Source organism: Tamlana crocina (assembly GCA_040429635.1).
Lineage (GTDB): Bacteria > Bacteroidota > Bacteroidia > Flavobacteriales > Flavobacteriaceae > Flavisericum > Flavisericum crocinum.
In genome coordinates this window covers 865,071-922,741 of record CP158972.1, presented here as the reverse complement: position 1 = coordinate 922,741, position 57,671 = coordinate 865,071, and the positions used below count along the sequence as shown (strand labels likewise).

Sequence of the window (57,671 nt, the reverse complement as noted above, 5' to 3'; positions counted from 1 at the left end):
GAATTCCCGATGTACAATTGGAAGAAAAACAAGGGCTACCCTACCAAACAGCACCGCGAGGCCATTAAAAAGTATGGCATAACAAAATACCACCGCAAATCGTTTAAACTATTGCCCGATCAATTAAAGTTAGAACTTTAGTTGAAACCGATATTTTTAATGCGTTAAAAAAATATTAGGTTTGCATGACCTTGACGCCTTTTAAGAATAGTTCATTAAAACCACCTCAAATAACGAGTAAAAATTAATGCATCCATGAGAATAATTTGCTTGTCCTTTCTACTTTTTACGGTATTCGCTTGCAGCAATCCAGCAAAAAAAAGAACCGAACTTATTGACTTTGTTCCCGAAAACACCTCGGTAATTTTAAGAACTTCCAATTTAGAAAGCTTAAAGAGCAGCATAAAAAACAGTCATTTTTTACAGCAACTGGATAAAACGGACAGTTATTTAAAACTTCAAAAAAAACTGGAACACCTGCCACATTTCAATCCTACGGGCGATGTTTTGCTTTGTTTTTCTTCCGACAATAATGATTCATTACAATACACCTTAATAACAAAATTCAACCAAAACCTTTTTAAAACCGATTCATTAAAAAATTATATTGAAGAAACCTTAACCATAAAAAACAGACAGATCACCAAATCTACAATTAACCAAAACACTTTTTACAGTGCGGTTATCGACAGCGTGTTTTTTGCATCATCGGCACAGCAGATTACAACCGACGTTTTCAATGTAAAAACCAACAATGGTGAACTCAAAAAAGTTTTCAGCACTACGGGCAACGACAAAACTCTATCGGTTATTTTAAAAGCAAACTCCAAAACTCCGATTCATTCATTTTTCATTGAAGATTCGCTTTCATTTGAAAAATTTACCGAGTATTTGGCCGCCGATGTGGAATTGGAACAAAACGAAATATACTTTAACGGTATTACCAAAGCTACCGATAGCACCAAAAGTTTAATAAATGTTTTTAAAAATACGGTACCTCAAGAAAACCAAATGCAACACATCACTCCAGGCAATGCTGATGGTTTTTCAAGCATTACCTTTAATAATTTTAAAACTTTTGAAAAGAATTTAAACCAACTCAATAAAAAGGATTCGTTGACAAATGCTACCCTTTTCAACAATATTTCTGAAATTGGCGTGATTTACGAAGGGCAAAACTGGGCTGTGGTTTTAAATTCCAGCGACGTTATTGCCACCCAAGACGCCCTTTTAGCTGAACAAAATAAACTGGACACCTATCGGGAAGTCGATATTTTCAGCTTTAGCCAACCTACCGTGTTCGCCGATGTGTTTTCTCCATTTATTTCGAACGCCGATGCCAATATGTATTGTATTTTGGATTATTTTTTCGTGTTTGCCAACAATCTGGAAACGCTCCAAAACATTATTGCCAGTTATCAAAACGAAACTACTTTAAGCCAACGGGAATATTTTAATGCCATAACCGAAAAATTGAGTTCGGCGGCTTCTTATTTACAAGTAGGTGATGCTTCTGCGCTAAAGTCTATTTTTCGGAAAAATTTGAAAGAGGACAGTGATTTCAATTTAAACAGCGACAATATTTCGGCAGTTCAGTTTATTTTCGACAAACATTTCGCTCACGTTAATGGTATCATTAGCAAAAACAAAGCCCGTGCGGCAGAGCATTCGGTTTCCGAAGAATTGAATATTAAATTGGACAACGATATTCTAAACCGTCCGCAATTTGTAAAAAACCATATTTCGGGGCAAAAGGAAATTGTGGTTCAGGATGTAAACAATAATCTGTATTTAATTTCCAACACCGGAAAAATCCTTTGGAAAAAACAACTTCAAGGTTCAGTATTAGGCAACATCGAGCAAATTGACATTTACAAAAACGGCCGACTGCAACTCATTTTTGCAACGCCCAACCGCGTGTATGTTTTAGACAGAAACGGAAAAGAAGTGGGTCCGTTTCCGTTAAAATTCAACGATAAGATTACCCAACCGCTTTCGGTTTTTGATTACGACAAACGAAAAAACTACAGGCTTTTGGTAACCCAAGGCAAAAATGTGTTGATGTACAATGTTAAAGGGAACATTGTAAAAGGTTTTACGTTTAAATCTGCCAACGGCACTATTATTTCGCAACCGCAACATTTTAGAATTGGCAGCAAAGATCACATTACCTTAAAAACGAAAGACAAACTTTATATTTTAGACCGCACCGGAAAAACGCGCGTGTCTCCAAAAAACCAGGCGAATTACTCCAACCAGCCTCTATTTTTATACAACAATAAGTTTACCACCACTACTGAAAACGGGAAATTATTTTCGGTGGACACCAAAGGCAACGCATCGAGTACCGACCTAAAACTTTCAGGAAACCACTTTTTGCAAACCACCAGCAAAACACTGGTAACGCAAAGCGACAACAAGTTATCCATTAAAAGTAGAACTACCGAACTGGATTTTGGTAACTATTCCCCACCGAGCATCTTTTACATTTACGATAAAATTTATGTATCTACCACCGATTTGCAATCGCACAAGGTATATCTTTTCGATAGCCAGTCGGAGTCCATCCCTAACTTCCCTGTTTATGGAAACTCGGCCATTGAACTAGACAATATTGATAAAGACCGAAATTTGGAATTTGTCACAAAAGGCGAAAGCAATTCCGTTTTACTTTATCAAATTAATTAAAGCGTTTAAACGAAATCATAAATTTTAGCTATTGTAATTTGTCGGTAAAAAACTAATTTCTATATTTAACACCGCTATTAATCAAAACATTACTCAAAAAAACATTGAAAAAATGCGCAGTAGGCGTTATGCTTTTAATGGTTCTCTCATTTCACGACATAAACCTTCATAAAATTTAACGATAACCAAATCGAAAGTCCTCGAATCTTGAATGCCAAAGCTATGTGCTTTGGCATTCTTTTTTAGGATTTTTTCTTTTGAAATAGTACTATTGCACTACTAATTTAAAGCAGATGATTTCAAGAAAAAACGCCTCTATTTCAAAATTTATAATTCATAAAGTTGGAAACAAATTCAACGACACAAAAAATGCCTTCTCAGAAAAACTTGTTGATTTTGATGAAGCCAGCTACGATTTAATGCTTCCGTTTTTGCTTCGGCCATTTGGCAGTGTGGTGCAAAGCTACCGCTTTAACCACCATGCCAATATCGCACTAAACGAAATTAACAGCTACGCCGCACAAATGTTTGATGAAGACAACACCGATTTTATCGAGGTTTCGAAACATATCGTGATGCACCTTTACGAGCAATCCAACTCAGCCAACATAAAAACCGGCGACGTTTTGGTGGTGATGTTTGAAGGCATCGAGTTTAACGACATCACAACAAATGCTATTGGTATTTTTAAAATTGAAAATAAAGTCAACTTTTTTCAAACCTATTTAGAAAACAACAGTTACGATGTATTGGTTCAAAAAGGAATAAGCTCTAAAAAAGTGGACAAAGGCTGTCTCATTTTGAACCAAAACGACACCGAGGGCCCTATTGTTTTTAGTGTGGACAACAATAGCTACGATACCCAATATTGGATCAACCATTTTTTGAACATCAAATATGCCGACGATGCCAACAACCACACCCAGCAGTACATTGAATTGTGCAAGGATTTTTCAACCGAAATCATCAAAACCACATACGGCGCCCAAGAGAAAAACACCTTTTTAACCAAAACCATCGATTTCTTTAAAGAAAACGAAGTAGTAAACATTGAACGCTTTAAAGACGAAATTTTTGAGGAGGACAAACACAAACAAGAATTCGACAACTTTAAAAAGGAATTTGAGGGCGAACAGAATTTGGTAATCAGAAATCAGTTTGATGTAGCTGAAGCTGTTGTTAACAAAGAAAAGCGTAAAATTAAAACCGACATAAAACTCGATACACACATACAAATAAAACTGGATATTGACGCACCGGATGCTTCAACCGAATACTTGGAGCGTGGCTACGACGAAGAAAAGAAAATGCACTACTACAAAGTGTTTTTTAACGCAGAAGATTAGTACAATGTAAACAAATTTGTATTTTAGAGCGAAATTATAGCTTGCAGTACCAATAAAACTGCGAAAAATTAGAATGAACACATATAGTTTCCAAATATTATACACGCATAACATATTCAACAAAAAATATATATTTGCAACTAAACACGACATTTTGTTTAGCCTTCTCTCACTAACACATTATTTCGGCCCCTATCTTAGTAAAAACATTAATAGCAACCCTTCCTAACCTAAAAATGAACTATCTTCAAAAAGAGCTTTATGAGCTAATAAAAACCGACAATGCCATTTTCGAATTCATCCAGAACAGTTCCCTTGACGGGTTGTGGTATTGGGATTTGGAAAAACCCGAAAATGAATGGATGAACGAAAGGTTTTGGGAAGTACTAGGCTACAATCCCAAGGACATGCCTCACAAGGCTTCTGCTTGGCAAGACATTATCAATAAAGACGACCTCGCCTTAGCTGCCAATAATGTAAAAAAACACCTAGAAGACCCCAACCACCCCTATGACCAAACGGTAAGATACACCCATAAGAATGGACAAACCATTTGGATACGATGCAAAGGTTTGGCCATTAGAAATGCTGAGGGCGTCCCCACCAGAATGCTAGGGTCACATCAAGATGTTACCCAGCTTAAACAAAGTGAGAACGTACTTAAGCATTGTAACGAAGAAGCTAATATTGGTTTCTGGGACATGAATGTAAGTACCCAAACCATTATCTGGAGTGATGTAACCAAAAAGATACATGGCGTAGACCCAGACTACCAACCAAATCTTGAAACAGGAATTAATTTTTATAAAAAAGGGCATAGTCAAGACAGAATAACCGATTTGGTTTTTAATGCCTTAAATAAGGGAGAAGGGTTTAACGAAGAACTACAAATTGTAACGCAACAAGGAAAAACGAAATGGGTTAAAGTACTCGGTATTCCTGAAAAAAATCATCAAGATACAATTAATAGGGTTTATGGGACCATGCAAGACATAGACGCCCTTAAAACATATCAACTAAAACTCGAAGAAAGCGAACAGGCATTCAGAGGGAATTTTGAAAATGCCGCCATAGGTATGGCACTGCTCGACAAAGAAGGCAAATGGCTAAAAGTTAACCAAACTTTATGTGATATGGTTGGCTATACAGCAGAAGAGTTTTACGAACTCACTTTTCAAGACATCACACATCCTGAAGATTTAGATTCAGATTTATCTTTATTGAACGAAGTTATTGAAGGCAAGCGAGACCATTACCGGATGGACAAACGCTACTTCCATAAAAAAGGCCAGCTTGTTTTTATCCACCTTGCCGTTTCGGTTGTTAGGGACGAAAAAAATGATGTACTATATTTTATATCGCAAATAATTGATATCAGCCAGCAAAAAAAACAGGAACAAAAGCTAAAGCGAATTATCGATCTCACCCAAGACCAAAACGAACGACTAAAAAACTTTGCACATATTGTATCGCATAATTTGCGCTCGCATTCTGGAGGCCTATCGGCACTTTTGTCTATTTTAAAAGAGGACGAGCCTGATTATTTTGAAAACGAAATTGTAAAACTCTTAGAATCATCATCAGACAACTTAAATGAAACCATCGAGCACTTATCTGAGGTTGTAAAGATCAACCTTTCTTCAAAAGAAAATTTCTCTTTACTCCCAATAAAACCGATTGTAGACAAACAAATTACCTCAATATTACCACTGGCAGAAAAAAACAAGGTAAACATCATCAACAATATAAATCAAGACACCAAAGTTTTGGCCATTCAAGCATATCTTGAAAGTATTGCGCTTAACTTTATTACCAATGCCATAAAGTACCGGTCTAAAGACCGTGACAGCTATTTAGAAATAAACTCACTAAAGAATGGGAAATACACCATTATTGAATTTATAGATAACGGTGTTGGCATCAACCTCGACTTGCACAGTAAAAAGCTATTTGGAATGTACAAAACATTTCATAAAAACAAAGATGCCCGAGGCATTGGGCTATTCATCACCAAAAACCAGATTGAAACTTTAGGCGGAAAAGTTGAAGTAAGCAGCGAAATAAACAAAGGAACCACTTTTAAAGTATTTTTAAGAAATGAAAAAGATTAACCTAGCTTGTATTATTGACGACGACTCCACACACGTTTACATTACTAAGCGTTTCCTTGATTTAACTGGTGTAGTTGAATCTGTACTAATATGTCACAACGGAAAAGATGCTTTCGATAAATTAAAAGCCATTATTGTAAACGGCGAAAGTCTTCCCGAACTCATTTTACTGGATTTAAATATGCCTGTTTGGGATGGCTGGCAATTTTTGGATGCCTTTAAAACTATCCCAACAACACAAAAAATTACTATCTACATCTTAACCAGTTCTAACAGCGAAGAAGATATTGAAAGGGCAAAAAAATACAACATGGACGGCAATTATATTGTAAAGCCTATTTCTTTGAAAGAACTAAAGAATATTGTTCTAGACTTAGCTTAAGTAAAGAAATCAAAAAAAGATAGAAATAAAAAAAGCTTCCCGTTTCCGAGAAGCTTTTTATTCTTTTTAAACCTTAATTATTAAAGGGCAGCAACGTGTTTTGCTAAACCAGATTTAAGGTTGGCAGCTTTGTTAGCATGAATAATGTTTTTCTTTGCTAGTTTATCTAACATAGAAACCACAGAAGGAAACAATGCTTCAGCTTCTTTCTTATCAGTCAACTCACGTAATTTCTTAATCGCATTACGAGTCGTTTTGTGCTGATACTTGTTCACCACACGTCTTGCTTCGTTTCTTCTAATTCTCTTTAATGCTGACTTATGATTTGCCATTTTGCTTTTTTATTATAAAATATTGTAGCCCGTAGGGGAATCGAACCCCTCTTACCAGGATGAAAACCTGGCGTCCTAGCCGATAGACGAACGGGCCATTTTGTTTTGAGTGCGCAAATTTAAAACTTTTAATTTAACCTGCAACACTTTTTTTAAACTTTTTTAATGAACAACAATGTTTCCATTGCGGATGCAAAAATACAACTATTTTTAAATGCTGCAAGACCTATTTCAAATTTTTCGAAAAAAATTTTCACTAGGTTTTTCAACCCGCTGTATCAGTATGCTTTAGCGAACAACACCCTACGTTTTGAAGGCTTTCCTGAATACACACAAACACCGTCTTCTTCTTTCACATCCAAAGGAATACATCTAATGGTGGCCTTGGTAAGCTCCTTTATTTTGTCTTCCGTTTCGTTAGTGCCATCCCAATGCGCCGAAATAAACCCTGTTTTGTTTTCCAAAACGGTTTTAAACTCCTCAAACGTATCTACCTCTGTAATATGTTCGTCCCTATACTTTAACGCCTTACTGAACAAGGTTTCCTGTATTTCAGCAAGCAAACTTTCTACTTTGTCATTTATATTATCCAACGCAATCACTTCTTTGCTTAAGGTATCTCGTCTAGCCAATTCTACTGTGCCATTCTCCAAATCCTTTGGCCCAATGGCGATTCGCAAAGGCACGCCTTGCAATTCGTGCTGTGCAAACTTCGCCCCAGGCCTATGAGTGGTTCGGTTGTCGAATTTAACCGTGATATGTTTGGCTCTTAAATCGCTAATGATGCTATTAGCTACCTCGGTAATGGCGTTTAAGTCTTCTTCACTCTTATATATAGGAACAATAACCACTTGGTTGGGCGCTAAACTTGGCGGAAGCACCAAACCGTTATCGTCGCTATGCGTCATGATTAAGGCGCCCATTAAGCGGGTAGAAACACCCCACGAGGTTGCCCAAACGTAATCTTGCTTGCCTTCTTTATTGGCAAACTTCACATCGAAAGCTTTTGCAAAATTCTGCCCCAAGAAATGCGATGTACCCGCCTGTAACGCTTTACCATCTTGCATTAAGGCTTCAATACAATAAGTTTCATCTGCTCCCGCAAAACGCTCGCTTTCTGTTTTTAAACCTTGCACCACGGGAATAGCCATAAACTTTTCAACGAAAGTGGCATAGACGTTGTTCATTTGTTCCGCTTCAGCCAAAGCTTCCTGCTTAGTTTCGTGCGCCGTATGCCCTTCCTGCCATAAAAATTCGGCGGTACGTAAAAATAAACGTGTACGCATTTCCCAGCGCACCACATTAGCCCACTGATTCACTAAAATAGGTAGATCTCTATACGATTGGATCCAGTTTCTATAGGTATTCCAAATAATGGCTTCACTGGTTGGCCTCACCACCAATTCTTCTTCCAACCTAGCCTCTGGGTCTACGCGCAACTTACCGGGTTTATCTGGATCGTTCTGTAATCGGTAGTGAGTTACTACCGCACATTCCTTGGCAAAACCTTCAGCATTTTTTTCTTCGGCTTCAAATAAACTTTTCGGAACAAACAACGGGAAATAAGCATTTTGATGACCAGTTTCCTTAAACATTCTATCCAATTCCGCCTGCATTTTTTCCCAAATCGCATAGCCGTATGGCTTAATAACCATACAACCTCTAACGGCAGAGTTCTCGGCCAAGTCGGCTTTTACAACCAATTCGTTATACCATTTGGAATAATCTTCTGCTCTACTGGTAAGTTTTTTGCTCATATTTTAGTTTTGGCACAAATGTTGTGACTTTGTTAAATAAAAAAATAGTTCAGCAAAACTAACTATTTTTGTTATGTTCAACAATAAAATTAAACAGATATGCAACTTAACCACTACATAAAAAGAAAAATGCCAATCTGGGGACTTTTCGGGCTTCTATTTGGCTTAGTGTCATGTGGTTCGTACCAATATGTTGGCGGGAACGACGATGGCATTTATGGAGAAACCGAAAGGTACGCGGTTTACGAAGATGCAGTTGTTGAAGTACCTAACCAAAACAATAGTAATTATTACAAAAACTACTTTAAAACCAAGGCTATTGAGGCCGACAGCTATAACTCTGAAGATGCCATTTTCACCGATATTGATGCTTACGAGAGCAACAATTTTGAAAACGATACCATTGCCAACAACTATGAAGGTTATGCCGGATGGGGGCAGGATAGCAACAATGTAACCATTAATTATATTGATAACGGCTGGAACAACTGGGGCTGGAATGCCGGTTTTGGCTGGGGTTGGAACAACTGGAGATACAACCGCTGGGGTAACTATTGGGGTTGGAACAATTGGGGATGGAATAACTGGGGTTACTATGATCCGTTTTATGGCGGTGGTTTTTACGGAGGATGGGCCTACAATCCATGGTACGGTGGTTACTACGGCTACCCTTACCGTTACGGAAGGTATTATGGTTATAATGATGGTTTCTATGGCAACCGATATTACAACAGAAGAAGCCCAGCATACAGCGCTACCAGAAGAGGCAGCTACGCTACAGATTATTCAAACCGCTCTGCGAATACCAGCAGAAGAAGCAGCGTAAGCTCCTTAAACCGTGGCACATCGTCTAAATACAACACCGCGAGAAGAAGCAGCGTTAATCGGAGTTCTTCATCAACAACTGTAAATAGAAGGACTTATAACAGCAATGGAACAAGCACCAACACTGGGGTTACCCGAAGAAGCACGGTTACCAGAACGCCTTCAACAAATTCAAGTTCGAGAAACTCGTCATATTCCACAAGAAGAAGTTCTAGTACTGTTTACAGACAGCCTACGCGTAGTAGCTCTAGCTCTGGAAACACATACAGAACACCTTCAAATTCAAGAAACTCTACCTACACACCTAGCCGTAGCTCGAATTCAAATTCCAGTGGAAACTACTCTAGATCGTCAAGTAGCAGCAGAAGCAGTAGCTCTGGAACAAGATCATCAAGCGGTGGTGGCGGAGGACGAAGACGCTAATTCCAACCCAAATTTTAAAGAAACAAAACGCACATGAAAAAGTTAAAGTTACTATGCATAGGTATGCTATCTATGTCTACAGTTTACGCCCAAGATATAAGCGACGCACTAAGATATTCGCAGGATAACATTCAAGGAACCGCCCGTTTTAGAGCCTTAAGTGGTGCCTTTGGTGCCCTTGGTGGCGATATGAGTGCCGTAAGCCTTAACCCTGCAAGTTCGGCTGTATTTACAAGAAGCCATGCCGCTTTTACCGGATCGAATATGGATGTTGAAAACAGCACCAATTATTTTGGAAATTCAGTAATAACAGACCACTCTAGTTTTGATATTAACCAAGGTGGTGCCGCGTTTGTGTTTGCTACGCGAAACAATTCACCGTGGCGAAAAGTATCTATAGCTGTAGCCTACGAACGCACGGGCAATCATGACGACCACTGGAATGCCAGAGGTTTGAACACTAATGACGAGGTTTTTGTAAATGGAAATGACGAAATACTTTCACCTGCAAATTCAATTGCAGGTTACTTTTTCCTTAATGCCGATGGCTTAAGACTGGATGAAATTTCAGCTTTCGATGGTGAGTCACTTAGCGATGCTTATTTAGATATAGGTTCGGCTTACGGTTTTGGCCACCAGCAAGCTTTCTTAGGCTTTGAATCGTTTATTTTAGAACCCGAGGATATAGACAATGACGCCAACACTACATATTTTGCCAATGTAGCACCAGGCAATTTCAGTCACGATTATTCCTATATAGCCACAGGTTACAACGGAAAAATCACGTTTAACGTAGCAACACAATATAAAGACAACCTATATTTAGGACTGAACTTAAATTCACATTTCATCGATTACCAAAAATCGACTTTATTGTTTGAAAACAACACCAATGCTGGTTCAGTACTAAATAGTGTAGAATTTGAAAACAACCTATCAACCACAGGTAGCGGCTTTTCATTTCAATTGGGAGGTATCATGAAACTGAGCCAAGAATTCAGATTGGGGGTTACTTACGATTCCCCAACATGGTACACCATAGAAGAAGAAACCACACAATACATCGCCACCGTTCGTGACGACAACGGATCTAACGCCACACAAGTAATCAACCCAGATGTGGTAAATGTTTACCCCAGATACAAACTACAAACACCAGGAAAAATAACAGGTAGTTTGGCTTATGTGTTTGGACAAAAAGGATTGATCAGTTTTGATTATTCCAGAAAAGATTACGGCAAAACTGAGTTTAAGCCCGAAGGCGATTATGTAGATTTAAACGAAGGTATTGCCAATGTACTAACCGATGCCTCAACCTACCGTTTGGGTGGCGAGTACAAACACAAACAATTTAGTTTTAGAGGCGGTTATCGTTTTGAAGAAAGTCCGTATGCCGATGGCGTTACCGTTGGCGACTTAAGCGGTTACTCTTTAGGATTGGGCTATAATTTCGGAAACACGAAATTGGACTTAACTTACGACCGTTCCGAACGCACCAATGTGACACCTTTATACAACATTGGACTAATTGACACGGCAACTATAGACCGAGTAAATTCCAACATTACAATATCATTAAGTTTTAATATTTAACCTACAGTTATTAATCCAAAAAAAGGCTTGAACTCCCCCGTTCAGGCCTTTTTTGTTTTATGCAATTACCCGAAATTTTGGCACTACCCCATAGGCTAAATCGTGAAAAAATGTCACTTTTAAGTCTTAAAAAACACTTTAAAGTACGCTTTTTAAAATCGGCACTTATTTTGCCTTTATAAAACTGAAAAACAAATGTTTAACTTAAATTTTTTAATTATGAGCAATTTAGCAACATTACCGAAAAATGGAGGTTTAGCAAACAAAAAATCGTTATCAAGTTTTCCATCGTTATCGAATTGGTTTGATGACTTTTCAATGGGCGAATTTCCATCATTGTTTTCGTCAAATTTCAACACAGGCATTTCTGTTCCAAAAGTAAATATTAAAGAAGAGGCAGATGCCTTTATCGTAGAAATGGCAGTTCCCGGACTGAAAAAATCCGATTTCAATATCCATTTAGAAAATAACACGCTGTCCATTTCCGCAGAGCTGAAAGAAAACAACGAGCAAAAAGACGAAGGTTACACCCGGCGAGAGTTTGGATATTCTTCATTCAAAAGAATTTTTACGCTGCCTGAAACCGTTGAAGACTCAAAAATCAACGCCAGTTACAACGAAGGCATCTTGAATATTCACCTTCCAAAAAAAGAAGAAGCCAAACAAAAGCCAGCGAGAAGCATCAAAGTTTCTTAAGCTAAAACACTTCAGAAAAAACAATTTAACAAGCCTGCTTAAATGCGGGCTTTTTTTGTGGGATTAAAATCTAGCTACCGTGGTTACAACATGACATTTATCATAGTTAAAACTTCATCCATTGGGTAATTTTATAACACCAAAAAAGATAAATACCAACATAAATTTATGAGATCATGGAAGCTAAAAAGAACCCACAGCTCGAAATAGGAAGAAATAGCAGCATCTATTTTGCAATTGGTTTAAATTTAATGTTACTTCTTTCATGGCAGGCACTAGAATACCGCACCTACGAAAAGAGCGAAACCGAAATCGACATTGTTCAAATTGAAGCCGAAGCGGAAGAAGAAATTCCAATAGTTCCTATAAACACCCCACCTCCGCCACCACCACCTCCTGCCGTTGTGCAAACCAACATAGAAATTGTTGATGATGTTGAGGAAATTGAAGAAACTGTAATTGAAAGCACAGAAACCAACCAAGAAGATGCCATTGTCGAAAGAATTGTTGATGTTAGCGACATACACGTTGAAGATTATGTTGAAGACGTTCAAGTAGCCTTTGCCGTAATAGAGCAAGTACCCGTTTTTCCAGGCTGCGAAGGACTAACAAAACTAGAAACCAAAGCATGCTTTGAAAGAAAGGTGCAAGAACACGTAGTGAAGAATTTCAAATATCCACGAACTGCACTGGACTTGGGCATTCAAGGAAGGGTTTCTGTAGTATTCATTATCGACAACAACGGTATTACCACCAATGTTCGTTCTCGTGGACCGGATAGAATTTTAGAAACAGAAGCCGAACGCATTATAGGTTCATTACCAAAAATGAAGCCGGGCATGCAGCGAGGCAAACCAGTAAAAGTATCGTACGCTGTACCTATTTTCTTCAAACTACAAGGCACATAAACACCTTAAAAACCTCGAAACAATTTTCGAGGTTTTTTATTTCGCTTCGTTTTCTACCATAGTGCTACAAGGCACCACAACAGTTCATCCCCCAAAAACTACAATTCGGAACATCACTTTTTTAACAACGGGTATTCTCGAAGATATTTGTGCCATAATCTAATCTGAATTCGAATTCAGAAAAAACAAAAACAAATGAAACAACTATTATTTATTGCAGCACTTATGGTTTCGACGTTATCCTTTTCGCAAACCAACTACGAAAAAGGCATGGACAAAGCCTTCGACCTTTGGAAAAACAACCAACCTATTGAAGCGGCCAATTTATTTGAACGTATTGCCGCCGCCGAGCCCGATAATTGGTTGCCACCGTACTACGCCGCTCAGATTAATATTCTGTACAGTTTTGGCGAAAAGGATGAAAAAAAATTGACAGCTCAGTTAAAAAAAGGTCAGGATTTAATTAACGATGCCACGGCCATTTCAAAAGAAAACCCAGAAATTTTGGTTTTACAAGCCTTGCTTCATACCGCTTGGGTTGCTTATGATGGTGCCACATACGGTATGACACTGTCGGGGAAGGTCGTGGAGCTTTATGAAAAAGCCGAAACCATCAACCCGAAAAACCCCAGAGTGGTGTATTGCAAAGCCGAATGGAACATTGGTGGGGCACGATATTTTGGTCAAGATACCGCACCATTTTGCAAAGACTTAGAAAGGGCATTAGAACTTTTTACTAACTTTAAACCAGAAACAGCTTTCCACCCCAATTGGGGCAAAGACCGCGTTGAAATGCTATTGGAATCCTGTAAAAATTAATTTCACAACTATCCGTTTAACATGACAAAATCAATCAAAAATATCATCATTACCTTTTTAATTGGTTGCGCCATTTTTGTAGTTGGCAATTTGTTATCTGGCGGATTTGATTTTGAAAGTATTGGCAAGCTTGTTACCAACTTTGTGTTTTACCAAATTTACACCTTTGTTTTAGGATATTCCAACATGTTTTTTTTCGACTATTTAGAAAAGCGCCATTGGAAAAAAACCGACACCTTAAAGCGTATTAGTGTTGGTATTATAGGAGCCACGATTATTACATTGATAGGATTGTTCTTATTAAGAGCAGCCACAGCCTTACTCATGAATGGCGTAACGTTCAGTGATTTTTTAATGAACGAAAAATTCCGTTACTACCAATTCGGGCTTTGGATTACCTTAACCATTGTAGCCATTTTTCATGTTATCTATTTTTATAACAAGTACCAGCAAAACAAGATAAAGGAACAAAAGGTTATTGCCGGTACGGCCAGTGCCAAATTCGATGCACTGAAAAATCAGTTGGATCCGCATTTTTTATTCAATAGCTTAAACGTGCTCACCAGTTTAATTGAAGAAAACCCAGACAAAGCCCAGAAGTTCACCACATCGCTTTCAAAAGTATATCGCTACGTGTTGGAGCAAAAAAACAAGGAATTGGTAAGCGTGGATGAAGAATTGCAATTCGCCAAGACGTATATGACATTAATAAAAATGCGTTTTGAAGACAGTATTGTATTTACCATGCCCGAACGCGCCACAAACCCCGAAAGTAAAGTGGTACCGCTATCGCTACAACTACTTCTGGAAAATGCCGTAAAGCACAACATGGTCACCCCAAACAAACCGTTGCACATTACCATACTTGAAGACCGTGGCTATTTGGTGGTAGAAAATAATCTACAGCCCAAACAAATTGTAAAAAAGAGTAGCGGCGTTGGGCTTAGCAACATCAAGCAACGCTACGATTTATTAACCAACAAAAAAGTAAACATCAATCAAGAAGCAAAACGTTTTGCCGTGGCATTACCAATGCTTACCAAACAAATATCAATCATGAAACAAACAGAATTACCATCAAGATTAGACGACCGCTACGTACGCGCTCGTAAACACGTTGAAGAATTAAAAGGCTTTTATTACAGCCTTATCTCCTATTGTGTTGTTATTCCCTTCCTCATTTTTGTGAACTACAAAACCTTTTGGGGCTTCCAATGGTTTTGGTTCCCTATGTTTGGTTGGGGGCTTGGACTGGCCATACAAGCCTACCGCGTTTTTGTAAATAATAGCGTTTTAGGCAACAGTTGGGAGCAACGCAAAATAGAACAGTTTATGCGCGAGGAAGAGAAAAACCGTTGGAAATAATTTATTAAAACATGAATCTATCTAAAAAGTAAAAAAACAAACGCCATTGATGCAGAAGACACAGCCTGCACTGAGCGCAGTCCAAGTGAAGCAATCTCACAATTTGAAACTTCATTTTTAAAGATTCCTTCACGTAGTTCGGAATGACAACTTTTTAAATTACCTCTCTACACCCATTTAATGTATTAAATATAAGGCACATGAAAAATCACGATTTAGAACCCTATAACAACCAAGCTTCCCGAGAGGAACAATATTCCAGAGAGGAAGCTTACCTCAGAGCCAAAGAAAAGGTAAAAAAATTACTAGGCTTTTATTGGCATGTTGCCAGTTACGTCATCGTCAACCTATTTATAATTATCGTCATCGTTTCAAACGGCGGAACCCTTTTTAGCTTCGGCACCTTTGCCACGGCTATTTTTTGGGGCATTGGCTTACTGTTTCACTTTTTAAGCGTTTTTGGCCCCGATTTCCTATTCGGAAAAAACTGGGAAGAACGCAAAACAAAAGAATTCATGGAAAAAGAGCAAAACAAACGTAAATTCGAATAACAATGAGTGCCGAAAAAGACTATTTAAAAGCTAAAAAGAAGGTCTATTACCTAAAAATATTTTACATTCATTTGGTGGGGTACTTTATCGTGGTGGCACTTTTGCTCTATAATCTGTATATCATGGAAGGGCCGCATGTCGATTTCTTCTTTTGGTTCGATATTATCATTCTTGTCGGTTGGACGGTTTTTATCTTCATCCATGGTTGGCACGTATTTAAAGGCCGAATTGTTTTCAAAAAAGAATGGGAAACCCGGAAAATGAAAGAGTACCTTAACAAAGAAAACACCAAACGATGGGAATAATCTTTTCTAACAGTCACATTGAAATTTTATACAAACCAATAAAACCTGCCAAATGAACATTATTATCATAGAGGACGAAAAACCATCGGCAAGAAGGCTGCAACGCATGCTTCAAAATTTAGGACTCAATGCCGAAACCATGTTACATTCCGTTAAAGAATCCATCGATTGGTTTCAAAACCATACGCACCCCGATTTAATTTTCCTCGATATTCAACTCAGCGATGGGCTATCCTTCGAAATTTTTGAAACTCTCGAAATAAAATCGGCGGTTATTTTCACCACAGCCTACGACGAATATGCCCTACAAGCCTTTAAACTTAATAGTATCGATTACCTGTTAAAACCTATTGATGACGAAGATTTGGCTACCGCAGTAAACAAATACAAAGAGCGCACCCACCACAACCAAGCCGTAACTTTAGATTTTAACGATATAAAAAAACTGCTCGTTAACCCCATAGACCGCGAATACAAAAAACGCTTTTCGGTAAAAGTGGGTCAGCATTTAAAACTGATAAATATCGACGACATTGAATGCTTTTACAGTGAAAACAAAGGGACATACCTGCACACCACCGAGGGACGGAATTACCTTTTGGATACCACTTTAGAGCATTTGGAAAACGAACTGGAACCCCAAACTTTTTTCCGAATCAACAGAAAATTCTTTGTAAACATCAATGCCATAAAAGATATGGTAAGCTACACCAACTCACGTTTACAAATAAAACTGAATTCGTTTAATGAACAGGAGGTTATTGTTGCCCGTGAACGCGTTAAGGATTTTAAGGGGTGGTTGGAGTAATATTATTCAAATAATTAATTAAAAAATATTACTCTACTCACTTTACGTCTTCGTCAATCGGCGCATAGCCACCCACTGCTTTAGCATGTCGCGCGAATCTTGCGCTGGGTAACCCAATACGGTTTTTCCGGCTTCCACATCGCCAACAACTCCCGAGCCTGCACCAACTGTAGCTCCCGAATGAATCGTAGTATGGTCTTTTATCGAGGCGGCACCACCAATAATAACACCATCGCCCAAAGTTACCGAACCGGCCAGTCCACTGTGCCCCGCCATGATACACGAGCGCCCCATAACGCTGTTGTGGCCTATTTGCACCAAATTATCAATTTTACTGCCATCGCCAATGATGGTTGAGCTAAACTTAGCGCGATCCACACAAGAATTGGCCCCAATTTCAACATAGTGCCCAATAATTACATTTCCAATTTGCGGGATTTTCACCAAACCACGACCATCGTCGCTAGGACGGTAGCCGAAACCATCGGCCCCAATACTCACATTCGTGTGGAAAATACAGTGACTACCAATGATGCAACGCTCGCGAATCACGGTTCCTGACCACGCTACGGTATTATCGCCAATTATGGTTTCATCAAAAACACAAACATTGGGATACAACACCACGCCATTGCCAAGCACAACATCTTTACCCACGTAGCAGTTGGCTCCAATTTTACAGCCTTCACCTATTTTTGCCGTGTCGTGGATTACCGCCGTGGGGTGGATATCACTTTCAAACACAGGTGCCGGCGGATTGAAAAGCTCCAACACTTGGGCCATGGCCAAATCGGCATTTTTTACTTTTATGATGGCTCGGTTTTCACCAGGTTCTAACGACAAATTATCGTTAACCAGCACGGCACTGGCTTCCGATTCATCCCAATATTTTAGGTATTTGGTACTGCCAATAAACGTGATGTGATGCGGTTTTGCTTTTCGAAGTTGCTCAGGACCTTCAATCTTTTGGGTGGTATTTCCGACTAATTCCCCCTTCAACAGGTTATTAATTTCTTCAACAGTGTATGATACCATTATAGTTGTCTTTAAGTTAGTAGTTGTGTAAATCTACTAGAAAAAAGACAAATATCAACCGTTTTTATTCTTCAATTCTGTTTTCGTCGAAAGCCGAAGGCAATAATTTAGGAATAAATTTAACTACCAAAGGCAGCAGGATGGCACCTCCGGGCAATAAAAAAATAGCTAAACTGGGTATGGATTTAAAAATATCCAGAAGCTGTTCCTGTACTTTTTTTTGTTCGGCCGGAGTTAAATCCCGAACGGTAGATTGGGTTAGCAGCACCATCAACTCTTTGCTATCCTTTAATTCCCTATACAAACGCTTGCTGTTTCTTCTAATGAGTTTGTACACCATTTTACTGGAATTATCGTAAAAACTCTTCACCATATTTTTAGAACTTAAAAGCGCAATATTGTCTTTATGTTCAGTATAAAAATGGTTGACCGTTTTTATGGATTGGTGTATTCGGGAAAGGCTCAAATCTAAATCGCGCCCCAATTTTTCCAAAAACTGTTCTTCCTTTACATCAATCATTTGGTCGCTCCAAGTGGCCATGCACGAAATATCCAAAACATAATATTTCTCCAATGGCGACTTTAAATGTCTCACCGCTTTTTTATAAGTGAAGTTTTTGTTATCGCTGTAGCGCAATGACGATTCGAACAACCTCATCAAACTTTCGTCGTACTGATTTTTTAAGGCTTTTGAATTTAAAACATCCAATGAAATGGCGACTATCGAAGCTTCCAAATTTTTAATATAATCAATACTGATGCTTTCATTTTTCAAATATTCCATATACGCCAAAACATCAACGTACAACAAGGCATTTATAATAAAATAATTGAAGTTTTTTGTGAGCACATTAGCATCTATCTGAATACGTTTATGGATGATATCCTCCAATTGCTCATTCGATTTTTTCCCGCCTAAAAGCCCTTTAAAAAACGAGGTTTTTATTTCATTAATGGCCGTGTAAAACGTAATAACACTCTCTACAAAGGGTACACTGGTTTTAGATTGGGCGTGGGCGTACAAAAACGCTAAACAGAAATTGGTTTTGCACAGTTCCTCTTCCGAAAAATCTTTTTTTGGAAAAACCTGCGCCACCACACTAAAATTGCTGCCATAAATAAACCCGCAAGAGCGCAAAGCATCGTAAAAGCTTTCTTCATCGTACACCAAAAAACGGTTGTTCTTTTCAACCTCCCTAACCAACTTTTTTATCCAACCTGCCGAAGATGGGTTCATAACTATCCACTAAATATTTAAGGTGTAAAAATAGTGTTTTTAACGCTTTATAACCACAACTTTTGCTTTAACAAAATTTTAACAAAACCGCTATTTCCTTTTTTGCGTAGGTATGGGTGAGAGTCAAAAACATATTAACAACAAAATCTCAAAATCATGAAAAAATTAACAATTGTATTTGGAATTGGAATCTTAGCCATAGCTAGTTTCTTTATTATCGCGGCCGATCATATCGATGCTCCAGCCGTTCAAGGTGGTAATAGTGATATTACCGATTTTTACGCCTTTCAAGGTGAAAACACAGACAACATTGTATTTGCAGCCAACCTGCAAGGCTTACTTAGCCCCAGTGCAACGGGCAGTGCCACATTTAACGAAAACGTGTTGGTTGAATTTAATATTGATACTACCAACGACAATGTAGAGGACTTAGTCATTCAAGCCATTCCAAAAGATGGTAAAATGTACTTTTTCGGTCCCGTAGCACCATCGCAAACCGGATTGAACAGTACCATTCAAACCAACGCTACTGTTGGTGGCGTGGTAGATATTACCGCATATGGCGAAAATGCCAAAATAGCTTCGTATGGAGGCATGAGCTTTTTTGCCGGGCCTCGTGATGATCCCTTCTTTATGGATTTTGCACAATACTCAGAAATTATTGCTGGTAATGCCACCAGCTTTAACAATCCTGGTGCCGACACCTTTGCTGGTACTAATGTGATGTCTATCGTCGTAGAAGTGCCCAAAAGTATGATTGGCGGCTCTGGCACCATCAATACTTGGGTAGAATCAAAAAGAAAATAAAATAACGCAACCGTATAAATTTTAGAATTATGAAAACTATAAAAAATATAAAACTATTTACAGTGGCATGTGCCGTTTCCTTAATGGCTTTCAACTGTTCCAACGATGATGACAACACCATGCAACCCACCGGACCAGATTTCTCTGGAACCTACACCCAAGAAGACCAAATGGGTAGGCCTGCCGTAAACACTGTTTTTGTGGCCAGTGCAGATAAAGATATGTTTAACGTAACCGTACCATCGGCTCAGAATGCAGCATTTCAGAGTAAATTTGAAGCCAACCTAATAGCCTTGAGCCCAGCTTATGACAATGCTGGTGACGAAAACGCTTTAGGTTTAGATGCTGCTACGTTTACCGGTCTTTTGGCTACCGATGTATTAAACGTATCGCTGGACGGCACCACTACCTTTTACGATGGCACCAACGTTTTAACAGGTAGAGCCTTGGCAGACGATGTCATTACCGTAGAATTACTGCTCATTTTTGGCGGTGAAGATTTTAGCGAAAACCCTGGATTGTCTAACGACAATGTAGATGCCAACGACAAAGCCTTTTTGAGCTCCTTCCCTTACCTAGCTTCGCCTTGGTAAAACATGAACACCTACACAACCCTAAAACTTGGCTATGCCTTGTTTTAGGGTTACTACCAAACAAAAACTATAAAAAAAGAACACAACATGAAACCATTTAAACATATAGCCATTTTGCTTTTGCTAATTATTACGGTAAGCTGTGGCAAAAAAGAAAAACAAATTACCCAAAGGAAAGATTATAATATCTATTTAGAAAACACAGAGAACGAGAGGCTGGATTTGGTAAAATCTGATTTAATTTTTTGGGAAGAAAAGCTAGAAAAAGAACCCAATCAGTTCCCCTACTTTGCCAAAGCCGCTGCCTCTCAATCTCAAATTTTTCAGCACACCGGACAGATTGAAACACTTATCGATGCCGAAAACTACTTGATTGAAGCCAATAATTTTACCCATTACAGCCATGCTGGGTATCTGAGATCTTTAGCCAGAAACTACATTTCGCAACACCGTTTTAAGGATGCTTTGGCACTTTTGGAAAAAGCAGAAACCAATGGCGAAAATTTAAAAGGCACTCAAAAAATGCTGTTCGACGTCCACATGGAATTAGGAAACTTTGAAATAGCCAAAACCTATTTGGAAAAAACGAGAAAAGAAGGCGATTTCGATTATTTAATCCGCTTGTCAAAATGGTCTGACCATCGCGGAAATTTAGATGCTGCCATAAAATATATGGAGCAGGCCAAAACCATTGCTGAAGCTTCAAATATACCTTCAACCAAACAGTGGGTTTACACCAACTTGGCCGATTATTACGGTCACGCCGGAAAGATAAGCGATTCCTATCAACATTATTTAAAAGCTTTGGAGCTCGACCCCACTGATGCTTATGCAAAAAAAGGCCTTGCTTGGATTGTCTATTCACACGAAAATAATGCCGATGAGGCCATGCGTATTTTAAATGCCATTTCGAAAACATACAATGCTCCGGATTACCATTTACTAAAAGCAGAAATTGCCGATTTTATGGGTAATCAAAACTTAAAAGAAGAAGAATTGGACCGTTATTTCGATGCTGTGAAAAATCCGCTTTATGGCGATATGTACAACAAGCACAACACCCTTTTATACGCCGAAAACGCTACCCAAACTACAGAAGCTTTAAAAATAGCAATTGAGGAAATTCAAAACCGACCTACCCCACAATCGTACGATTTGTTGGCGTGGACACATTACAACCATGGCGACACAAAAGAAGCTTTAAAAGTTATGGAAGAACATGTGGTTGGTAAAACTTCTGAACCCGATGTATTGTTTCATTTGGCCAAAATCTACAAAGCCAACAACAACCTGGAAAATGTAAAAAAACTAAAAAAAGAATTACTGGAAAGCAGCTTTGAACTCGGCCCCTTAACGACCAAGGAAGTTAAAGCACTATAACATGGTTTGTTTGGTTAAAAAACCCGTTTGAAGTGTTTGATTTTGGGTTTTTGTTTGATGAAGCACTTGGTTGCAAACCTGCAACTGGGTGCTTTTTGCTTTGATTAATTTATATAAATTGGATATACGAATTCCGTAGTTACGCCTGTATTCAAATAAAGTTGACAACTGTCACCCTAATCCTTTCGGCTTCGCTCAAGATAAACTAGAGTCGAAAGGCCTTAAGCAGCTGGGATTTCAATTTGGTTTCGACTCCGATCAACCTGAAACACCGTATTTAACTTCTATAAAACAATACTATTTAACCTATTACGGATAAACCAAATATTTTTCACGGATTTCCTTAAACTTCTCCAAACCTTCACTCCAAGTAGCTTTAATTTCTTTTTCAGTCAAGCCTTGCTCAATTTGCTGTTGCAACGTTTGTGTCCCAGCGAGCTTCACAAAAAAGTTATTGAAAAATTGAGACTTATCCGCTGTGTTTTTATAAGCTTCAATGAGCCAATTTAAGTTTAGTGTGCTTAAATTTTTAGTTTGCTGCAAATCTTTTCCGAAGCACAATTTGTTTTTGTGTTTTGGGTGTTTTGCGCCGTCGTTCGGTTTTGGGGTAAATTCATAAGGAAACACCTCAGCATTTAAAAACGGACTTCCGAAAATTTGAAATTGTGAATCCGTTCCACGTCCAGCGCTAACATTGGTGCCTTCAAAAAAACACAAACTCGGATACAGATTAATTGATTTATCGTTGGGCAGATTCGGACTCGGTTTAATGGGCAAACTGTAAGTTTTTTTATGGTCGTAATTTTTAATTGGAATTACGGACAACTCACATTGCACGCCGTTTTTGAGCCATTTTTCGCCATTAATCATTTTTGCATATTCGCCAATGGTCATGCCATGTACTATCGGAATCGGGTGCATCCCCACAAAACTTTGGTGCTCCATCTCCAAAATAGGGCCATCAATATAATGTCCGTTTGGATTGGGTCGGTCTAAAATCAATACCGGAATATTTTGCTCGGCACAAGCCTCCACCACATAATGTAAAGTAGATATGTACGTGTAAAACCGAGCGCCCACATCCTGAATATCGAAAACCACAATATCCAAATCCTGCAACTGTTCTTTCGAAGGCTTTTTGTTGTTGCCGTAAAGCGACACAATAGGCAGGTTGGTGCGTGTATCGACACCATCTTTTACCACTTCGCCCGCATCAGCCTGACCTCGAAAACCGTGTTCGGGAGCAAAAACTTTTTTAACATTAACCTTCAGCGCCAATAAAGAATCAATAAGATGCGAAAAACTTTGGGCTTCAGGCTCCAAACTTCCAGCTTTAAAAACCACCGAAGTTTGGTTCGCCACGACACCAACGCGTTTGCCTTTTAATAGCGGCAAATACAGTTCCGTTTGGTTGGCGCCAACAATGACAGGATTATTTTCCGTTGTTTCATAAACTTCGGGCTTCAAGCTTCGTGCTTCAGACTTCGACAAGTTCCCACAGGAAATTAACAAAACAATCCCGGCAACTATCGGGAATAAAACTGTATTTTTGAACACACTAAACCTCATTTAAAAATTGAATTACGAGTTTTTTATAGCTAAACGTATTATTGGCAGTAAAGCGTATAAAAGTAGTGTTTCGGCACCAATAATAAAAATTGGTATTGCCGCCATAGCCATTGGTATTGTGGTGATGATGGTCGCTATTGCTACGGGTATTGGGCTTCAGCAAAAAATTCGCGATAAGGTGGTGGCTTTTAACGGCCACGTTACCATCACCAATTACGATAGTAACAATTCTCAGGAAAGCATTATTCCTATTTCGAAAAATCAGGAATTTTATCCGGAATTTAAATCGGTTGATGGCATAAAACACGTTCAGGGCGTGGCTTCAAAATTTGGAGTGATACGCACTGAAACCGATTTTGAAGGGGTTTATTTAAAAGGTGTTGGCAGTGATTATAACTGGGGTTATTTTAAGGAATTTTTAATCGACGGCCGATTGCCCGATTACTCTGAAAAACGCAACGAAGAAGTTTTAATTTCGGAATATTTGGCCAAGCGTTTGCAGTTTAAGGTGGGCGATAAATTCCAAATGGTATTTGCCAAAGACGACCCCGAAAAACTGCCCAACATCATTACCTACAACGTAGTGGGCATTTACAGTTCCGGATTCCAGGATTTAGATGCGCAATACATCCTGGGAGACATCAGGCATTTGCAACGCATTAACCGGTGGGAAGACGACCAAATTGGAAACTTAGAGGTGTTTATTGACGATTACAACGATCTGGAACAAAAAGGTCGAGACATTTACAAAAACACCCCATCTACTTTTAATACCCAAACCGTTACCGACAAATACTACTCCATTTTTGAATGGGTTAAAATTTTCGACAAAAACATTTACGGCATTATTGGCATCATGATACTCGTAGCGGGCATTAACATGATTACCGCCCTGCTCGTTTTAATCTTGGAGCGCACCCAAATGATCGGTATTTTAAAAGCCTTGGGAAGCAGCAACTGGAGCATACGCAAACTGTTTTTGTTCAACGCCTCGTATTTAATTTTACTTGGGCTGTTTTGGGGAAACCTCATCGGGTTGGGGCTACTATTTGCACAAAAATATTTTAAATTGTTTCCGCTCGACCCCAGCGTGTATTACGTTTCCGAAGTTTCAGTTTACATCAATTTCGGCTACATTTTGGCACTCAACATAGGCACTTTGCTACTGTGCTTGCTCATGCTTTTGGTGCCCTCGTACATCATCACCAAAATATCGCCGGTAAAGGCCATTCGTTTTCAGTAGAATAGTGTGGTTTAAAACTAGTCTTCAATTTCAAATAAGTATTCAACGGTAACACTGAAAAATCTAGCCATTTTTATTGCAAGTGTTACAGAAGGATTAAATTTATTTTTTTCTATAGCATGTATAGTCTGTCTTGAAACCCCTAGTTCTTTGGCTAAATCTGCTTGTGTTAAATTGTGCCTTGCCCTTTCCACTTTTACTAAATTTTTCATAGATATAGTTTTCGTTTGATTAGGAATATGGCTATATAGCACCAAAGTAGTGGAAAAATAAAATAATCCAATGTCAATTTTATATCCTTGTTCAAAAGATAAACAGCAATTGTTGCCAACAATCCAATTATAAAAGTCAGTTGAAAAGATTCTAGGCGCAATTTATCAATATAATCATCTTCAACTTTTTCTTTTGAAATCATATAGATTAGCATAGACATGATTGCTATAAAATCGACATTAAAGACTCCTCCCGTAAAAGCACTAAGAAGCGCTAAAAACCCATTGTTATCTGATTGTAATTGCTGTTCAGAAATATTGATTCCATGAGAATTGTATTTGTAGATTGAATTGTTGATAAAGTTTAAACCACCGTTTAAAACAGAAGCTATAATGAAAAGAGCAAGTCCAAGTTTTTTGCACCAATTTGGTAATATTTGAATTTTCATATTCTATTATTTTTATACAAAAGTAAACAAAACTTTACATTTAGTTGAAAAAAATAGAATTTTTATTTTTTTTAATTAAATTGAACTTTTGAATATTAAGTAGAAATCTTGAATTCTAATTTCTTTTCAGAATGTTTGAAACTCCAAAACATCGCCGGGCTGCATACTGCCTATTTTAATTTGCCCTATCCGAACACGCACCAAACGCAGCGTCGGGAATCCAACAGCCGAGGTCATTTTTCGTACCTGCCTAAATTTCCCTTCGGTTAAGGTTATCGACACCCAACTCGTGGGGCCGTGGCGCGCGTCGCGTATCTTTTTACCTCTTTCGGGCAAATGGGGTATGCTTTCCAATTTAAAAACTTGGCATGGCTTGGTAGTGTATTTTTTTCCGTTGATACTAATTTCAATCCCTGCTTTCAGCTTTTCAACAGCTTCTTCCGAAATATCGCCATCCACCTGTGCATAATATTCCTTTTCAACTTTTTGACTGTTTATAAAAGCGCTGGTTTTGCCATCTGTAGTAAGCAGCAGTAAACCTTCCGAAGTTTCATCCAAGCGCCCAATCGCCATAATTCCAACGGGAAAATCATAAAACTCACCTAAAAATCGTTTGGATTGCTGTTTGCTGGAATTGCTTCTAAACTGACTTAAAACTCGAAATGGTTTATAAATTACAAAGTGTTTGTGTGCCGTTTTATGCATGACCACTTAAAATTTTATACACCAATTCTTTTGTCGGTTTCTGTCCGTTTATTTTGGCTTTTACCACTTCAAAAGGCACTTTAAAATCGCAGCCCGATGAATAATTACTACAACCGTAGGCCGTTTTTCCTTTTATAATATTCCCTTTTTGGCATTTGGGGCACTTTAGCTCATCAGGTTTCGCTTTCGCGGCAAACTTTTTGGGTTCCAATTTTAAGTTGAAATCATCATCAAAACGCAACAAGCCTTCAACAGTTCCTGCCTCGGTCTTAAACCCTTTTAAATTCACAGTACTTCCCTTTTGAAGTAAGCGGATAAACTGTTTTTCTGAAATTTTCTTTTCAGCAAACTTAAAGGGCAACACAAAACGACAACCCGACTTAAACGCACTGCAACCATAAGCCGATTTCCCTTTTATCAAGGTCCCCTTTTTACACTTGGGACAGGTTTCGGCCAAAAGGCCTTTTTGCTTTTTTTCGGCTGCTTTGGCCTGCCTGTTTTTTATCACGTTGGCCTGCGAAATATTGGCCCGCTTGGTTTCGCTGCGCACTTCATAAACCAAGGCATCTACCATGCGCTTCATATTTTTTATAAACGCAGCCGCACTGTATTCTCCTTTTTCGATGTCTTTTAACTGCTTTTCCCACTTCCCGGTAAGCTCGGCCGATTTCAACAAATCGTTCTGAATGGTTTCAATCAACTGAATGCCTGTAACTGTGGGCAGCACCTGTTTTTTGTTCCGCTTAATATATTTCCGTTTAAACAGCGTTTCAATAATATTGGCTCGTGTTGATGGACGGCCAATACCGTTTTCTTTCATTAAGTCGCGAAGCTCTTCGTCGTCTACCTGTTTTCCCGCCGTTTCCATGGCCCGAAGCAACGAGGCTTCTGTATATTGATTGGGCGGTTTGGTTTCCTTTTCTAAAAACGACGGTTCGTGTGGGCCTTTTTCACCTTTTTCGAAAGTGGGCAAAATACCCGATTCCTTTTCTTTTTTATTGGGATTTTCGAATACGATGCGCCAACCTTTATCTAAAATTTCTTTACCAGTGGCTTTAAACGTTACCTCGGCAGCACTACCCAACACCGTGGTGTTCGATACGGTACAATCGTCATAAAACACTGCAATAAAACGCCGAACAATAATATCGTAAACCTGCTGTTGTACGGGGTTGAGCTGGGTTTGCATACCCGTGGGAATAATGGCGTGGTGATCGGTCACTTTTTTATCGTCAAAAACACGCTTCGACTTTTTAATTTTCTTTCCTAAAAGCGGTTGCGTCAATACCGAATATTGCGTCAGTTTTTGAAGAATGCCCGATACTTTCGGATACATATCGTTTGGTAAAAAGGTAGTATCCACTCTGGGGTAAGTCACCACTTTCCGTTCGTATAGCGTTTGGACTATCTTTAAAGTTTCTTCCGCCGAAAACCCAAACTTGGTGTTGCAATACACCTGCAACCCTGTTAAATCGAACAATTTGGGCGCATAATCCTTACCCTTCTTTTTTTCGATGGAAATGATTTCGAACTCACTTTCCTTCACTTTATTGGCCAAGGCTTCACCATCTTCCTTCTTTAAAAATCGGCCCTCTTCGTAACTAAAAAGCGTTTCGCGATATAGCGTTTGAAGTTCCCAATACGGTTGTGGCTTAAAATTTTCGATTTCCTTAAACCGGTTCACCACCATAGCCAAAGTGGGGGTTTGCACACGCCCCACCGACAGCACTTGTTTATAACCGCCATGTTTTACTGTATACAAACGGGTGGCATTCATACCGAGCAGCCAATCGCCAATGGCACGGGAAAAACCAGCATAGTACAAATTATCGTAATCAGTGGCTGGTTTTAGGTTTTCAAAGCCTTCTTTAATGGCTTCGGTGGTCAATGACGAAATCCACAAGCGTTTCACTTCGCCTTTATAGTGCGCCTCGTTCATTACCCACCGCTGTATGAGCTCACCCTCCTGCCCCGCATCACCGCAGTTTATAACAACTTCGGCTTTATCAAATAAACTTTTTACTATTTTAAATTGTTTTTGGATGCCCGAATTGGCCACCACTTTAGTTTCGAACTTTTCGGGCAGCATGGGCAAATTGTTTAAATCCCAACTTTTCCAATACGGTTTGTAATCGTTGGGTTCTTTTAATGTACAAAGATGCCCAAAAGTGTAGGTTACCGCATAGCCATTGCCCTCAAAATAGCCATCACGTTTGGTATTGGCCCCTAACACGGAGGCAATTTCGCGGGCAACACTAGGTTTTTCGGCAATACAGACCTTCATTTAAAACGGTTTAAAAAAGTTCTGCAAAATAAAGATTATGATGCGTTTTTTGAAGTGAAGTTTTTAGGAGTTATTAACTGAAAAGAAACTACCACTCCCGCTTTTTGTTCAGCTCTTCTTGGGCTTCGAGTTCTTTTTGAGGAATCACCTTTAAGAATGACGGGTGTTGCTCGATGGCATATTCAATTTTCTTTACGATTTCATCGGTGGTTTCGTTATCGTAATCAATTTCCAAAGGCGGTTTAATTTCCATGGTTTGGAGAATGTTTTTCTTTTTGATGCGCAATCCTTTTTTATCGAACGACCTCCTAAAACCATCAATAACAATAGGAATCACCACAGGTTTGTAGCGCTTTATTATATGTGCCGTACCTTTCCTAATTGGTTTGAATGGCGTGGTAGTGCCCTGTGGAAAAGTGATTACCCAACCATCATCCAAAGCCTTGCCAATGTTTGAAATATCACTCATCCGTACCTGACGGTTCACATCCTTTCCTTCGGAACGCCAAGTCCGTTCAATGCTCACCGACCCCACGTAGGCCAAAATTTTTGGCAACAATCCGGCCTTCATGGTTTCCTTGGCGGCCACGTAATAAATGTTCAATTTAGGATTCCAGAGGTAACCTACATTTTTTATGGAATCTACACGCCCGCTTAAACTGGCATTAAATACGTGGAACATAGCCACTACATCGGCAAAATAAGTTTGGTGGTTTGAAATGAAGAGCACATTGGTATCGGGCAGGTCTTTTATGATTTCTGAACCTTCGATTTGCAGTTCGTTAAAACCACGAAACCGACGGTGCGTCATCGCTCCCAACACCCTGATGAGCCATTTTTTAATTATTAATATATGTCCGAATGGATTTCTTTTAAACAATCCCATGAATACGAGTTGAAAATAGTTTGGTTGCTATACCAATTTAAGCAAAATATGCCAAAAGCCGCCCAAATTGAGCCTACAAATGTAATAAACAAAATAAACTACCAAAGTTGTTTCAGCATATCTTTAATCTCACTGAGCATCATGGCGGTAGCCCCCCAAACAATATAACCGTTAAGTTTAAACGCAGGCACCTCAACCTCAACACTATACGAGGTAGTCAATCGTTTGGTAATTAAAACGGCATCGTCCAAAAAATGTTCCAAATCCACCTCGATAACATCCTCAACTTCATCGTCTTGTTTTATAAATTTTGGGGTGGTTTCGGTAATTCCGATAAAAGGCTGCACATAAAAATTACTGGGCGGAATATACACCTGCGACAATTTTTTCATCACTTTAACCTGTTTAACGGGCACGCCAATTTCCTCTTCGGTTTCCCGCAAAGCCGCTTCTTCCAACGATTGGTCGTACTTTTCCAACTTCCCACCAGGAAAACCCACTTGTGCCGAATGCACCCCTTTGTAAGTTTTCCGCAATATCAAAACCAATTGGGTTTGCTGGCTTTCATTAGGGTAAAACAAAGCCATAACCCCAGCATGTTTGGCGCGTTTTATGGCTTCCGTCTGCTTTTTTAAAAGCTCCTGCCTAAATGGTGGTACCATTTTAAAATGCGAGGATTCGCCTAGAAGCGGTATATTTTTTATTTTTGAAAGCGATTGCTGAAATTCATCGAAATTCATTTGAATGTTCTTTTTTTTAACATAAAATAGGTTATCGTCATACTGAACTTGTTTCAGCATCTCAAAAAAAATTAAAAAACCAAAACCTTATAATGCGACCCTGAAATAACACTTCGACTCCGCTCAGTGTGACAATTCAGGGTAACGCTCAACTCATTGTAAGCTATTGTGTATAATCGAAATTCATCTAGAAAAGCCTTATTGGCGACTAAAATATTAATTAATGAGACTGTATTTATTACTGTGTTTGTTTGCCGTTTTTTTGAATTGTGAAGATAAAAAATCTAAACATAAAAGCACCCCAAAAACCGAAGTTGAACAAATAGATAGTTCTGAACTAAAAACGGAAACAGAATCCAAGGTGGTGAGCGAATTGCCCGAGCGCGAATTTCCGTTGTTGACGGAAAAAAACGCCATGGAATTTTTCTTGCAATACGACAAAAAACACAAAGAAAATAAGGTGCGCATTACTACCGATTTGGGTTCGTTTGATGTGTTGTTGTATGATGAAACCAAATTCCACCGCTCTAATTTTATTTTCCTCACCAAACAGAAGTATTTTAACGGCACCCAATTTTACCGCGTGATCGATAATTTTATGGTACAGGCCGGCCACAGCGACGACCAAAAAACCTTGGACAAGCGCCACGCCATTGGGCAATACCTGCTGCCACCCGACACCAAGCGTGGCTTTAAGCACGACCGCGGCGTTATTTCCATGCCCAGCAGCGAAATAGACAACCCACATAAACTGGCCTCGCCCTATGAGTTTTTTATAGTTCAACAGCATGGCGGTGCTCATTACCTAAACGGCGATTATACCATTTTTGGCCATGTAACCCGCGGTATGGACGTAATTGACAAAATTGCAAAAGTAGAAACGGATGATGCCGACTGGCCACTACGGAACATTTATATCCGGAATGTGGAGATTATTGAGTAACTGTTGGCGACAGAAACTTTTGTTGTTTTTGTAAAACATTTCGGCTATTTTCGTTAGTGACATTTTTAATTGAAATAAATGTAATGTTGATAAACCTAATTGTGTTTATACAACTGTTGGCCGTAATTTAAAAAACTTTGTAATTAGACTTTAATAAATATCAAAAAATGAAACATAGATTATTATCAATGATATTGATATTTGTCCTTATTACTAGTTGTAATACTAATATAAAGGAAAACGATTTAACTAAAGAGAACCTAAAAGGAAAGGTTAAATCAGTAAGTTCATTCTCTTATGCCGCAGAAATGAAATTTGGTGAAATAATTAAAGGGGCTAGAACAAGTAGTGTAATAGGTGGCAATTATTTAATAAAGTATAACGAAATAGGGAATATGATAGAAAAATATAATTATGGTCTCATTGACAATGGTACTTCTTATAAATTCAAATATAATTCCAGCAATAAAATAATTGAAAAAAATGTTTATAAAGAAAATGGAAATTTGTCTTCTAAATACAAATTTGAATACGATGAAAAAGGGAATTTAATTAAAAGAATAATTTATAATTCAGATGGAAATGCTGAATCTGTTAATTGGTTTTATTATGATAAAATGGGTAATAGAATTAAATTAAGTAATGGTCAAAAAACTTATATTTATAAATATGACAATGACAATAATTTAATTGAATATAGTTGTTATGATGGCGATGGCTATTATACACATCAGTCCATAGATAAAGATGGTAATATTACTAAAGACAATACTTATTACGGGAATTTGATTTTTACTCACACCTACAAGTACAATGATTTTGGTTTTAAAACAGAAAGTATTGAATTTATTAATGATAGTACTTTGTATTCAAAATCAAAATATAAATATGATGCAAAAGGCAAAATTATCGAAGAAAAGAATTACAAGTTTGATAGTAGTTTGTCTTCTACACGTTTATTGGAATATGATGATTATGAAAATGTAATCAGAAATATCTATTCAAACAGTTTATTTAATGAGGAATCAACTATACAAATTCAATATGATAAAATGAATAATTGGATTGTTAAAACAATTTATAGTAACAACTTTCCAAAACATATAATTGAAAGAAAAATTGAGTATTATTAATAAATTTATATGACTTAAAAAACACTACAGCCAACACCGACAACCGTTGCACAAGCCCCTAATTTTATAAAAAACAAGATATAAAACGCCCATTTTAAGGGCGTTTGTTTTTTTTTTTGAAAATATACGTCAACCCTAAGAAGGGAAAGCCCTTTAAACAAATGGTTTCTTCCGACAGCTAAAGGGACATACTTCCATTCATCTTAACCAGAAACCACTAAAAACCATTTTTATATACCCCATGCACCTATTATCTTTGCACTCGTAAATTACAATTTCACTTGCTATTTGCGGTTTAAAACAAGTTTTCGTAATTTGACAAAGTCTCTCAAAAAAATTAATTATGATCAGGAATTATAGGAATGAAGAATGGAAGTGGATTGAATTTGATGATAACATTGCCGATAACGAAAAATTCAAAATATCAAATTACGGTAGAATAATAAATTGCAAAGGTGAAAAGGAATTTATAGTAAAAGAATCTTTTATTAACGGCTACCGAAACCTTCATGTAAAACAAAAACATAACGGAAAATCGACCAGCCGATACGTACACAAATTGGTCGCCCAGCATTTTTTGGAGCAAAACGATGGGGTTTTCGTGATTCATTTGGATTACGATAAAACCAACAATCGCGTAGAAAACCTAAAATGGGCTACAAAACGCGAGAAAGAGCAGCATCAATTTAGCAATCCCGAATATAAGAACAAACCCCGTAAACGAACTTATTCCAAACTTACGGAAACTAAGGTAAAGCTCATAAAGCGTAAAATTAACGATCCCAACCGACGGACCCGATTAAAAATGATAGCCAAACAATTCGGTATTTCCGAAATGCAACTTTACCGCATAAAAACAGGAGAAAATTGGGGGTCGGTTACGGAGTATTAATCGGTATCCACATCGCCCCTGTAAATATTCGGTAAGGCAATCTTAAACTTTACGGCCAGCAATCGGGCAATGATGACTACAAATCCGGCAATGATAAAAACAAAATCGTCCTTTATCGGGAACTCACGCAGCACAAAATAGATAACACCTCCTAGAATACAGGCGGTGGCGTAAATTTCCTTTCTAAAAATAACAGGTATTTCGTTACAGAGAATATCGCGGGTTACCCCGCCAAAACTGGCAGTCATGGTTCCCAAGGCGATACAAATAATAGGATTTAACCCGGCATTCAATCCTTTTTCAATACCCACTAGGGTGTACAGCCCAATTCCAATGGTATCGAATAAAAACAGCGAGGTACGCAAATAATTGATTTTACTCCTAAAAATGATGGCAAAAATGGCCGAGGCCAAAATCACGTATGTATAGGTCATATCGCGCATCCAACTTACTGGCGTTTCACCAATAAGTACGTCGCGCAGCGTACCGCCCCCAACGGCCGTAACAAAGGCGATAATCAAAATACCGAACAAATCCATCCGTTTGTTAAAAGCCACCAACACCCCCGAAATGGCAAAGGCTATGGTTCCTAAAATATCTATGGTGTAGAACATACATTTTATTTGTTAATCGTCATTGCGAACAGAGTGACGCAATCTCATAAATTGAACCTTAAAATTAAACAGATTGCTTCACCGCGAATGCGCTCAGTGCAGGCTGTTTCTCTCACAATAACGGTTCTCTAAGATTCCGAGACAAGCTCGGAATAAGCAGTCTGCATAAATTTTTCCGCATTACATGTGAAAAATTTGGCGACCTTCTAAAAGACCCTTCGACTCCGCTCAGGGTAAGCGATTCACACACGTTTTGCTCAGTAAAACGTGGTTCTCTGCTTACATATCTTGGGTGTAATAATTATAATCTTTTAAAATCACGTCAATGAATTCCATGTCCGTTTTTTGCTTCACTTCTTTTATGCCCACAACTTCAACAATTTTATTTCGCAATTTTATTAAAGTTTGGTAATCTTTCGCCACTCGTGCCACGCTAAAGGTGTCTTTTATGATTCTTGCATCGTTATCAGACAGCTTTATCACATTCGGATAGGTGGGTTTATAATCGTCCCGTAAATTTTCAAGAATGGTGTGACTGATATTTACGCTGTCCTTCAATCCGATGACCGCCGTGCCCGCTGCCATATCGCCAATGCGCTGCGTTTTTTTACTGAACAGCATCACGAAAAAGCCCATCCCGAAAATATAAATATCTACAATCCTGAAAAACCAGCGCACTACATAATCGGCAAACGACGCTTGATAGCCATCAATCTTAACCACTTTAATTTTCAGCACCCTTTTTCCTATGGTTTGGCCTTCAAAAAGTGACTCCAATGCCAAAGTGTAAAACATCACCGGGAAACTCAACACCGTGTTAATGGCGATTTGCGACCATTGGTCCATGTTATCAAAAGCGCCGAACGCATAGCTCATCAACATTAAATACCCAATTTTAATGGCCATATCAATGATGAATGCCAATAACCGCTCTCCCGCTCCACTGGCACGGAAGGCAATTTTTACATTTTGGGTCGTGTTAATTTGTAACTCTGACATTTTATATTTTAATTTATCAAAAATACACGATTTTTTTATTCTAAAATTTATAAAAACAAATACGCTGTATATGTCTGGTCGAGCGGAGTCGAGACTTTTAAAAACTTTTACTTTATAACTTCTCGACTCCGCTCGAAGTGACAAAATTTATTTTTTGATATTAAAAATTTAGTTTCTTACAAAAGAAATACATGAGGGAAGTTTCATTCATCAAACAAAATAAGGAAAAATGGCTCAGTTTTGAAAAGGCCATTTTCAATAACGATTTTAAAAATCCCGATGAGTTAGCTTCTCAGTACATCCATTTAATAAACGACTTGGCTTACGCCCAAACCTACTACCCCAAAAGCAAGGTTATTACTTATTTAAACCAATTGGCCGCCAAAGCCTTTCAAAAAATTTATAAAACGAAGCGTCACGACACCAACCGATTGGTAGGTTTTTGGAAAACCGAAGTGCCGCTAATCTGCTATCAATTCCGAAAGTTTATTTATGTGGCCTTTATCATTTTTTTCGCCTTTACTTTTATTGGCGTGATCTCGGCCGCCAACGATGGCGAGTTTGTACGTTCCGTTTTGGGCGATAATTATGTAAACATGTCGTTGGAAAATATTGAAAAAGGTGACCCCGTGGCCGTTTATAAGAGCGGTAGCAATTGGGGCAGTTTTATTGGCATTACCATCAACAATTTACGGGTGGGCATCATCGCTTTTGTTTTGGGCGTATTTTTGGGTGTTGGCACGCTTTACATTATGTTCAACAACTGTATTATGCTGGGCTCGTTCCAGTATTTCTTTTATGAAAAAAACGTGTTTTGGGAAAGCGTTCGCGGCATTTGGATTCACGGTAGCATGGAAATTTTCGCTATTGTGATTGAGTGTGCCGCCGGACTCATTTTAGGGGCCAGCATTCTGTTTCCGGGCACCCATTCGCGATACACCTCGTTTAAAATGGGCGCCAAAACGGGTATTAAAATTTTGATCAGCACCATGCCGTTTACCTTTGCAGCTGGTTTTTTGGAGGGCTTTGTAACCCGTTATTCCAACATTATGCCGCATTGGCTTTCGGTGGGCATTATTTTAATTACTTTGGGCATCATTAGTTATTACTATTTAGTGTATCCGTTTAAAATCCAAAAGCAAATTACACAGCAACCTGTGTTAAGTCCGTCACAACTTTGAAAAACCCCAAAATACATATTATCCCTTTCTTGCTGTTGATATGCTTTCTTTTTCAATCTTCATTGGCGCTTTCATTTTCTGAAGTTCCACAGAACATCCGGCAGTTCGATGACGATTTCAAAGAACGTTACAGCGGAAACAAATACAATTACGAAGGGCACGACATAGTTGGTGAAACCCCCATGGGTTCGGGCAATTACGAAGACTATAAAAAAAACGACAAAATCAAAAGCAAAGAGGACAACAATGAGGGGTTCCTCTCCATGGATTTAAGGCCGATTAGTTGGCTATTTTATATCGCTATTATTGGCGCGGTAATATTTCTGGCCTATATTTTAATAAACGAAGGCAGCTCCGGATTATTCTCGCGAAAGCATAACCGAAGCATTGGCAAACACGAAGACATTACGGCCGAAAATATTGAACAATCCGACATCGACGCTTTCATTTTAAATGCTGAAAATTCGGGCGATTATCGCCTCGCCATTCGCTATTATTATTTACTGGTTTTAAAACATTTAAGCCTAAAAAACTATATAAAAGTTGAGGAAGACAAAACCAACAGCGAGTACCTCAATGAAATAATCGACAAGCCATTCAACAAAAATTTTGAATACACAGCCTACCTTTACAACTACATTTGGTACGGCGAATTTGCCATAAACCAACAGCAGTACCAAACGGCAAAAACCCATTTTTCAACCCTTTTAAAGCAAGTTGGTTAAGTATGAAAAAGGTTTTGCCCATACTGCTCATTCTCATTGCCTTGGTGGTTACTGCCTCTATATTTGTGGGCATCAAACGCACCAAAACGGTTGATTGGGAAGAATCGTTCAACGAAAAAAGCAACAAGCCCTACGGCATTAGTGTGCTTTACAAAGAACTGCCCAAATTGTTCAATAAGCATAAAATCCGAACCGTTTATCACCAACCAGCTAGTTATTTGCGAGCGCATTCCGAAGATGGTTTTGGCGACCATGTGGCCGTGGGGAGTTACATCATCATTGGGAATTCCGATTATTTAGAAGACAACTCGGTGGATGAGCTCCTTAATTTTGTGGATAAAGGAAACACCTTATTTATTTCAGATTACACCTTTCCGCAGAAACTGCACGACACACTGCATATAGACGTAAAATATATCGCGAATAAAACCGATAGCATTTCGGCTCAAAAACTGGAAGACTTCAACATCAACACCATTGAAATTGACCGTAATGAAGGCGACAATTATTTTTCGCGTTTCGACTCGATAAACTATCGCGTTTTAGGGCATTCAAAAATTGATTATTGGCATATTAATTTTCTTGAAATCCCTTTCGGTAATGGCAAAATTTACCTGCATACCGAACCCAAAACTTTTACCAATTACAACCTTTTAAAAAACAACCGGTACAAATATGTAGAGGCAGCACTGTCGTATTTACCCGAAAACGATGTGTATTTTGACTCGTACACCAAAATTCAAACGGGCTACGACGGCAATGTTGAAAAAGAATCGAATCTCGGGTGGTTTTTAGAGCAACTATCGTTCCGATGGGCTTGGTACACCGCCATTATTTTCGGTATTTTATTTATGATTTTTAATGCGAAACGCCGACAGCGCATCATTAAAATCATCAAGCCACTGCCCAATACTACAATCGATTTTGTTAAGACAGTTTCAAACCTATATTTTGAAACTCAGGATCACAAAAACCTCATTGAGAAAAAAATAACGTACTTTTTGGAAAAAATTAGAACCGATTACCATTTGGATACTTCGGATTTAAACGATGAATTCATTGAGAAACTGAGTTCTAAATCCGGAAGGAAAAAAGAGTTGGTTAAAAAAACCATCGGATATATTAATTGGTTACGAAGCAAAAACGAATTTTTTGAAGAGAACCTCATTAACCTAAACCGCCACATTGAAGCATTTTATACCGCATAATTATGGACAACAATAAAGCACCCCAAAACCCGAATCCAGCTACCGAAGACACACAGGAAAACACCATCGATTCTATCGACAGCAGCGCCTTGAACGACAACAGCACTTTAGAATTTAAAAACCGATTGGACTTGTCTGGACTGCAACAAAGCGTTAACCAAATTAAGCAAGAAGTTGGCAAAGTGATTGTGGGCCAAAAAGACTTGGTCGATATGCTGATTGCCTCGCTATTGGCCAAAGGGCACTCGCTTATTGAAGGTGTCCCCGGCGTGGCGAAAACCATTACGGCCAAACTTTTGGCGAAATCGTTGAGCGTAGGTTTTAGCCGTATCCAGTTTACGCCCGATTTAATGCCGAGCGATATTTTGGGAACTTCGGTTTTCAATTTGAAAGATTCAGAATTCGAGTTTAAAAAAGGCCCTATTTTTTCTAATATGATTTTAATTGATGAAATAAACCGAGCACCCGCCAAAACCCAAGCGGCATTGTTTGAGGTGATGGAAGAGCAACAAATCACCATTGACGGCCATAAATATATATTGGACGCGCCATTTATGGTTTTGGCCACCCAAAATCCCGTTGAACAAGAAGGCACCTACCGTTTGCCTGAAGCACAATTAGACCGTTTTCTGTTTAAAATTGATGTGGATTACCCTGATTTAGACGATGAAATTGAAATATTAACCCGAGAGCACCAACTGAAAAACAAAGCCAAAACCGATGAAATCACAGCATTTTTAACAGCCGAACAAATAGCCGAATACCAACAGTTGGTCACTCAAGTTTTGGTAGAGGAGCACTTACTAAAATACATTGCGCAAATTATAGTTGCAACACGAAGTAATCCGTTTTTGTATTTGGGTGCTTCGCCACGGGCATCCATCGCTATTTTAAAAGCCAGTAAGGCCTTTGCCGCTATGGGCGGACGTGATTTTGTAACCCCAGAAGACATCAAACGAGCCGCCATTCCCGTACTTCACCACCGTGTAATTGTTACCCCAGAACGCGAAATGGAAGGCGTTACCAGCAAGCAAATTATTAAACAAATAATTGAAACTGTGGAAATTCCGAGGTAGTTTTCAGTTTTAAGTTATCAGTCGCAGTAGGCAGTACTCACTATACAATTAAAACATTCGTGAATTCGTGGCAACTTCTAACTTCTAACTTCTAACTTCTAACTTCTAACAAAGATTGAGATTCCTTAGACCATTTTACATACAACCCCGATTTTTCTATGCTGGAATTGGCATTGTGGTGCTGTTTGCCATAAGTTATTTTATTCCGTTGTTGTTTAATGTGGCGCAACTTTCCATCTTGATTTTGATGGTGCTTTTTATTTTGGACGTATTAATTGTTTTCCTCGGAAAAAACAAAATACAGGCTGAACGGATAGTGCCCGATAAATTCTCCAACGGCGACAAAAATACGGTGACTTTACAGTTTGAAAATAGGTATCCTTTCACCATTCATTTAGAAATCATTGACGAAATACCGGAACAATTCCAAGCGCGGGATTTTAAACTGAAAAACAGTATTGCGCCCCGAAAAGAAAAAACCATCACCTATAATTTGCGCCCCACCGAACGTGGCGAATATCATTTTGGCAGTTTGAACGTTTACGCCCATTCGGTATTGAACATTGTCGCCAAGCGCTACACGTTCAGCGACAAAGCTATGGTGCCCACCTACCCTAGTTTTAAGCAACTGAAAAAGTTCAAGCTTTTAAACATCAACCAAAATTCTCTGGAATATGGTTTGAAAAAAGTGCGTCGTTTGGGGCACTCCATGGAATTCGAACAAATAAAGGATTATGTTTTGGGCGACGACCTGCGAACCATAAACTGGAAAGCCACCGCCAAGAAAAACCAATTGATGGTAAATCAATTTCAGGATGAAAAATCGCAACCCGTGTATTCGGTCATCGATAAAGGTCGCGTGATGAAAATGCCCTTTGAAGGTTTAAGTCTACTGGATTATGCTATAAATTCTGCATTAGTGATTAGCAATGTAGTACTAAAAAAACACGACAAAGCGGGGATGTTGTCCTTTTCTAAAAAGATTGAAAATGTAGTGGTAGCCGAACGCCGAAGCTCGCAAATGCAGTTGATTTTAGAGTCGCTTTACAACGTAAAAACCGATTTTTTTGAAAGCGATTTCAGCCGATTGTACGCCAACGTAAAGCGGCACATTACCCAACGCAGCCTCATTTTGATGTACACCAACTTTGAAACTTTAGATGGTTTGGAACGGCAACTTGCGTATTTACAAGCCATTTCCAAAAGTCATTTGTTGGTGGTTATTTTCTTTAAAAACACCGAATTGGATGCCTTGATTCATGATGACGCCAAAACCATCCAGCAGGTTTATGATAAGGTTATTTCCGAAAAATTCGATTTTGAAAAACGCCTTATTGTCAACGAACTGAAAAAGCACGGCATCCATTCCATATTAACCACACCCGAAAATTTAACCATTGACACGATAAACAAATATCTGGAAATTAAGGCGCGGGGTTTGTTGTAAAACATAAAAAGGCAACCACAAGGGCTGCCTTTCATCGCTATCAATCAATCTGCTTAGGTTAAACGGTTTCGCCCAACCAAGCTTTCATCATCCAAACCGTTTTTTCCTGTTCCGTTATAAAATCGCTCATCATCGAGTTGGTACCTTCATCATTGGCATCGTCCGATTCGTCCAGAATTTGTCTTTCAATTTTCAACAATTCGGTTAACGAATCCACAATCAATTCTACGGCTTTTTCATCCTCTGAAATATTCTTTCCAACGGGCACTTGTGCTTTCGCAGAATAGTCTTCAAAAGTGTGCAGTGGCGTTTCGCCCAAGGTAAGCACACGCTCGGCAATTTCATCAACCTTCGCGTTGGCATCGGTGTACAGTTCTTCAAATTTTTCGTGTAAATCAAAAAAACGTTTTCCTTTTATATTCCAATGGATGCCTCGTAAATTTTGATAATAAATCTGAAAATTGGCCAATAATGTATTTAAATCGTTGGCTAAAACTTTTGTTTTTTGTGAGTCTAATCCAATACTATTAAGTGTCATGATTACTATGCTTTTTTGTTTGCTACAAATTTAATTTATAATTAACCTTTGATTCAATAAGTTTTATTGATACTTTTTATATTTTTATAGCCTAATTTTATATGTATGACGATTACCCAATTATATTATGTATTGGCCGTGGCCGAAAACCAGAACTTCACCAAGGCCGCTGAAAAATGCTTTGTGACCCAACCCACTTTAAGTATGCAAATACAGAAGCTGGAGGACGAATTGGACATCCAGATTTTCGACCGTAGCAAAAAACCCATCGAACTTACCGAAGTAGGTAAAAAAATAGTGAACCAAGCCCGCAATATTGTTAACGAATCGTACCGCATCCAGGATATTGTAGACCAACAAAAAGGCTTTATTGGCGGTGAGTTTAAACTGGGCGTTATCCCCACGGTTATGCCCACTTTGTTGCCCATGTTCCTAAAAACTTTTATAAAAAAACACCCCAAGGTAAAGCTTAAAATAGAGGAACTTACCACCGAAGAAATCATCACTCGAATAAAAGACGGGCATTTAGACGCCGCTATTGCCGCCACACCTCTAGAACAAGAAAACATTAAGGAACGTGTGCTGTATTACGAGCCTTTTGTAAGTTATATTCCCCAAGGACACCGCTTACATTCCAACAAAAAAATTGAAGTGGCCGATTTGGATATTAACGACATGTTGCTGTTGGAAGACGGCCATTGTTTCCGAGATGGTGTGATTAACCTGTGTAAAGCGTTTAAAAACCAGAATGACGACCAATTCCAACTGGAAAGTGGCAGTATTGAAACCCTGATAAAACTCTCTAACGAAGGTTTGGGCATGACGCTGTTGCCCTACCTGCACACTTTGGATATTAACGAAAAAGAGCAACCCAACCTGCATTATTTTACCGAGCCATCGCCCGCCCGAGAGGTAAGCATTATTTACCACAAAAGCGAATTGAAAATGCAAATTATCGAAGCGTTACAGGATGTTATTTCGGGCATCATCCGTGGAGCGATTGCCTTTCAGGATGTAAAAATTATTAGTCCGTTGCCAAAATAGTTTGTAAGAATTATTTTTATATTAGTGCTGATTGAAAAACCCCGGGGGATAAAAATGGAAATTATGGTAAAAATATACTTATCCTTCCAAAATGGGACATTATAGGGTTTTCAATATTGATATAAACAAGTTGTCATTCATTGGCTGAACGCGCCTAAACTGAAAATAAATGAAAAAAACATTAAAAATAATTTCTACAGTATCAATTGCACTATTTGGAATTTTATGGATTTTGAGCAAATTTGATTTCTTGACCGAATATAACTCAATCGATTTTAGAAATGTTCTTGTATTGATTTATTTACTTACAAGTCTAAAGTATTTTCAAATGGAGCTTAAAGATAAAAACACAAAAATTCAGGAATTGAAATTAAAACTGGAGAAAACAAAAAAGGAATTTTAAAACAAACTGAATACGGAATTTAGCAATCTGATGAGTTACTTCCTCAATCGGAATTGAAATTTAGCGAAATAATTTGAACTTTGAAAAACAACGAAATAGCAACAAATAACCACAATTACAGCGGATTCGACTACTCTTCGACTTCGTTCAGGGCGGGCTTTACGCAAATCCACTCGGAATTGCTAACGTCAGTGCTAAACCGAAAAACATTATCTTTAATCCCTTAACTTACGAGTATTTAGTACATAGAACTTCATTTTCAAAAAACCATCACCCCAACACAACTTTAAGTTTAAATCGTTACTTTTGAATAAATTAAAATGCTATGGATATTCAGGCTGAGAAAATCAAACTGGTAAAAATGCTTTTGGATACTGAAAACCCAAAAATAATTGTGTCCATTAAAAACATTTTCAAAAAGGAAAAAGCATCTGACTTTTGGGACGATTTATCTATCGAACAACGTAAAGAAATCGAGAAAGCTTCCCAAGAAATAAAAAATGGTGAAGTAACGGATTACAATACTTTTATACAAAAACACAGATAAGTTGAGTAGAAAAGTTGTTATTTCAAAAACAGCAGAAAAGAAATTAGAAAAACTTTTCGAGTATTTAATTGCCGAATGGTCTGACAAAGTAAAAAGAGAGTTTGTTGAAAAATTAGATTCTTCTATAGAAATAGTTAAAAATCAGCCAGAGATATTTCCTGAATCTAAAAAAGGAAAGGGTTTAAGAAAATGTGTAATCACTAAACAAACAACATTATACTATCGCTATAATTCTAAGCGAATCAATATTGTTACAATATTTGACACAAGACAACACCCAAACAAATTAGACAAAGATGTTTAAAAAACGGATTTCCTAATTCCTAACAACAAACGCCCGTTTTAAGGGCGTTTGTTGTTTAAATTGATTGCCTATCCTCTGAAAAATATAGCAAAAACTACAACGTCAAATTAAAATAAACCGACACCCTATTTTTAGACTGCACATTATCACCGAATAGATTTTGCTGTATGGGGAATGTGTAATTAGCCCCAACCGTAAAGCGATTAAAAACCACTTCCGAGCCCAACGAACCACTTAAAATATTGCCATCGGTTTCTGGCACTTCTTCGCCAAATTGTTTAATGGATTGGTACACATCGCCAGAAATACCCACAAACGGCATCACAATATAGGTGGTTTTCGGGATGGAATAATACAAATTGGAAGCATAACTAAACTGGTCGCCAAAACGGTAATCGTTTTTGTTTTCAGATTTTAAATAATAAGTTACCGTATTATTAACGCCAATGCGTTTGCCGCTATACCCGTAATTGAGCGCAAAAATACCATCAAAACTGCCCGTGCCTACTTGAAAGCCTGGGTTTACCCTATCGGTTAAAGTTTCTTCAAATTCACCCGTAGGCAACTTGGCGCCCACGCCTATTTGCAAACGGTGACCAGAAGGTTTACGTTCGGTTGAAAATACTACTTCGTCTTTCTTTTGTTTTTTGTAAAAAGTGATTTGATACCAGCCCACCACATTCATATCGCCCAAACCATTGATGTGCTCGGTACGGTCTTCAAATTTTCGGTGTAAATCTTGATACGGCACAATGCTACTTAAATAAAAATTCTTTGCTACGGGCACGCGCGCCCAAAGTTGATAAGTATTGAAACTTTCTTCGCTGGACGGCGAGTTGTTGAAAATCCCGTCCTTCGATTTAAAATTTTGATAGATATAGCGCAGCCCCACAAAATTGGAATTTTTCAACGAGCCAAAGCCAAAACTGCCACTACTGGTTGAGCATCCGCACAAATCGCATTCGGGTTCAAAACTGTAATGCGCATGTGTGTCGCAACAATTTGAAGCATGGATTTTTATTGATAAAAAAGTTAGCAATAAAGCCAGCACTAAATATTTCATTCTAAAATTCTGCAAAACGTTCATCGTTTAAAAATTCGTGATCAGTCAATGTTTTCAAAAAAGCAATAATGGCTTCTTTATCGTGTTCAGAAAGGTCGATGCCCAAACGGCCATCTTCTTTTCTTAAAATGGGGTCGATTTCACCACCATTTTCAGCCATGCCGAAAGCGTAAAAATCGAGTACGGCTTCCAAAGTTCCAAAACGCCCATCGTGCATGTACGGAAACGAGTATTCAATATTTCGTAAACTGGGCACCCTAAATTTGTAAAAATCGGATGCATAGCCAGAAACCCGTTGTCTGCCTTTTTCCTCATCTTTAAACTTAGGATTGAAGGGAATGCCGTTATTTCTATAAGTTTGATCGGAAAACAAATCGGTGGCATGGCACGAGGCACATTTTTCGTTAAAAATGGCTCGGCCTTCAGCTTCCAATTCGGTGAACTCTACGCCGTCCTCTCCTCGAACCACTTTATCGTATTTGGAGTTTGAGGACACCATCATCACCATAAATTGCGACAAGGCTTTGAGCATGCGCTCGGAATTGATTTCGGGTGTACCAAAAGCGCGGTTGAACATATCGGGGTAATCGGGTAAATTTTCCAATTTCTTCAATACCGACGGAATGGTTTCGTTCATTTCCACTTCGGCGGTAATCGGGATGATGGGTTGCAGATCCAAATGGATAGCGGCACCGTCCCAAGTGAATTCACTAAAATATGCCAAATTCTGAATGGGCTGTGTGTTTCGGAAACCTTCCAGTCCGTTTTCGCCATGGCTAATGGTATGTCCATGATGGGTAAATGCCGAAGCTTGCTCGTGGCAAAATCCGCAGGAAATAATTCCGCTAGACGATAGATTGCCTTCGTAAAACAATTTTTTTCCTAGTTCGAAACCCGCATCGGTAGGCAGATTGGCCTCCAAATTGTATTTTATTTCTGGGAAATTAGCAGGCTGTTCTACATTCAATGCTACGGGTACTGGAACATACCCATCATCGTTATCCGTTGAACAAGACCACAACAAACCCAAACACACAAAAACTAATAATTGCTTTTTCACACGTTTAAATAAACCTTAAAGTTTAGCCGAAAACCCGACCAAACTTTAAGGCTAGTTTTTATTAGTTATGTATGTGGTGCACCATAAACATGCCACTCGCATTAGTCGCTATTTGTGGTGACTTTACCGCATCGACATGGATTTGCGGGGCATCATCCAACATAAATTGAGTGGTGCCGTTAAGAATATTATCCAAATCAACCACCACATGGACAATTGGGCTCAAATCGGTGCGCACCCTCGCTGTTGTTGGCATGGTCAAAGTAATTTCCTTATAATTATCTACAGACGAACCGTGCGACCCCATGTGGAACGCAAAAGCTGTTTCGGCTGTGGTTGTTTCTGAAGTATAAACACCTTCAAACACCAAGAACTTATAACCAGCTTGCCAACTCCACATCATCCCTGCATCTTGTGCCTGGGTTAAAAAATCGCCTTGACCATCGGCGCCTTCCAAGTATTTTTCTTGATCTACACCAATGCCGTAAGTTATTTTGGTATAATTTCCAGCAGGAACACCGGACAAATCAATCATTTGAGAACTTTCTGAAGACTCATCAACTATAAAATACGATTCGTTTTTTGGCACTTCATAAACATTTCCGTTTTCATCTTCCAATTTGATATTACTCACTATGTATTTAACTGCCGAAATTTTGATTTTTTCGGTATCGACAGCGTTGTAAGTCGAGGCATTTAAAAGTAAATCGGAACCCGCGTACGAATTATCGAATTCAACAATGAGGTTTCCTTCACCTGAAACAGTTTCGTCGTCATTAGAAGAACAGGCTACAATAGATAGGGCAAGCATGGCAGCGCATGCATATTTAGTAAGTTTCATTTATTTGTAAAATTTAAAAAAGAGCTGCTTTTATGGCAAGCAAGCATAGCCAAGCATCAACCAAACACGCATTATAGGCGTTTAGTAAATACTATTACATCAATAAAGAACAACCATAAAACTATAATGGCTAGTCTTATAAATTTGGAATTTTAAACCTTACAATTGGGTGGTTTTTCGAGTGACATTTCACGAAGAAATGCATACGAATTGGTGTAGTAATCTAATTTATTTTTGAGAGGCAACACTTGAAAATATGTTGGAAAAATATAATCTTGTTCGGCACTAAAAACCGGATAAAAACACTCTAAAACCACAGCCGTACTATTGGCATCGCCGTCACTAGAATTGTTCGCATCGATTTGCAGTTGTTGGGCCAAGTGGCACTTTCCGTTACACTGCATTTCGGGCTTATCAACATTTACACAATAAGTCTTTATAATGTAGTCGATATTCAATTCGTAATATGCCATTTGCCCCATGTAATACATAGGTCGTGCCGAAAGCACTAAAACAAACAATATGGCTATATATTTTTTCAGAATATTTTTTTTTGCAAATATACATCAAGCCAATAGTTTTACAATGAACTCGTTTAAACTTTTTGGATAGAAGTGAAAATCAGGCATTTTTTGCCCAGTTGAAGATTTTTTTGAGTTGCATAGCATCGCTACGGAAAGAAAAAAAGCAAAAAATGGGTAAAAAGGACAATTTTTTAGACAATTGAAAAAGTTTAAACGAGTTCAATAAAAAAAGCGGCTATAAGCCGCTCATTTTTTATGGTTTTAAATAAATCAAACATTGATTTAATTCTGGGTTTTGCCGTACTAAAGAATGAATAAACTCTTTAAGTTCTTCAATCTCATAAGGCAGTAATCGTTGTACTGCCTTTTGTACTTCTCTGCAAAACAACGTTGCATCAAAACTCACCTTATTAAGAATAGTTTTGGTATACTCAAGCATTGCTCTTGCCATATTTTTAGGGTTTTTTAGGTATTAAATTTATAAAAGTAGATTTGTTATTTAAGCCTTATTTTTTTAAAGCACATAAATTTAATAAAAAAAATAAACTTATCGAGGCCTGATTTAAATTTAAAGCAAAATTAACGTTTTAGTCCTTTTATATCAATTTCAACTTTAGCATAATCAACACAACTAACTGCATATCAGTCAAGTAAATTTTAAACCCGCTTTAAAAAAAATGTTTACATTTACTTCACATTACAGTCTCTCAAAACAAACCCTGTAAATTGCTATTATATTATGATATCCCATCACTTTTTTTGACGCCTATGTGACATATTTGGTTTAGTGCGTGTCTATACCTCTAAACAATCTTTTTTGTTTTTAAAAATATTTTAATACAACCCTCATTGTTTCTCTCACTATGAATGTTTTTAAATTATTTTCGATAGTTTTCACATTTGCATGTTTTTATAAAACGTATTCGCAAACTGGCCCTGGCGGCGTTGGCACCAATAACGGTTCATCAAACCTTATTATTTGGTACAGGCCAGACAACGGTATTTCAACCTCTGGAAACTCAGTAGACGGATGGGAAAACTCGGCCGGAATTTCAGATTTTGATATTAGCGAAACGGGGGCACAGCGCCCTACATTGGTCACCAATGCCTTGAATGGCTACGACGAAGTAAGTTTTAATGGCAGTAACCGATTGAGAACTGGGCTTACCCTTACTACTTCCAACTTTATTACCAACCAAGCCTCGTCGTTTATTGTTACAAGAGCCGATAACACCACACAACAATCATCTGTTTACACCACTGACCCCTTGGTGGGCAGCACACGGTTTTCTTGCCACATACCTTGGAATGGAACGGTTTATTACGATATTGGTACTTGCTGCAGTACTGACGCCAGAATACAAGTTGGCGGATTGAGCAATTTAACATCATATTCCATTTGGGCTTACGATGCACACCCTACAACCGGAAAACAATTATACAGAGACCAAAGTTTACTACAGAGCAGAGCCAATACCTCAACTTATAGTTCGCATGCCACACAACGATTTAATTTAGGCGCAAACACCTCTGGATCTAACGGGTTTTCTGGTGATGCTACCGAATTGGTCATTTTTAAAGAGAAAGTGAATACCGCTCAGCGCATTATCATCAATAATTATTTATCGGCCAAGTATAACACGTCGTTAACTTCGGAAGATTATTACAATGAAGACAACCCCGGAAATGGTAATTTTGACCACCATGTCGCCGGTATTGGCCAAGCTTCTGATGGCAGTAACCATACCGATTCGCAAGGCACGGGTATTGTTAGAATGAGTAACCCTTCCGATCTTGATAATGACGAATATTTATTCTGGGGAGAAGAAACTTTAAATCCTACTTATAACTTTTCGACAAATTCGAGTGATTACACCGAGCAATTAAATTCCATATGGCGGGTTAGCAGACGTGGGGATATTGGCACCGTTACACTATCTTTTGATATTAGCACCATTGATTTAACTGGTTTTAATGGGTGTTCCCCGCTACAGTTAGTCATCGACAACAACTACGATTTCTCGTCTCCAAACGAGGTTTACGACCTGGCTGTTTCTGGTACTACAGCCACGGCAACCGGTGTTAGTTTTAACAGCAACCACTATTTTACATTGCGTTACACCGACCAAATTGTTTGGGATGGTTCAAATTTCCATAATGGTTCAGGTACTGGAAATGCCCCAGGCGACACCGATTCTTGTTTAAAGTTAACCATAAAAAGCGATGCAGATGCCTACTTAACTTTTGATGCCCATGTGAGGGAAATTGAAATTGAAAACGGCGCCACTTTAATCGTTGAAGATGGCATTCTGTTAGAAACCGAAAACGCCATCAACATTAACACAAACGGTATGATTGACCTAAATGGGGAAGCCCAACTCATACAAAACCACACAGGCACGAGCTCTAACTCGGGTGACGGTTTTTTGCTTCAAAGGCAACAAGGCACCACAAATTTGTACAATTACAATTATTGGAGCGCTCCCGTAAACAGAAACGGCTTTTGGCAAATTGGGTATTTGGAAGACAACAACGGCGTGATGAATTTCACCAGTGCCTTAAATGCCAATCCTTCAACATCGCCCATCACAATTAGCAACCAATGGCTATACAGTTTTAACGGAACAGCGAACAACTATTACCAATGGAACCAGCTATCAACCACTAGTAATATTTTACCAGCAACAGGCTATACCATGAAGGGGTCTGGTGCAGCTACATCAATACAGGGATATGTATTTAGGGGAACACCCAACAGCGGAAATTACACATACAATATTTCTGCAAACACCGAGTTTTTAACAGGCAATCCCTACCCTTCTGCCATTGATGCCTATCAATTTATTTTCGATAATCTTTTCGTCATTGATGGCGGGTTGCATTTTTGGGAATCGTTTACTACCAACAACAGCCACTACTTAAAAGATTATCAAGGTGGCTATTCCACCCTAACCTTGTTGTTGTCTTTACCCGCAACTGCTGATGCTTCAGGGTTAACCAGCGGCAATGGTTCCTCAAGCAAGCCTGCGCCAACCCGTTACATTCCACCTGGGCAAGGATTCTTTATAAAAACTTTTTTGGGCGGCACTTTAGAGTTCAACAACGCCCAGCGTAGCTTTGAACGCGAATCTTTAAATGAAACCGTTTTTTACAGGCAACAGAACAACACAAGCAAACAAGAAGAAAAGCCCGACCAAAGACCAAAAATTTGGTTTGCTTTCGAAACCCCCAATCAGCTCATTAAAACCATTGGATTAGGTTACGATGAACGAACCACTTACGGCTACGACCAAGGTTTTGAAGCCAAACTATATGATGATTTTAACAACATCACGTACTGGCATTTACAAGACGGCAAAAAATTAATGATACAAGGGCTACCTGAACTAAACCAGAAAGACATATTGCAACTAGGCATGGATATTTCTAACTCAGGGACATACAAGCTCTCCATTAGTAACACTGAAAATATTCCTGATGATTTGCCTATTTTTCTAGTGGATTATGCTGAAAACAAATATTACAATTTGAAAACTGGAGGAGTTCCGCTTTATTTAAGTAAAGGTTCTGAGCAAAATCGATTTGCCATTGTGTTCCAAGATGAAGCACTATTGGATTTAAACAAAATTGAAGCAAAAAACAACTTTATATCTTACAAACCGGATACAGAAATTTTACAATTCCATTCTGAAGAACCCATTGAAAACATTGAATCATTCAGTATTTATAATATTGTTGGCCAAGAGGCCTTAAAAATAAATGCACCTAGCAACAGGTTTATAAACCTTTCTAATTTCAATGATGGGGTCTACTTTTTACAGGTTTCATTAAAAAGTAAAAATAAAACTGGACGCATAAAATTTGTAAAACACTAATCATACAAAAAAGCCAAAAGCTGTTTAAAAACTACAACTTTTGGCTTTTCTTTATTACTTATAAAAAAAGGTCTAAAACCTATTATCACCATCCAGCAAATCGCCTAGACCGCCCAAGATACTGCCCTCGCCTTTATCTTTTCCGCCACCCCGCGGCGCGGATGCCAAAACGCGACCAGCCAATCGGCTAAAGGGTAAGGATTGAATATACACCGTACCTGGTCCTTGAAGCTTAGCAAAGAACAAGCCCTCTCCACCAAAAATTGTATTTTTTATACCTCCTACAAACTCAATGTCATAATCCACTGATTGGTCGAAACCAATAATACAGCCCGTATCTACTCGCAATGTTTCACCCGCCTTTAGTTCTTTCATGGCCATAGTACCCCCGGCATGCACAAAGGCCATCCCGTCGCCTTCCAGTTTCTGCATAATGAAACCTTCACCACCAAAAAGTCCGCGACCCAATCGTTTTGAAAACTCAATGCCAACACTAACCCCTTTGGCGGCGCAAAGAAAAGCATCTTTCTGGCAAATAAACTTGCCTCCAAATCGAGTTAAATCGATAGGAATGATTTTCCCTGGATAAGGCGAGGCAAACGACACATTACGTTTTCCGGGTAGTGTACTGTAAAAGGCCGTCATAAAAAGGCTTTCGCCTGTTAAAATCCGTTTTCCGGCACCCAGTATTTTTCCTAAAAAACCACTGTCTTTTTGTGAACCGTCTCCAAAAATGGTTTCCATTTTAATACCGTCGTCCATCATCATAAAGCTGCCCGCTTCGGCAATTACGCCTTCTTGTGGGTCGAGCTCTATTTCTACATACTGCATTTCTTCACCGTAAATTCTATAGTCAATTTCGTGTGCTGTCATTTTTAATTGATGTTTATGTGTTTAACTGTTTATTAGTTGAATAGTTATTGGTTTTGTTACATTGCTTTTCAAATTCCAATAAACAACTTCAAGCTTCGTGCTTCACACTTTGTGTACTCTCGCAAAGGCGCAAAGCATTTAAATTCTATCGCGTATTGGCTTCCAAAAAATATTAGAGCAGACCGTCTTGCTGTTCCGATAGCTATCGGAATTTTTTCAGCATTACATTATAAATCTTTCCCCATTTTATGAAACCCTTAAATAAGCTCAGAGTGACGAACAAATTACCGAACATTGCGACTGCAAACTACTTACTTGTTTACTGCCTCACCTTAATACTCCACTCGAAATTAAAGGTCGACACTTCAACACCTTCTTCATTCACCCCGACCGATGTCATCCAAAAGGTTTGCCCCTCTCCCGTTTTAATGGCTTTTTTTAGGGCATCGTCAATTAGGTTTCCGTCGTTGCAGGTAAAGGTGATTTTTCCGGTGGCCTTTTTAGTAAAAACAGCTTTGTTTGAGGTAACCAACATGGACACTTTTTTACCCGATTCCTGAATTTTAGCCAATACCAAAGCACCTGTTGCCAGTTCTGCCGCCATGCCTTGTACCGCCCAAAACATCGATTTAAATGGATTCTGGTTAATCCACCTATGCTTTACGGTTACCACACATTTTTCGCTATCAATCTGTTTGGCCCTAATGCCGCACAAATAGGCCGACGGCAGTTTAAGCATATTGAAAGCGTTTATTTTTCTGGGCGTTAGCAGCATATTTTAGGTTTTAAATTTTCACTAATTTATGAAATTTTCAAGAAGCCTCAATTGTTAATATTATGTTAATTTTAGGTACTATGCGTAACAAAGTACCTGTTTTTAGACATATATTTGCATAAGAAACTATTATATGTTTTAAATATCAATCAAAAAAATCATGTTGGACAATCACCAAAAAAACATCGCCACCTTTATTCACTTATCGACTTTTGCTCGGTTTTTTATTCCGTTTGGAAATTTTGTTGGTCCCATTGTACTGTGGGTAATTAATAAAGATAAATCGGAATTTATCGATGCCAACGGCAAGCAAGCCATCAATTTTCAGTTGAGTATTTTATTGTACGCCTTAATATTGGGAGCGATTACTGTTCCGTTTTTTCTATTTAAAATGTTTAGCGGTTTCGATTTTATAGATTTTAACGGATTTAACAATTTCCACATTAGCATCGGCAAGCCTTCGCCCCTTTTATATTTGGGCGGGTTTTTAGGGGCATTAGCCATTATCGCTTTTATAATTGAATTGGTGCTTATTGTTAAAGCGAGTTTGAAAGCCCGCGATGGCGAGGTTTTTAAATATCCGTTGACCATAACATTTTTAAAGTAGAAGTATGAATAAAGTTGTGCATTGCGTTAGGGATTGAAGTGGCATCCTTTTAAAACATAAATATTACAAAAGGTTGTTTTGAGTTTGCATTTTACAGATTGCCTCGTCCTTCGTCCTCGCAATGACGTTTTAAAAGATATAGCGGAAAGCCCGACCCGAAGGGTAACGCCAAAAGAGTAAAAATTTCATCAAAAATAATCATCAATAATCAATCAAAAAATGAACAGTTTCATCAAATTAAAATGCTTTAGAACATGAAGATAGAAAACACAAAAGCACAAATGCGCAAGGGCGTTTTGGAATTCTGCATATTGTCGGTCCTCAAAGACGAAGACGCTTATGTTGCAGAAATTCTGGACACGCTTAAAGACGCCAAGCTGCTAGTGGTTGAAGGCACCATTTACCCGTTATTGACGCGGTTAAAAAACGCCGGACTTTTAAACTACAGATGGGAAGAGAGCACCTCTGGACCACCAAGGAAATATTACGGACTCACGGAAACGGGCAAACTTTTTCTGAACGAACTGGATACCACTTGGAACGAATTACGTAACGCAGTAAACATTGTAACTAGCCAAAAAAACACAAAAAAATGAATAAAACAGTCAACATAAATTTAGCAGGTATATTTTTTCATATTGATGAAGATGCGTACCTAAAACTACAGCGCTATCTGGAGGCTATAAAACGTTCATTTACCGACTCGCAAGGTCGTGCCGAAATTATAGCCGACATAGAAGCCCGTATTGCCGAACTTTTTAACGAGCGTGTACAAAACGACAAACAGGTAATCCGCATTAAGGAAGTGGACGAGGTGATCTCCATAATGGGTCAGCCGGAAGACTATTTGGTGGACGACGAGATTTTCGAAGACGAACCGCAAGCCACATACAAGCGCCGAAGTCAAGCTTCAAAAAAACTGTTCCGTGATACCGACAACTCATACATTGGCGGAGTATCGTCTGGTTTAGCGCACTATTTTGGCATTGACGCTATTTGGATCCGTTTGGCTTGGGTACTGCTTATTTTTGGTGCCGGAACGGGCGTACTACTTTACATCTTGCTTTGGATTTTAGTACCCGAAGCCAATACCACAGCCGAAAAACTAATGATGACGGGTGAGCCGGTTAACATCAGTAACATTGAAAAAAAAATTAAAGACGGGTTTGATTCCGTAACCGAAACGGTGAGCGATGTAGCGAAAAACGTATCGGATTCAGTAAGCAATGCCGCGAAAAAAGTGGATGTAAAAAAAGGAGCTAATTCCATAAAGTCGTCTAGCCGTTCGTTTTTCGACACCCTGGCCGATGTGATTATGTTTTTTCTAAAAGTGTTCGCCAAACTGGTAGGCGTGTTTTTAATTTTTGTCGGCGCTTCGGCTTTAATCGCTTTGATTATTGGGCTGTTTTTAATGGGAATAATAGACACAGCACATCTGCCTGGGGTTGACATAGCCGATTTTTTTGCAACCAGTGGGGTACCTATTGGGCTAGGGTCAATAATAGTCTTTTTTGCAATAGGAATCCCTTTCTTTTTTCTTTTCTATTTAGGGCTTAAAATTTTAATTAACAACCTTAAATCTATAGGCAGCGTTGCTAAATTCAGCCTACTAGGGCTATGGATTATTTCGATAATTTCCTTGATTTTTATAGGGGTTAGACAAGCCAGCGAGCATACTTTTGAGGAAACCTTTATTGAAAAAACGGAATTGCCTATTACCACCAGTGACACCTTGAATGTAAAAATGATTGGTCATGATAATTTTAATCCGCATAGTCATAGATACAGCGATAACTTTAAATTGGCCCATGACGAAAACGGAGATAAAGTATTATTTTCATCTGACATCAACTTATTGGTAAAATCAACTACCGATTCGGTGGCCACTATAGCTATTGAAAAAACTGCTGATGGCCGAGATTATGAAACCGCCATAAAGAGAGCAAAAAGCATCAATTACGGTTTTGAACTGAACAACAACACGCTCACCTTCAACTCTTATTTAACCACAAATCCTAAAAACAAATTTAGAGAACAAAAAGTTGACGTGATACTTTACTTGCCCGAAAACACCTTGGTTTACTTTAACAACAGCACCAAGGCCTTTATTCATCACCGCAGGTATAACGGCAATCTGGTTTTAAGGGAACACACCAACCATTACGTAAAAATTCTCGATGAAGATAGCGAGTGTTTGGATTGCCCAGAGGAAGACACCGTTGAAATCAACATAAAAACGCCCAAAGTAAAAATTAATGACGAGGGCATTGAAATAAACTCCGACGAGACCCATGTAAAAATTGACAAGAATGGTATAAAGGCCGAATCGGAAGAGGTGAAATTAAACATCAATTCGGATGGCGTCAATCTGGAATCGGAATAACAATTCATCATCAAAAAACAACAACTCAGATATTTAAGTTACTCATCAAAACTATTTTAAAGGATATTTGAACATCAAACAAAAAAATCAATCAAAAAACGAACAGTTATGACCACATTAATCAAAATTATCGTGACATTCATTTTAAGCCTCGTGCTTTTTTCATGTAATTTCGATATGTCCTTTAACCCGGGCGTTAAAGGCAACGGACAGGTGATTACCACCGACAGACCTATTACCGAAGGGTTTTCAACCATTAAAGCTACGGAAGGACTCAACGTTATTTTAACGCAAAGCAAAACCGAAAGCATTAGCGTTGAAGCCGACGAAAATCTTCAGGAACTCATTTTAACTGATGTTGAAAATGGTGTTTTAAAAATCCACACCAAATCGCAAATTGGTAAAGCAACAGCAAAGAACATTCGGGTGAGCTTTTCTATAGTTTCAGAAATCATTTCTACCAGCGGTAGTGAGGTGAGTTCAACAAACACCATTACTGCAGAGCAATTGAATTTAAAATCGACCAGCGGAAGTGACATGAGTTTGGATGTGGACACAGCCGTTTTAACCTGTAAATCGACCAGTGGTAGCGATATGCGCCTATCGGGAAAAACCACCAAACTAGTTGCCGAAGCTACCAGTGGAAGCGATATACAAGCGGCTGATTTAATGGCCGAATCGAGCGAAGTAAAAGCTACCAGCGGCGCCGATATTACCGTAAACACCTCAAAAGAACTTACAGCGAAAGCCACAAGTGGTGGCGATATAAAATATTATGGCAACCCTGAAAAAGTGGAAAAAAACGATAGCGCTTCGGGGAATATTAAACGCAAATAAAAACTGTACCAACCCTCAAAAACTCCATAACATTCATTGTTTTTGGAGTTTTTTTATTTTAAGTGACTATTTTTATATCGTGGGTCTAATAAAAAACGAACGTCGATGAGAATAAATCTACTTTACCTCTTCATCTTTTTCAGTGTTTTCACTGTTGAAGCGCAAGAAAAAATAAAGGGAAACAGAAATGTTACCATAGCAAAAACCGAGGTCGGCACTTTTCATACTATTGATTTGGATGAAGATTTTGACGTGGAGATTATTTTTAATCAAATACCATCGGTTGAAATTGAAACGGACGAAAATTTACATGAGTACATTGAATTTAATGTAATTGATAGCGTACTAACATTCAACAAAAAAGCACGCCTAAGAGAAAAAACGTTACGCATAAAAGTGGCTTACAACGGTTATTTGAAACACATTAAAACCACGAACGATGCCGAAATTTTATCGTTGACCACTTTAAATTTAACGGATGCAAACGTGGTGGCCAAAGGGTCGTCAAAAGTGGGATTGACCATAAAAACCAACAACTTAAATCTTGAAGCCGATGACCGAGCAAAGCTAAAATTGAACCTAACCTGCGAAAACAGCAACATACTTTTAAGCGGTAACAGCAAACTGGAAGCATTGGTAAATACGGTTAATTTTTCGGGGACTTTGTACCAACGAGCCAATGCCGAAATTGAAGGTTCGTGCAATATCGCCAAACTGGAACAAGACAACTATTCTCAATTTGATGGCAAAAACTTCACCATCAATTCTTGTAGCATTATTTCTAATATTGGTAGTGATGCTTACCTAGAAGTTATGGACAGCATTAATATCGAAGCCAGCGGAACCAGCGCTATTTATCTCTACGAAAACCCAAAAATTGTTATTGATAAAATGACTGATACAACAAAACTGCAAAAAAGGGCTAAATAAGCTTGAGTGCTTACTTAACCGTATCCTTCGCTTTTTTATTTCCAAACAAACCGCTCAAAGCATCCTTTATATTTTTTGAAGTAGAATTAGTTTGAGTAGAATCTTTGGTTTCTGACGAGTTGCCTTTAACAATATCTTTCAGCACATCTTTTACGGTGTTATTTTGCTTTTCTTTAATAGAGTCGGTTTTGGTTTTGTTCGAACCAATTACACCACCAATTAAATCTTTTACTTTGTTTTTACCTTGATTGAGCAATTTTTGTTTTTCAATTTCTATAAGTTGCTGGGTAAGTTTTTTTACACCACTGGTTAAATCGGTTTTCACCGTCGGGTTGGTTAAATTCCCTGTAATATTGGCCGTTGCCGGAATGCTCATATTATTCACTTCGGCTTCGTTGATTTTCCCGATAAGCCTATTCACTTCACTGCCCAGATATTTGGCCGGCACGTTAAACACCGCATTGTAACCCACCGATTTATCAAATCCGTGCGAACCCGAAACCGTAATGCCAATATCCTTGTACTTTAAATCGAAAGGTTGAACGCTTACTTTTCCGTCGGCAAATGATAGTTTGGTTTTTAAATCCTTTAGATCAATTTGGTTGAAATCGACAAAATCCAATGCACCATCCAATTTACTTAACAGTTTACTCTGCTCGGCGTTTATTTTTGTGGTGAGTAATTCAGCCAAAGCGTTACCCGAAACGCTGCTTAAATCGGGAGAAAATTCATTGTTTAAATTTCCCGACAGCTTAAGTTCGGTATTCAATTTACCCTGTAACAAATTGGCTATGGGCGCC

Annotated in this window: 58 protein-coding genes and 1 tRNA gene (2 of these 59 cut by a window edge); 36 read left to right on the top strand and 23 right to left on the bottom strand. The window is 38.5% G+C overall.

From position 1 onward, the window contains the following. The 5 genes from ABI125_04130 to ABI125_04110 form a co-directional block, all read left to right on the top strand. On the top strand, window positions 1-141 hold the 3' end of the coding sequence (locus ABI125_04130; protein ID XCF07052.1) for a ribonuclease HII. The gene continues 459 nt to the left of window position 1, outside the view; the window shows 141 of its 600 coding nt (coding positions 460-600); the start codon falls outside the window, past its left edge; the stop codon is at window positions 139-141. 114 nt (window positions 142-255) lie between these two features. Continuing rightward, window positions 256-2,688, top strand: a complete 2,433-nt coding sequence (locus tag ABI125_04125) for a ribonuclease HII (GenBank protein ID XCF07051.1) — start codon at window positions 256-258, stop codon at window positions 2,686-2,688. 293 nt (window positions 2,689-2,981) lie between these two features. Beyond that, window positions 2,982-4,034, top strand: a complete 1,053-nt coding sequence (locus ABI125_04120) for a nucleoid-associated protein (GenBank protein ID XCF07050.1) — start codon at window positions 2,982-2,984, stop codon at window positions 4,032-4,034. A 236-nt stretch (window positions 4,035-4,270) separates the two neighbouring features. Then, on the top strand, window positions 4,271-6,145 hold the full coding sequence (locus ABI125_04115) for a PAS domain S-box protein (GenBank protein ID XCF07049.1): 1,875 nt from the start codon (window positions 4,271-4,273) through the stop codon (window positions 6,143-6,145). Next, a complete protein-coding gene (locus ABI125_04110; GenBank protein ID XCF07048.1) occupies window positions 6,132-6,527 on the top strand; it encodes a response regulator in 396 nt (131 codons plus the stop codon). Before ABI125_04115 ends, ABI125_04110 begins: the two co-directional genes overlap by 14 nt. Before the next feature lie 80 nt (window positions 6,528-6,607). Here ABI125_04110 and rpsT read toward each other — a convergent pair whose 3' ends face one another. From rpsT to proS, 3 genes are all read right to left on the bottom strand, one after another. Then, window positions 6,608-6,859, bottom strand: a complete 252-nt coding sequence (gene rpsT, locus ABI125_04105; protein ID XCF07047.1) for a 30S ribosomal protein S20 — start codon at window positions 6,857-6,859, stop codon at window positions 6,608-6,610. Between the two features lie 25 nt (window positions 6,860-6,884). Further along, window positions 6,885-6,956 (bottom strand) — tRNA-Glu (locus ABI125_04100). A gap of 181 nt (window positions 6,957-7,137) precedes the next feature. Beyond that, window positions 7,138-8,616, bottom strand: a complete 1,479-nt coding sequence (gene proS, locus ABI125_04095) for a proline--tRNA ligase (GenBank protein XCF07046.1) — start codon at window positions 8,614-8,616, stop codon at window positions 7,138-7,140. 99 nt (window positions 8,617-8,715) lie between these two features. Between proS and ABI125_04090 the strand changes: the two genes are divergently transcribed. From ABI125_04090 to ABI125_04050, 9 genes are all read left to right on the top strand, one after another. Then, window positions 8,716-9,864, top strand: a complete 1,149-nt coding sequence (locus ABI125_04090; GenBank protein ID XCF07045.1) for a hypothetical protein — start codon at window positions 8,716-8,718, stop codon at window positions 9,862-9,864. Between the two features lie 33 nt (window positions 9,865-9,897). Continuing rightward, entirely contained in the window at window positions 9,898-11,457 is a 1,560-nt protein-coding gene (locus ABI125_04085; GenBank protein ID XCF07044.1) for an outer membrane protein transport protein, read from the top strand. 219 nt (window positions 11,458-11,676) lie between these two features. After that, a complete protein-coding gene (locus ABI125_04080; GenBank protein XCF07043.1) occupies window positions 11,677-12,153 on the top strand; it encodes an Hsp20/alpha crystallin family protein in 477 nt (158 codons plus the stop codon). A 176-nt stretch (window positions 12,154-12,329) separates the two neighbouring features. Then, on the top strand, window positions 12,330-13,061 hold the full coding sequence (locus tag ABI125_04075; protein ID XCF07042.1) for an energy transducer TonB: 732 nt from the start codon (window positions 12,330-12,332) through the stop codon (window positions 13,059-13,061). Window positions 13,062-13,256: 195 nt separating this feature from the next. Beyond that, on the top strand, window positions 13,257-13,880 hold the full coding sequence (locus ABI125_04070; GenBank protein XCF07041.1) for a hypothetical protein: 624 nt from the start codon (window positions 13,257-13,259) through the stop codon (window positions 13,878-13,880). A gap of 21 nt (window positions 13,881-13,901) precedes the next feature. Next, complete coding sequence (locus ABI125_04065; GenBank protein ID XCF07040.1) at window positions 13,902-15,245, top strand: histidine kinase; 1,344 nt, start codon at window positions 13,902-13,904, stop codon at window positions 15,243-15,245. 200 nt (window positions 15,246-15,445) lie between these two features. Next, a complete protein-coding gene (locus tag ABI125_04060) occupies window positions 15,446-15,796 on the top strand; it encodes a 2TM domain-containing protein (GenBank protein XCF07039.1) in 351 nt (116 codons plus the stop codon). Window positions 15,797-15,798: 2 nt separating this feature from the next. Beyond that, window positions 15,799-16,101: a 2TM domain-containing protein gene (locus ABI125_04055; protein XCF07038.1), complete on the top strand. Its 303-nt coding sequence runs from the start codon at window positions 15,799-15,801 to the stop codon at window positions 16,099-16,101. A 52-nt stretch (window positions 16,102-16,153) separates the two neighbouring features. Continuing rightward, window positions 16,154-16,909 (top strand): LytTR family DNA-binding domain-containing protein, encoded by a 756-nt coding sequence (locus tag ABI125_04050; GenBank protein ID XCF07037.1) that lies wholly within the window; start codon window positions 16,154-16,156, stop codon window positions 16,907-16,909. 42 nt (window positions 16,910-16,951) lie between these two features. Here the strand turns inward: ABI125_04050 and lpxD are convergent, their stop codons facing one another. Continuing rightward, complete coding sequence (lpxD, locus tag ABI125_04045; GenBank protein XCF07036.1) at window positions 16,952-17,944, bottom strand: UDP-3-O-(3-hydroxymyristoyl)glucosamine N-acyltransferase; 993 nt, start codon at window positions 17,942-17,944, stop codon at window positions 16,952-16,954. 64 nt (window positions 17,945-18,008) lie between these two features. Beyond that, window positions 18,009-19,181 (bottom strand): LETM1-related biofilm-associated protein, encoded by a 1,173-nt coding sequence (locus ABI125_04040; GenBank protein XCF07035.1) that lies wholly within the window; start codon window positions 19,179-19,181, stop codon window positions 18,009-18,011. A gap of 156 nt (window positions 19,182-19,337) precedes the next feature. On the opposite strand from ABI125_04040, the gene ABI125_04035 reads away from it, so the two are divergent. The 3 genes from ABI125_04035 (at window position 19,338) to ABI125_04025 (ending at window position 21,961) form a co-directional block, all read left to right on the top strand. Further along, window positions 19,338-19,988, top strand: coding sequence for a DUF4331 family protein (locus tag ABI125_04035; GenBank protein ID XCF07034.1), 651 nt, complete (start codon window positions 19,338-19,340; stop codon window positions 19,986-19,988). A 29-nt stretch (window positions 19,989-20,017) separates the two neighbouring features. Continuing rightward, window positions 20,018-20,581: a DUF4331 family protein gene (locus tag ABI125_04030; GenBank protein XCF07033.1), complete on the top strand. Its 564-nt coding sequence runs from the start codon at window positions 20,018-20,020 to the stop codon at window positions 20,579-20,581. A gap of 87 nt (window positions 20,582-20,668) precedes the next feature. Next, window positions 20,669-21,961, top strand: coding sequence for a tetratricopeptide repeat protein (locus tag ABI125_04025; GenBank protein ID XCF07032.1), 1,293 nt, complete (start codon window positions 20,669-20,671; stop codon window positions 21,959-21,961). Window positions 21,962-22,270: 309 nt separating this feature from the next. Here ABI125_04025 and ABI125_04020 read toward each other — a convergent pair whose 3' ends face one another. Next, on the bottom strand, window positions 22,271-23,530 hold the full coding sequence (locus tag ABI125_04020; protein XCF07031.1) for a DUF1343 domain-containing protein: 1,260 nt from the start codon (window positions 23,528-23,530) through the stop codon (window positions 22,271-22,273). Between the two features lie 7 nt (window positions 23,531-23,537). On the opposite strand from ABI125_04020, the gene ABI125_04015 reads away from it, so the two are divergent. Next, window positions 23,538-24,773, top strand: coding sequence for an FtsX-like permease family protein (locus tag ABI125_04015; protein XCF07030.1), 1,236 nt, complete (start codon window positions 23,538-23,540; stop codon window positions 24,771-24,773). A 17-nt stretch (window positions 24,774-24,790) separates the two neighbouring features. On the opposite strand, the gene ABI125_04010 is transcribed toward ABI125_04015, so the two are convergent. The 6 genes from ABI125_04010 to ABI125_03985 form a co-directional block, all read right to left on the bottom strand. Continuing rightward, a complete protein-coding gene (locus ABI125_04010; GenBank protein XCF07029.1) occupies window positions 24,791-24,985 on the bottom strand; it encodes a helix-turn-helix transcriptional regulator in 195 nt (64 codons plus the stop codon). Next, a complete protein-coding gene (locus tag ABI125_04005) occupies window positions 24,982-25,434 on the bottom strand; it encodes a hypothetical protein (GenBank protein XCF07028.1) in 453 nt (150 codons plus the stop codon). Before ABI125_04005 ends, ABI125_04010 begins: the two co-directional genes overlap by 4 nt. Window positions 25,435-25,560: 126 nt before the next feature. Continuing rightward, window positions 25,561-26,139, bottom strand: coding sequence for a pseudouridine synthase (locus ABI125_04000; GenBank protein XCF07027.1), 579 nt, complete (start codon window positions 26,137-26,139; stop codon window positions 25,561-25,563). Then, window positions 26,132-28,423 carry a DNA topoisomerase 3 gene (locus ABI125_03995; GenBank protein XCF07026.1) on the bottom strand — a complete coding sequence of 764 codons (2,292 nt, stop codon included), beginning with the start codon at window positions 28,421-28,423 and terminating at the stop codon, window positions 26,132-26,134. The genes ABI125_04000 and ABI125_03995 overlap by 8 nt, the downstream gene beginning before the upstream one ends. 88 nt (window positions 28,424-28,511) lie before the next feature. Further along, complete coding sequence (locus ABI125_03990) at window positions 28,512-29,309, bottom strand: lysophospholipid acyltransferase family protein (GenBank protein XCF07025.1); 798 nt, start codon at window positions 29,307-29,309, stop codon at window positions 28,512-28,514. A gap of 98 nt (window positions 29,310-29,407) precedes the next feature. Beyond that, window positions 29,408-30,049: a CoA pyrophosphatase gene (locus ABI125_03985; GenBank protein ID XCF07873.1), complete on the bottom strand. Its 642-nt coding sequence runs from the start codon at window positions 30,047-30,049 to the stop codon at window positions 29,408-29,410. 223 nt (window positions 30,050-30,272) lie between these two features. Between ABI125_03985 and ABI125_03980 the strand changes: the two genes are divergently transcribed. The 3 genes from ABI125_03980 (at window position 30,273) to ABI125_03970 (ending at window position 33,017) form a co-directional block, all read left to right on the top strand. Beyond that, window positions 30,273-30,992: a peptidylprolyl isomerase gene (locus tag ABI125_03980; protein ID XCF07024.1), complete on the top strand. Its 720-nt coding sequence runs from the start codon at window positions 30,273-30,275 to the stop codon at window positions 30,990-30,992. A gap of 167 nt (window positions 30,993-31,159) precedes the next feature. Then, entirely contained in the window at window positions 31,160-32,125 is a 966-nt protein-coding gene (locus ABI125_03975; protein ID XCF07023.1) for a hypothetical protein, read from the top strand. 343 nt (window positions 32,126-32,468) lie between these two features. Continuing rightward, on the top strand, window positions 32,469-33,017 hold the full coding sequence (locus ABI125_03970) for an HNH endonuclease (protein ID XCF07022.1): 549 nt from the start codon (window positions 32,469-32,471) through the stop codon (window positions 33,015-33,017). Here the strand turns inward: ABI125_03970 and ABI125_03965 are convergent. Together ABI125_03965 and ABI125_03960 are read right to left on the bottom strand one after the other, a co-directional pair. Beyond that, window positions 33,014-33,631 (bottom strand): trimeric intracellular cation channel family protein, encoded by a 618-nt coding sequence (locus ABI125_03965; protein XCF07021.1) that lies wholly within the window; start codon window positions 33,629-33,631, stop codon window positions 33,014-33,016. The two genes, ABI125_03970 and ABI125_03965, sit on opposite strands and share 4 nt — an antisense overlap. 279 nt (window positions 33,632-33,910) lie before the next feature. Continuing rightward, window positions 33,911-34,630: an RDD family protein gene (locus ABI125_03960; protein XCF07020.1), complete on the bottom strand. Its 720-nt coding sequence runs from the start codon at window positions 34,628-34,630 to the stop codon at window positions 33,911-33,913. Between the two features lie 191 nt (window positions 34,631-34,821). Here ABI125_03960 and ABI125_03955 point away from each other — a divergent pair, with 191 nt between their 5' ends. The 5 genes from ABI125_03955 to ABI125_03935 all read left to right on the top strand — a co-directional run bounded on the left by ABI125_03955 (window position 34,822) and on the right by ABI125_03935 (window position 40,267). Then, window positions 34,822-35,811 (top strand): stage II sporulation protein M, encoded by a 990-nt coding sequence (locus ABI125_03955; protein ID XCF07019.1) that lies wholly within the window; start codon window positions 34,822-34,824, stop codon window positions 35,809-35,811. Further along, complete coding sequence (locus ABI125_03950) at window positions 35,808-36,536, top strand: hypothetical protein (GenBank protein XCF07018.1); 729 nt, start codon at window positions 35,808-35,810, stop codon at window positions 36,534-36,536. Before ABI125_03955 ends, ABI125_03950 begins: the two co-directional genes overlap by 4 nt. A 2-nt stretch (window positions 36,537-36,538) precedes the next feature. Then, window positions 36,539-37,744 (top strand): DUF4350 domain-containing protein, encoded by a 1,206-nt coding sequence (locus ABI125_03945; protein ID XCF07017.1) that lies wholly within the window; start codon window positions 36,539-36,541, stop codon window positions 37,742-37,744. A gap of 65 nt (window positions 37,745-37,809) precedes the next feature. Then, entirely contained in the window at window positions 37,810-38,820 is a 1,011-nt protein-coding gene (locus tag ABI125_03940; GenBank protein XCF07872.1) for a MoxR family ATPase, read from the top strand. Between the two features lie 115 nt (window positions 38,821-38,935). Beyond that, complete coding sequence (locus ABI125_03935; protein XCF07016.1) at window positions 38,936-40,267, top strand: DUF58 domain-containing protein; 1,332 nt, start codon at window positions 38,936-38,938, stop codon at window positions 40,265-40,267. A 58-nt stretch (window positions 40,268-40,325) separates the two neighbouring features. On the opposite strand, the gene ABI125_03930 is transcribed toward ABI125_03935, so the two are convergent. After that, the gene (locus ABI125_03930) at window positions 40,326-40,805 is read right to left on the bottom strand and encodes a Dps family protein (protein ID XCF07015.1); all 480 of its coding nucleotides are present in this window, start codon (window positions 40,803-40,805) and stop codon (window positions 40,326-40,328) included. Between the two features lie 105 nt (window positions 40,806-40,910). Here ABI125_03930 and ABI125_03925 point away from each other — a divergent pair, with 105 nt between their 5' ends. The 4 genes from ABI125_03925 to ABI125_03910 all read left to right on the top strand — a co-directional run bounded on the left by ABI125_03925 (window position 40,911) and on the right by ABI125_03910 (window position 43,103). Then, complete coding sequence (locus tag ABI125_03925) at window positions 40,911-41,849, top strand: hydrogen peroxide-inducible genes activator (protein XCF07014.1); 939 nt, start codon at window positions 40,911-40,913, stop codon at window positions 41,847-41,849. Window positions 41,850-42,018: 169 nt separating this feature from the next. Further along, complete coding sequence (locus ABI125_03920) at window positions 42,019-42,252, top strand: hypothetical protein (GenBank protein ID XCF07013.1); 234 nt, start codon at window positions 42,019-42,021, stop codon at window positions 42,250-42,252. A 325-nt stretch (window positions 42,253-42,577) separates the two neighbouring features. Further along, window positions 42,578-42,799 carry a hypothetical protein gene (locus tag ABI125_03915; protein XCF07012.1) on the top strand — a complete coding sequence of 74 codons (222 nt, stop codon included), beginning with the start codon at window positions 42,578-42,580 and terminating at the stop codon, window positions 42,797-42,799. A gap of 1 nt (window position 42,800) precedes the next feature. Continuing rightward, window positions 42,801-43,103 (top strand): type II toxin-antitoxin system RelE/ParE family toxin, encoded by a 303-nt coding sequence (locus tag ABI125_03910; protein ID XCF07011.1) that lies wholly within the window; start codon window positions 42,801-42,803, stop codon window positions 43,101-43,103. A gap of 94 nt (window positions 43,104-43,197) precedes the next feature. Here the strand turns inward: ABI125_03910 and ABI125_03905 are convergent, their stop codons facing one another. The 5 genes from ABI125_03905 to ABI125_03885 all read right to left on the bottom strand — a co-directional run bounded on the left by ABI125_03905 (window position 43,198) and on the right by ABI125_03885 (window position 47,042). After that, on the bottom strand, window positions 43,198-44,190 hold the full coding sequence (locus tag ABI125_03905) for a hypothetical protein (protein XCF07010.1): 993 nt from the start codon (window positions 44,188-44,190) through the stop codon (window positions 43,198-43,200). After that, the gene (locus tag ABI125_03900) at window positions 44,168-45,226 is read right to left on the bottom strand and encodes a cytochrome c peroxidase (protein ID XCF07009.1); all 1,059 of its coding nucleotides are present in this window, start codon (window positions 45,224-45,226) and stop codon (window positions 44,168-44,170) included. Before ABI125_03900 ends, ABI125_03905 begins: the two co-directional genes overlap by 23 nt. 61 nt (window positions 45,227-45,287) lie before the next feature. Continuing rightward, window positions 45,288-46,067, bottom strand: coding sequence for an MbnP family protein (locus tag ABI125_03895; protein ID XCF07008.1), 780 nt, complete (start codon window positions 46,065-46,067; stop codon window positions 45,288-45,290). A gap of 152 nt (window positions 46,068-46,219) precedes the next feature. Beyond that, window positions 46,220-46,588 carry a hypothetical protein gene (locus ABI125_03890; protein XCF07007.1) on the bottom strand — a complete coding sequence of 123 codons (369 nt, stop codon included), beginning with the start codon at window positions 46,586-46,588 and terminating at the stop codon, window positions 46,220-46,222. Between the two features lie 256 nt (window positions 46,589-46,844). After that, on the bottom strand, window positions 46,845-47,042 hold the full coding sequence (locus ABI125_03885; GenBank protein ID XCF07006.1) for a hypothetical protein: 198 nt from the start codon (window positions 47,040-47,042) through the stop codon (window positions 46,845-46,847). Between the two features lie 412 nt (window positions 47,043-47,454). On the opposite strand from ABI125_03885, the gene ABI125_03880 reads away from it, so the two are divergent. Then, window positions 47,455-50,466, top strand: coding sequence for a T9SS type A sorting domain-containing protein (locus ABI125_03880; GenBank protein XCF07005.1), 3,012 nt, complete (start codon window positions 47,455-47,457; stop codon window positions 50,464-50,466). A 72-nt stretch (window positions 50,467-50,538) separates the two neighbouring features. Here ABI125_03880 and ABI125_03875 read toward each other — a convergent pair whose 3' ends face one another. Continuing rightward, window positions 50,539-51,339 carry a TIGR00266 family protein gene (locus ABI125_03875; GenBank protein XCF07004.1) on the bottom strand — a complete coding sequence of 267 codons (801 nt, stop codon included), beginning with the start codon at window positions 51,337-51,339 and terminating at the stop codon, window positions 50,539-50,541. Window positions 51,340-51,658: 319 nt separating this feature from the next. Next, the gene (locus ABI125_03870) at window positions 51,659-52,114 is read right to left on the bottom strand and encodes a DUF4442 domain-containing protein (protein ID XCF07003.1); all 456 of its coding nucleotides are present in this window, start codon (window positions 52,112-52,114) and stop codon (window positions 51,659-51,661) included. A gap of 160 nt (window positions 52,115-52,274) precedes the next feature. Between ABI125_03870 and ABI125_03865 the strand changes: the two genes are divergently transcribed. The 5 genes from ABI125_03865 (at window position 52,275) to ABI125_03845 (ending at window position 56,871) form a co-directional block, all read left to right on the top strand. Further along, window positions 52,275-52,721: a DUF4870 domain-containing protein gene (locus ABI125_03865; GenBank protein XCF07002.1), complete on the top strand. Its 447-nt coding sequence runs from the start codon at window positions 52,275-52,277 to the stop codon at window positions 52,719-52,721. Between the two features lie 254 nt (window positions 52,722-52,975). Further along, window positions 52,976-53,317: a PadR family transcriptional regulator gene (locus tag ABI125_03860; GenBank protein XCF07001.1), complete on the top strand. Its 342-nt coding sequence runs from the start codon at window positions 52,976-52,978 to the stop codon at window positions 53,315-53,317. Beyond that, window positions 53,314-55,104, top strand: a complete 1,791-nt coding sequence (locus tag ABI125_03855) for a PspC domain-containing protein (GenBank protein XCF07000.1) — start codon at window positions 53,314-53,316, stop codon at window positions 55,102-55,104. The genes ABI125_03860 and ABI125_03855 overlap by 4 nt, the downstream gene beginning before the upstream one ends. Before the next feature lie 108 nt (window positions 55,105-55,212). Further along, entirely contained in the window at window positions 55,213-55,941 is a 729-nt protein-coding gene (locus ABI125_03850) for a head GIN domain-containing protein (GenBank protein ID XCF06999.1), read from the top strand. A 105-nt stretch (window positions 55,942-56,046) separates the two neighbouring features. After that, the gene (locus tag ABI125_03845; GenBank protein ID XCF06998.1) at window positions 56,047-56,871 is read left to right on the top strand and encodes a DUF2807 domain-containing protein; all 825 of its coding nucleotides are present in this window, start codon (window positions 56,047-56,049) and stop codon (window positions 56,869-56,871) included. Window positions 56,872-56,881: 10 nt separating this feature from the next. Here the strand turns inward: ABI125_03845 and ABI125_03840 are convergent, their stop codons facing one another. Beyond that, window positions 56,882-57,671 carry the final stretch of an AsmA-like C-terminal region-containing protein gene (locus ABI125_03840; protein XCF06997.1) on the bottom strand. Its footprint extends 1,886 nt past the window's final position, so only the last 790 of its 2,676 coding nucleotides appear in the window; the start codon falls outside the window, past its right edge — the gene reads right to left on this strand; the stop codon is at window positions 56,882-56,884.

What these genes read in the sequence shown, in the direction of transcription:
- ABI125_04115 (XCF07049.1), top strand. Translation starts at nt 4,271, where the DNA reads ATGAACTATCTTCAAAAAGAGCTTTATGAGCTAATAAAAACCGACAAT.
- ABI125_04005 (XCF07028.1), bottom strand. Translation starts at nt 25,434, where the DNA reads ATGAAAATTCAAATATTACCAAATTGGTGCAAAAAACTTGGACTTGCT.
- ABI125_04035 (XCF07034.1), top strand. Translation starts at nt 19,338, where the DNA reads ATGAAAAAATTAACAATTGTATTTGGAATTGGAATCTTAGCCATAGCT.
- ABI125_03945 (XCF07017.1), top strand. Translation starts at nt 36,539, where the DNA reads ATGAAAAAGGTTTTGCCCATACTGCTCATTCTCATTGCCTTGGTGGTT.
- proS (XCF07046.1), bottom strand. Translation starts at nt 8,616, where the DNA reads ATGAGCAAAAAACTTACCAGTAGAGCAGAAGATTATTCCAAATGGTAT.
- ABI125_03920 (XCF07013.1), top strand. Translation starts at nt 42,019, where the DNA reads ATGAAAAAAACATTAAAAATAATTTCTACAGTATCAATTGCACTATTT.
- ABI125_03845 (XCF06998.1), top strand. Translation starts at nt 56,047, where the DNA reads ATGAGAATAAATCTACTTTACCTCTTCATCTTTTTCAGTGTTTTCACT.
- ABI125_04090 (XCF07045.1), top strand. Translation starts at nt 8,716, where the DNA reads ATGCAACTTAACCACTACATAAAAAGAAAAATGCCAATCTGGGGACTT.
- ABI125_03970 (XCF07022.1), top strand. Translation starts at nt 32,469, where the DNA reads ATGATCAGGAATTATAGGAATGAAGAATGGAAGTGGATTGAATTTGAT.
- ABI125_03965 (XCF07021.1), bottom strand. Translation starts at nt 33,631, where the DNA reads ATGTTCTACACCATAGATATTTTAGGAACCATAGCCTTTGCCATTTCG.
- ABI125_03860 (XCF07001.1), top strand. Translation starts at nt 52,976, where the DNA reads ATGAAGATAGAAAACACAAAAGCACAAATGCGCAAGGGCGTTTTGGAA.
- ABI125_03850 (XCF06999.1), top strand. Translation starts at nt 55,213, where the DNA reads ATGACCACATTAATCAAAATTATCGTGACATTCATTTTAAGCCTCGTG.
- ABI125_04010 (XCF07029.1), bottom strand. Translation starts at nt 24,985, where the DNA reads ATGAAAAATTTAGTAAAAGTGGAAAGGGCAAGGCACAATTTAACACAA.
- ABI125_03930 (XCF07015.1), bottom strand. Translation starts at nt 40,805, where the DNA reads ATGACACTTAATAGTATTGGATTAGACTCACAAAAAACAAAAGTTTTA.
- ABI125_03980 (XCF07024.1), top strand. Translation starts at nt 30,273, where the DNA reads ATGAGACTGTATTTATTACTGTGTTTGTTTGCCGTTTTTTTGAATTGT.
- ABI125_04000 (XCF07027.1), bottom strand. Translation starts at nt 26,139, where the DNA reads ATGCATAAAACGGCACACAAACACTTTGTAATTTATAAACCATTTCGA.
- lpxD (XCF07036.1), bottom strand. Translation starts at nt 17,944, where the DNA reads ATGGTATCATACACTGTTGAAGAAATTAATAACCTGTTGAAGGGGGAA.
- ABI125_03985 (XCF07873.1), bottom strand. Translation starts at nt 30,049, where the DNA reads ATGAATTTCGATGAATTTCAGCAATCGCTTTCAAAAATAAAAAATATA.
- ABI125_04070 (XCF07041.1), top strand. Translation starts at nt 13,257, where the DNA reads ATGAAACAACTATTATTTATTGCAGCACTTATGGTTTCGACGTTATCC.
- ABI125_04085 (XCF07044.1), top strand. Translation starts at nt 9,898, where the DNA reads ATGAAAAAGTTAAAGTTACTATGCATAGGTATGCTATCTATGTCTACA.
- rpsT (XCF07047.1), bottom strand. Translation starts at nt 6,859, where the DNA reads ATGGCAAATCATAAGTCAGCATTAAAGAGAATTAGAAGAAACGAAGCA.
- ABI125_03915 (XCF07012.1), top strand. Translation starts at nt 42,578, where the DNA reads ATGGATATTCAGGCTGAGAAAATCAAACTGGTAAAAATGCTTTTGGAT.
- ABI125_03870 (XCF07003.1), bottom strand. Translation starts at nt 52,114, where the DNA reads ATGCTGCTAACGCCCAGAAAAATAAACGCTTTCAATATGCTTAAACTG.
- ABI125_03865 (XCF07002.1), top strand. Translation starts at nt 52,275, where the DNA reads ATGTTGGACAATCACCAAAAAAACATCGCCACCTTTATTCACTTATCG.
- ABI125_04030 (XCF07033.1), top strand. Translation starts at nt 20,018, where the DNA reads ATGAAAACTATAAAAAATATAAAACTATTTACAGTGGCATGTGCCGTT.
- ABI125_04110 (XCF07048.1), top strand. Translation starts at nt 6,132, where the DNA reads ATGAAAAAGATTAACCTAGCTTGTATTATTGACGACGACTCCACACAC.
- ABI125_04080 (XCF07043.1), top strand. Translation starts at nt 11,677, where the DNA reads ATGAGCAATTTAGCAACATTACCGAAAAATGGAGGTTTAGCAAACAAA.
- ABI125_03895 (XCF07008.1), bottom strand. Translation starts at nt 46,067, where the DNA reads ATGAAACTTACTAAATATGCATGCGCTGCCATGCTTGCCCTATCTATT.
- ABI125_04050 (XCF07037.1), top strand. Translation starts at nt 16,154, where the DNA reads ATGAACATTATTATCATAGAGGACGAAAAACCATCGGCAAGAAGGCTG.
- ABI125_03855 (XCF07000.1), top strand. Translation starts at nt 53,314, where the DNA reads ATGAATAAAACAGTCAACATAAATTTAGCAGGTATATTTTTTCATATT.
- ABI125_03925 (XCF07014.1), top strand. Translation starts at nt 40,911, where the DNA reads ATGACGATTACCCAATTATATTATGTATTGGCCGTGGCCGAAAACCAG.
- ABI125_03990 (XCF07025.1), bottom strand. Translation starts at nt 29,309, where the DNA reads ATGGGATTGTTTAAAAGAAATCCATTCGGACATATATTAATAATTAAA.
- ABI125_03975 (XCF07023.1), top strand. Translation starts at nt 31,160, where the DNA reads ATGAAACATAGATTATTATCAATGATATTGATATTTGTCCTTATTACT.
- ABI125_03875 (XCF07004.1), bottom strand. Translation starts at nt 51,339, where the DNA reads ATGACAGCACACGAAATTGACTATAGAATTTACGGTGAAGAAATGCAG.
- ABI125_04020 (XCF07031.1), bottom strand. Translation starts at nt 23,530, where the DNA reads ATGAGGTTTAGTGTGTTCAAAAATACAGTTTTATTCCCGATAGTTGCC.
- ABI125_03885 (XCF07006.1), bottom strand. Translation starts at nt 47,042, where the DNA reads ATGGCAAGAGCAATGCTTGAGTATACCAAAACTATTCTTAATAAGGTG.
- ABI125_04060 (XCF07039.1), top strand. Translation starts at nt 15,446, where the DNA reads ATGAAAAATCACGATTTAGAACCCTATAACAACCAAGCTTCCCGAGAG.
- ABI125_04075 (XCF07042.1), top strand. Translation starts at nt 12,330, where the DNA reads ATGGAAGCTAAAAAGAACCCACAGCTCGAAATAGGAAGAAATAGCAGC.
- ABI125_03880 (XCF07005.1), top strand. Translation starts at nt 47,455, where the DNA reads ATGAATGTTTTTAAATTATTTTCGATAGTTTTCACATTTGCATGTTTT.
- ABI125_03960 (XCF07020.1), bottom strand. Translation starts at nt 34,630, where the DNA reads ATGTCAGAGTTACAAATTAACACGACCCAAAATGTAAAAATTGCCTTC.
- ABI125_03955 (XCF07019.1), top strand. Translation starts at nt 34,822, where the DNA reads ATGAGGGAAGTTTCATTCATCAAACAAAATAAGGAAAAATGGCTCAGT.
- ABI125_04040 (XCF07035.1), bottom strand. Translation starts at nt 19,181, where the DNA reads ATGAACCCATCTTCGGCAGGTTGGATAAAAAAGTTGGTTAGGGAGGTT.
- ABI125_04120 (XCF07050.1), top strand. Translation starts at nt 2,982, where the DNA reads ATGATTTCAAGAAAAAACGCCTCTATTTCAAAATTTATAATTCATAAA.
- ABI125_04065 (XCF07040.1), top strand. Translation starts at nt 13,902, where the DNA reads ATGACAAAATCAATCAAAAATATCATCATTACCTTTTTAATTGGTTGC.
- ABI125_03905 (XCF07010.1), bottom strand. Translation starts at nt 44,190, where the DNA reads ATGAACGTTTTGCAGAATTTTAGAATGAAATATTTAGTGCTGGCTTTA.
- ABI125_04025 (XCF07032.1), top strand. Translation starts at nt 20,669, where the DNA reads ATGAAACCATTTAAACATATAGCCATTTTGCTTTTGCTAATTATTACG.
- ABI125_04055 (XCF07038.1), top strand. Translation starts at nt 15,799, where the DNA reads ATGAGTGCCGAAAAAGACTATTTAAAAGCTAAAAAGAAGGTCTATTAC.
- ABI125_04125 (XCF07051.1), top strand. Translation starts at nt 256, where the DNA reads ATGAGAATAATTTGCTTGTCCTTTCTACTTTTTACGGTATTCGCTTGC.
- ABI125_03995 (XCF07026.1), bottom strand. Translation starts at nt 28,423, where the DNA reads ATGAAGGTCTGTATTGCCGAAAAACCTAGTGTTGCCCGCGAAATTGCC.